A 56,013-nucleotide genomic window follows, 5' to 3' on the forward strand; every position below is an offset into this window, starting at 1 on the left:
GAGTCGTATGACTCGCCATTTTTATATAATTTAAAATCTAGTGAGTAAGCTAAAAGCTTAATGTTTAGGCACAATAAAGTTCGTACACTAAATCAACTTGGGACAATAAAGTTTGTACACTATTTGTAACAGACTTCGTTTATCTGAAACTCTATCTTCTCAAAGGCTTTACTATCAGCAATTTCTGGAGAAACATCGATAACTCCCCAGATCGAGTCCTTACTAGTTCTAATAGGCCTACCCTGCATAGATATTCTTGCAAGAGTGTAAGAACTTTCAAATAAGTTCTTAAGATTCAATTCTGTTGCATCTACACTGAAAGTGCCTTGATGTGCTTTCATGATGCAAGACTTTTCTACACAAGCGGTACAATCACTCACTGAGTGCTTTGCAAAGATTTCTCGGAGAACTCCTTGCTTTCTTGGTCCCAACTCTAAGCCAATAAGACTAACTTCATTAACTATGAATGAATGTAATAACTCTGGCTCATACTCTGCACACATCATCAAAATACCCGCAAAATCTCGCCTATAATCAAATTCATAAAGAGAATAATGATTAAAATACTGCCCTGTAACCTTTTGTGCAAAGTCTCGTAATTTCATATTTTCGAACTTTGAGTATTTGCTATATACCCATTGAGCAAAAATGGGCATCAAACATCCTGGAGCAAATTTAATAGGGAATACATACCTTCCCGTTTCATCCCATGTAATTTTCGGAGAATATTTAGCAGTTACTTCAGGCTTTTTTGCTAAGCTTATCGCTTGTCTACAATCTTTTGCATTAAACAGCCGTTTTACGGCTTTTAGAGTTTTAGCAAACCCTAATTCGGGTAGTTCTTTAAGTGGTTGCCCATGAATAAGACATAAATTTGAACTATCCCAAAAGTGCCGAAAATACCCATAGCCGACACTTGCAATACTCTCTTCTATACAAGATAAACAATACCTTATCTTCGTTGTAGACGAGGCTCGTTCTCTAGTTCTTCTCCCACTAAAAAAAGTAGATTCAATTCGATATGTGTAATAGACAGGGTTATCAAAAAGGCAGTTATACTTACCGTTCACAGACAAGCCCATATCTATAGTTTCTAATAACACATGGTCAGGATAGCGATAGAAAAGGAACTGATACTGCTTTTGAACAAAAGGAGCATCGATCCAACAGCCTGAATTACCTATCACGCCGATAGGCTTTATATTTGGATCATACGTTAATAATGTTCTAAGCAAAGTACTGTGTATCGACTCATCATGAGGTACTTGCTTTCGCAGCAATTCCGCTAGTTCAAAATCAAAATTATCACTCATTCAAGTACAACTCCGCCATGCCATCCAACTTACTTTTCACTTCTTTCCAATGCGGCATAACACTCGTCAGTAAGCGCCAAAATTTCTCGCTGTGGTTATGCTCCGCGATGTGGCAAAGCTCATGGAGGATCACGTAGTCAATGCATTCTTTGGGTGCTTTAATTAGATGTGGGTTGAGCATCAGACTCCCTTTGGCTGAACAGCTTCCCCATTGCTTTGTCATGGGCAGTACACGAAAGCTTGGGATACCATCAACCCATGTAGCTTGTGGCAACAACTCAGATAGACGCTCATGGAAGATGTGTTCAGCACGAACCTTGTACCAGTTGCGCACCAAAACTTTAACCATGGCAGTTTTGTCATCGTTGAATCTCGTCAAGGTGACAAGTAACTTACCTCTAGTCATTTTTACCGTTGGCAAGGCATCTGAATCTTCTACTACCTTCAGCACATAACGCCGACCAAGATAGAACTGCATCTCACCGCTGACGTAGTGTTTAGGCTGGACATACTCCAAATGACCTCGAAACTCTTTCAGGGCATCATAAATCCACTTGGCACGCTTCATTACCGCTTGGTGAATGTCCTCAAGCTCAGCGTCTTCTGGGGTACTAACCGTGACATCACAGTTGGGTTGCACCTTGATGGTAATACTTCGCTTCTTTCCTTGTTTGATAGGCTTACGTAGCACCTCATAGCTCACAGCCTCATCTCCATAGATGAAGCTGTATTCCTCTTTGTTACGTTCGTCAGAGACTGTTGATGCCATTAATGGTGACCTGCTAAACCTAAGCGAGTGATTTGTACCACTTCTTCGGCAATGACTTGCGCTTTATCAACCCCTAAATCGGCAAACAGCAACGGGAGTACCTCTAGAGTGATCTGGTTTTCAATCTCTGATGGATTGATTGAAAACTCTGCTACCGCTTTGCGCACTTTCTCGTCAATCTCTACTGCATAGTTGAAGCATTGATCTTCAGTAAGACCTTGACCTTCAGCGCCATGTTTTAAGAACAATCCAAAGTAAGCTTGTACATGACGCTTAATTTTGGGGTCTAGCTCTGCGAAGCGATCGGTTGGTAACCCCTCGACTTTGCGCTCTTTCACTTGCTCTTCAAAATCAGCAAATAGGAGATATTGCTTAACAGGCGCATCAAACATCTCTTTTGCTTGCTGAATCGCTTGTTTAAGCAGCTTCGAGAAATACTCTTGAGCGTAAGGGTCGTCGGCAAGGTCTTGCTCAATCATCTTAGTGATACGGCCAGTGATCGCATCTTTCTTGTTGCGAGCCTCATCGTCACTCAGCTCTTCTGGTTTTATATCCTTACCCATGTTACCGACAAGATAAGCGCCTTTAGATTCTTGGATCTCAACGCCACCGATGTGCTTGTCTAACATGGTGCGAACACTCTCAGCATACTCGTCATAATCAATGGTTTCTTCGGCATCCTGACGGACAACTTGGCGTAGCGATGTCATGCTTTTTAGCGTGTCTTTATAAACCTGACGTTTATCATCAAAGCTCTTATCTTCAAAGTAAGTTGCTGATTGAAGAGCAACTTTTAAGCAATTAGCAAACGCAGTGAGTGTGCTATAAAAATCTTGGCGTTTCTTTAGGTTTAAATCGGTAGGCTGACCATCTACATATTCTATGCTCGGCGCAAATACCCGTGCCATTGCTTGCGGATCTTGGGTGTTTTTTACATCAATAAAAAATGCCCAGAGTTCACTGTATAGCGCTGGCAGCTTCTTATATTCCGTATCCATGCGACTGTATAAGCCTTTAAGGTCGTCAATATCAAAGCCACCTTGGGTACGCTCAGCCAAATTTTGGTAATCAGCGATGGTGGCATCTAACTCTTTTAAGATGCCTCGGTAGTCGATGAGGTAACCAAACTCTTTCTTCTGATGCAGACGGTTCACTCGAGCGATAGCTTGGATAAGGTTATGTTGTTTCAGCGGCTTATCGATGTACAGCACTGTGTTCTTTGGTTCATCAAAGCCTGTTAGAAGCTTATCCACCACGATCATCAAATCGGGGCCATCGTCTTTGGCGAACTCTTCAATGATGCGTTTGGTGTACGCTTTTTCATCTTCGTTGCCGACATTATCCTTCCACCAATTTTGCACCATGTCTTTGCTTTCACCATCGACCGTATCGTGTCCTTCACGGGTGTCTGGCGGTGACATGGCGACAACCGAAGTTACCTTGTCAATTTGGTCGAGAAGCTTCTTATATTGGATAGCAGAGGCTTTTGAGTCACAAGCAAGTTGCCCCTTTAACCCTTGGCGCTTAAAGTTTTGGAAGTGGTCAGAAATGTCGTGGGCGATAAGCTCGATACGACCTTCGGTTTGATAGATTTGACCTTTCTGAGCAAACTTCTTCTTCAAGTCTGTGCGTTGCTTTTCGGTCAGCTTGTCAGTGATGCGAGCAAACCAAGCATCAAGCGCTTTGTCATTGGTACTTAACTCTGGCACACGCTCTTCATACAACAGTGGGGTAACGGTTTTGTCTTCCACCGCTTGCTGCATGGTGTAAGAGTGGATGATTTTACCGAACTTGTTTTCAGTCTTGTCATCTTGCAGTAACGGTGTACCCGTAAAGCCGATATAAGCCGCTTTTGGCAGAGCTTGCTGCATACGAATGTTGTTTTCACCGTTTTGGCTGCGGTGACCTTCATCAACCAGCACAATCATATCTGGACTGTCGTTATAACACTCTGGCAGTTCAATCGCGGTACCAAACTTGTTGATGATGGAGAAGATAATACGCTCATTGCCTTTGCCGATTTGCTCGGCAAGACGCTTACCTGTGGTTGCCATGGCTGTTTTACGATCTTTTTCAGACAGTGCGCCGCCAGAGGCGAACGTACGAGCTAGCTGATCTTCTAAATCAACACGGTCAGTGACAACAACAACACGGCATTTGGCGAGTTCTTTAATCCAAATCAGTGCCTTGGATAAGAACACCATGGTAAAGGACTTACCCGAGCCTGTGGTATGCCATATAACACCACCATTACGTGCGCCTTTCTCATCGAATGAGGTAACACGCTCAATCAGGGCTTTAATACCGAAGACCTGCTGATAACGAGCAACGATTTTCCCTGCTTTTTTATCGAATAGAGTGAAGAGCTGGGTCATTTCCAGAAGGCGGTCATGACGAAGTAGTGATACCAACAAACGGTCTTGGTCTGTCACCATTAAATCACCGCCTGCAATCAGCGATAGGTATTCATCACGTACCTTGGCTGGACGGTGAGCAAATAGCTTATCGAGGTGCGTTGGAGAAAGCGGCGTGTTTTTAAGACGTGCGAATGTGGCTTCAGTGATCTCTTCTTCTTTCCATTTCGCCCAGAATTTACTTGGTGTACCGCATGTACCATATAAACCTTCATGCCCGTTCACCGACATCAGCAATTGGCTGTAGGCAAATAGGTGTGGGATCTCATCGACTTTTTGGTTACGGATGTTTTGCGAAATTCCCTCAGCGACTGTTGGCTTACCTTCATGAGACGAGTCAGGACGCTTGGCTTCAATCACCACCCAAGGCAGGCCATTCACAAAGCAGACAATATCGGGAATGCGATGACCCGTGCCATGAGTATTTTCTACTTCTAGCTCTTCGGTAAAGTGGAACTGGTTGTTCTCAGGGGTTTCCCAATCAATGACATTGATCGTTGGGCTGGCTTTCTTGCCATTAACAAACTCGGTTACGCCAATACCATAGGTCAGAGCGTTATGCAGCTTTTCATTCGCCGCTTTTAGCCCTTCGTTCATGGCAGGGTTGGCAAGCTCATGGACAATTTTATCGATGGCTGCATCCGATAGATGATGATCTTTCCCCATGAATGAGTAGGTTTTGTGCTTGAGGACATCCCGTAATACATCAGGCAAAATGACCGTGGAAAGATTGCCACGCTTAACGACACACACACTCGGTGGAATGAAATGATAGCCGAGGTTGGTCAGCAAAGTCAGTGCTGGAATTTTAGCGCTTTGTTCTTCACGGAAATTGGGCAATGCTGGGCTCATGACATACCTCCGTGACACTTGTGTTCAAAAGTATTTAGCTCTAAAAGGCGCTGCCCAATGTATTTAATAGTCGCTTCTGTTGTCATTTCTGCGCTTTTAACTCTATAAGCTCGGTATTGATTATGTTTGCCTTCAACCCATCGCTCTGTGCTTATATTCGATGCAACTATTGCATCTGCTGTACTCTCACCGACTCCGTTTCGTAAGTGAGCATATGTATTAATCGAGGACTCTGCCTTATCACCAGAAAGGAGCAACACTACATCAGATTCAACTTCTTCTTCCCAATTAGACAAGTAAAATCGCAGCGCAGGGAAGCCTCCCCAATGCTCCAATCGAGTTATAACTTCCTTTCCTATGTTACTTTGAATCGTTGCTTGTAATTGTTGATGATACTCGCTAATTGCTTGCTTCTTAGTTTCTTGAACTTCTTTAATTGCAGCGAGGTTATTTATCACAAAATCAAGGGTTTGCTGGTTGACTGACGGTTGAGACATGAGACTCTCCAAATGCAAAATGAACTCACGCAACAGCAAAGTCCACTTGTTAATAGGTTGGGAAATAAACTGCTCCGCGAGTTGAGCTTTCAACTCCGTAATGAGTTGTGGATAGCTTACGCCATGCCACCCTTTAGTTAAGGACTCTCCTGAAGGGGATAACACCACAAACAACACTTGTTTATCACTAAAACGAGCTTGGTTCTGTTCTTCTCTGACAAAAGATTCATAGTGTTCAAACGGGTTGTTTTGCTGATGATTAATTTTGTTTTCCAGCACAAGTACCCAGTCAGAACTCTCCAGAAGTAGGTCAATACGTTTTCCTGCTGCTGTTCTTACCTCTCGCTCAGGCTTTTCAATTAACGAGCTGTCTAGCGAGCAATATTCAACGGGTAGGCAGTTTAGTAGTGCTTTGAGCGCCACATCACCCAGTTGGTGCTGCCCATTGCTATCACAGAAGAATGCCAATATGTCTGTGGTGGGGTTTTCGAAATAACCTTTACTGCCAATACTGAAAATAGTCGGCTCTGATATTTCGGAGGGTTCTAGTTCCTTGAACTCTTCTAGCAGCCGTTCAAACCTTGTTAGTTGTGTGTCCATTCCTAGCCTTAATGATTAGTCAATTGCTTGCTCAGTAGCAGACTCAAGCGTTCTTCCTTGGTGGTCATGCAAGGTGACACCTTTATCAGTTTTCCAATCAACCCAGCCATTTGATGAACCAAGGAGTAAGAAACACGAAGCACCGCTTGGGGTTTTAAATAGATAGTCGCGTTCGAATACAAAACGGTCACCATTTTGAGATATCACTTTTTTGGTAAGCAGTTCATCTCGCTTTTCATAAAATCGAGGTTCGGTTTTACGCTTGGTTTTCATTGGTGCAGAAGAGCCTTTTAATACCACCATACCCTCATTGGTATAAACCCCCTCAGCTTTAACACCAGAACGATTACAGACAAAAGTTTGGCTATCTTTTTTATTATTCATTTCGGTTAGCGGCTCGAAAATCGGATACCCCAAGGTTGCTAAAAGCAGACTGCCAATATCATGGATTTCATCGCAATCTGCTTTGAGAGGGATAGGCGTGTGGGGCTTTTGTCCACCATTGCCATTGAGCAATTCGTAGCGTTGGCATGCCTTCGCTTTTTCAATCGCAAGCGATTCTAAATAGAGCACGTGAGTTTGGGTAAGGTTGTTGGTGAGAGAAACTAAGACTAATGCTCGCTCCCAGTCTTTAGTCTCGCTTTTATGGTGTTGCATCAATCGAGACCCGACATCACCAGATTGGCCGATGTAGCATTCCTCTTTGTTGTCACCAGAGACAAGAAAATACAACCCTACTTGCTTTGACTCTGGCATATTAACAAACTCGACCATTTCGCTACGCGGCACCTCAATCAAACGAATGATTGAGGTCGTCTGTTCAGCTATGCGAATACCCGCTGGGTCACCGCTAGGTAGAAAAATCTGGATGGTGCGAGGTCTCTTATTCATTATGCGACTTCCATTTCATCAACTTTCACACGGCGCTTACCCGTTAACAACTGCTGCATCAATGCCTTTTTCTCTTGTTTAAAGTGAACCAGCTTAGCTTCAAGCACTTCTATTTCTTTATCGGCAGCAGTAAGGACAGAAGCGATTTTTTGTTGCTCTTTCAAAGTGGGATTTAGAACTTTTACTTGCTTCAATTCTGTTTTATTTATTTTGGGGTGACCACTTCCCGCTATAACTTTCGAAACTCTATTTTGACCAAACTCACTAGCCAGAAAATAATATATATAGTTATTATCTATATGTTTTTTGAATTTTGTCATTAACATATTCGGCGCTAGCGTAGCTGCTAATTCAACATCTGGCATCATCCATACCTCACCCACATTAGCACCAATATTTGCCATGAGGAGTTCGCCACCTGATAGAGTTGATTTCTTTAGAAATTCATAGCTGCCTCTATCTACATACTTTTGTGCAGGGTGACCTAGCCCAGCTCTCAGATCTACTAGACGAACATAAAGAGCATGATCGATAGTGTCTTTCACCACGACATTTTCCCGTAAAGCTTGAAAACTTCCATTTGCTACATAGTCCGTCATAATTAAAGCGATATCATTTAAGCTTATATCTTCCCACACCCCCTCAAACACTTTACCCATTTCAGGGTTCACTAAACGCTTCTTGCCCGTCAAAAGCTGCTGCATCAGGGCTTTTTTCTGCTGCTTGCTGGTTTCAATCAGCTTTTCTGTGCAGGCAATCGCTTTGTCCCATGTTGAGAGGATTTTTGCGATTTTGCGCTGTTCGGAGTACGATGGAGTTAGAACTTTATAAGCATTAAAGTAATCAGCCGTTACTCGTCTATGCCCAGCAGAACCTTGCATGTTCATTTCTCCTTTAACACGAAGCTCTTTAGTTCGAGTTAAATAATAAATGAATTCAGGATGTGTTCCTTTTTTTGCTCGAAGCACATGAAACTCTGTACTACCAAAACCGATACCGTTCGCTAAGTTGTCAACCAATGCTCCTTTCCCATTCTCGAAACAAGGAGTAATTTTGGCGACTAAAACATCCTTATCAACAAATGAAGTGAAACCTTTTGATACATCATCATAAGGCTTATTCTCCGTCGAAATAACTTTTCCTGACTCAGATAATTGTGGCATCGCAATGAATGAAACTACGCCATCATCAGGTTTTGATGGCTTTTTAGGGTTCAAACTACACAGTTCGCCTAGTTTTTTGACTTCCCAACCATTAGGCACCATAACCCAACTCCTCTAAGTAACCCGCCATTTCCGCCTCTAGGTCAGCAAGCTCATTTTGCAGAGCTAAACGCTTATTACGCACGGCTACAAGATCGATCTCTTCTTCTTCCTCAAAGGTATCCACATAACGAGGAATATTAAGGTTGTAGTCGTTCTCGGCAATCTCCTCTAGGGTCGCTAGGTATGAGTATTTATCGGTAGTTTCACGAGCTTTGTAGGTATCAACAATCTTCTGAATGTTCTCAGGGGTTAGCTGGTTTTGGTTCTTACCAGACTTAAACTCACGAGAGGCATCAATAAACAGCACCTTGTTATCGTCTTTCTGCTTCTTGAAGATAAGAATGGCAGCAGGAATGCTAGTACCAAAGAATAGCTTTTCAGGTAGGCCGATTACGGCATCGAGTAGGTTTTCATCGATAAGTTGCTTACGGATTTTACCTTCAGATGAAGCGCGGAATAGTACGCCATGAGGCACAACAACACCCATTCTTCCGCTTTCAGGTTTCAGCGTCTCAATCATATGTGAGATAAACGCATAGTCACCTTTGGTCTTCGGTGGGATACCACGACGGAAGCGACCAAAGTGGTCATTACCTGCATCTTCAAAGCCCCATTTATCAAGGGAGAACGGAGGGTTCGCCGTAACTACATCGAAGTGCAACAAGCCGCCGTCTTTGTCTTGTAGTTTAGGGTTACGAATGGTGTCACCCCATTCAATGCGGTGGTTATCTTCACCGTGTAGGAACATGTTCATCTTCGCCAGTGACCACGTTGAACCAATCGCTTCCTGACCAAACAGCGCGTACTGCTTTGAGCCTGCAAAGTTGTTCTGTACTTGCTTACCACACTTCATCAATAGTGAGCCTGAACCACATGCAGGGTCACAAATGCTATCGCCTTGTTGTGGCTCTAGGATGATAGAGAGTAGATCCGACACCTCTGGTGGGGTATAGAACTCACCCGCCGATTTACCGCTACCAGCAGCGAAGTGTTTGATGAGGTACTCGTAGGCGTTACCAATTACGTCCAGCGAACCCACGCGGCTTGGGCGCAGGTTTAGGGTATCTTTACCAAAGTCTTCTAGTAGGTGGCGCAGGATGTCGTTCTTCTGCTTTTCATCACCGAGCTTATCAGTGTTAAAGCTGATGTCTTGGAAAACGTTCTTTAGCTTAGTGCCGTTCGCTTCTTCAATCGCATGTAGTGCTTGGTCGATGCGAGAGCCGTTACCTGCTTCATGGCGAGATTCGTATAAGTCCCAGAAAGTTGAACCAGTCGGGATTTTGAAAGACTGTTTCGACATCATCGCAGTGATCATCTGCTCGTTACCATTGAACTGCTTTGATAGCTCATCAAACTTGTCTTGGTGTACGTCAGAGATGTATTTCAAGAACAGCATGGTCAGGATGAAGTCTTTGTAAATAGATGGGTCTACTGTGCCTCGGAAAGTGTCACAGGCAGCCCAAACGGCTTTGTTGATCTCATCTTGGTTGATTGAAGAATTTGGCATTTTCTATCTCTTATTTTTTGATTGTTCGTTTAAAACTTGATTGGCGATGACTTGCATCTCCATCCGTCGTAACTGGATTAACTCTTGGTATATTTGCTCTTCTCGATGTACTCGCTGGCTTAACGACACCACTTTTCGCTGCGTTTCCAATGGCGGAATTGTGATTGGCGTTTCCTCTAGTACCGAACGTCGAATACTCACTTGCATTGTACCCTCGGCAGATTGCTGAAAATGACGTTGTGCGACCGATTGATTGAGTTGCCATGCAAGAAACTCTGGCAATAGCGTTATTGTGGAGTTCAAGCGAATCTGAAAATAGTGCGGCGAGCAGATCACTGGTAGCTCTAGCACGCTCAAATCGCCTTCTGATACCCAAGATGCAAGGTTTCTTATTCCACGCGCAGCAAATATTACGTCGCCCTCTTGAAGCCATTCAGGCTCTTTTCGCCCAGCAACATCGGCACGAACAAGCTGCGACCACCTTATTTTCCCATCTACGCTTTGATCTCTGGTTTGAATGACATAGCCATTCCCATTTAAGGCCTCTTCTATCGAACCTCGGAAAGAATGGCCAGATCGAACTACCGCGATTTCTTTTAGTCTTACAAGCAAAAAACAAACCTGCATCATTTCATGTGATGCAAAAATAATGCTTGACGATGAACGAAATGTCAACGTAATCTAGAAAAAACAGCATCATCTTTAGTGATGCATTGAAAGCACATGGAGGTCATATGCCGACAACTGTAAATTCTGCGTTTAATCAATTTATGTCTGACAAGGTCAATCTTGATAGTAAGAAAACAACCACAGCGCGTTCCAGCCGAGATTATTTGAAAGGGCAAGTAAAAGGGCTAACTGATTTCTTTCCGCTTTACAGCGACAAGGACATCAATTTTGGTTCTTTTGCGAGACGAACGAAAATTCGTCCCTTAGATGATATAGATATGGTTTTCACACTGTCGGCAAATGGCTGTACATGGGAGGAGAGTTTTGACGGCACTATATACATCAATACACCGACCGAATACCCTGAGTATAAGAGCTTTCGCCATGACAGTTCATTTCGCCTCAACTCACGTAAGGTCATCAATCACTTTGTGAGTAAATTGACCGAGCTGAATCACTATAGCAAAGCGGAGCTACACCGAAATCAAAACGCAGCAACGCTTAAACTAACAAGCTATGACTGGAACTTTGACATCGTTCCAGCCTTTTTTACTACTGAAGATGCCGATGGAAAAACCTTTTACATCATTCCTGACGGCAACGGTCACTGGATAAAGACAGACCCAAGACTAGATCAACAGCGAGTCACTGATATCAATCAGCAATGTGGTGGTCATGTGCTTAATGCGATCCGAGCAATTAAATACTGGCAACGTAGAGCGACGATGCCTTCAATGCCATCTTATCTCTTAGAGAATTTGGTTCTTAATTACTTTGCGGAAAAAGGCGAGGCGAGCCTGTTCGTCGACATCAACATCATCAATGTACTTCAATACATAAAGGACAACATTTGGTGGAATGTTAATGATCCAAAAGGAATTCAAGGAAATTTGAACACTTTATCTTGGGACGAAAAGACTAAAATTTCGCGAAAAGCGGAAACAGATTTCAATGCAGCCCTAGCAGCGCGGGAGTTTGAGAAAGAAGAAGACCACAAAAAAGCAATTGGAGAGTGGCGCAAAGTGTTTGGTAACGACTTCCCACAATATGGATAAAAAATGACAAATATCATAGCTAATCAGAAAAGTACTGAGGCCATTGAGGCTGGCACAGCATTTCGCTTTGCCTACAAAAAAGCAAAAGCTTGGAAAGCAGCAATATGGTCAACTACATTGCTGTTTGCTGTCGTACAAACAGTAGCGTCAGCGTACATTTTTTCCAACGGCACCCCAGAGATAGATCCGACACCTTATGTTGTAAGTTTACTTCTAGCATCAGTCTTCGCAGGCAGCTTTGGTAAGCAGCAAGTTACCAAATGGATCAATATGGGTTGTACGCTTCAACGTTTGCATGATTATTTAGTTATGGCTGTCGGCGTAAGACCCACCCATATCGAACTCCCAAAAAGCAAAATCATTGAGTTAGGTCAGAAGCAGATTCGCAGTACACCAAGCGACAAACAGGAACTTGAAAACTGGTGGTCGACTTCACTGGACAAAGTACCGTTCTCTGTTGCAAAAGTAATAGCGACGTACTCAACTTTTGCATGGGAAAGTGAACTTCGTAAAAAGTATCAAGCATTGTTAACTGCACTTTTAGCAGCAAGTGTAGCGAGTCCAATTGTCTTAGCCCTACTCCTGAACTACACAATCTCTCAATCAATCATATTTACTATTGCACCATTTACGCCCTTTATCTCCGTACTTTTAGATGAGTGGATAACAAACAGGCAAAATTTAAACATTGCTAATGATTTAACTAAAGAATGCCACACCTCTTGGCGAACCATTGTAACTGGCAAGTTATCAGAGCATGAAATCGAAAAATCGACTGAGCAACATATGAATTTTTGGCAAAACTTCCGCCAATCCGCAACACCAATTTTTGAGTGGATATACCATTATTCTCAGCGTCAAATGGAGATGAATATGGTCGTTGATACCAAAGAATTAGTAAAACAATATCAGGACACTCTATAAGGAAGTACAACTCAGAGAAACTTACCAAACCCTATCGGCTTCGTGGCTTGAGGCAATATCCCCTCAAGCCATTTTTTGTCATGATGATAAAGCCAGAAGAAAGCAGCATTACACTTAGATTTAATATCTCGTCTGAGTGACGACGAATTGGCTGCAACATAACGCAATAGCTCCAACCTACATCGACGTCGCTTAGATTCAAAGTGACAACGCTTTCTCCACTCAACAAGCCCACTCTTACTAGAGATCACTTGCTCTACCGAACCGATACCGACACCACAGATTTCGGAAATACTCTTTCTATGCATTGATAGCGTTGCTAATTTAATTATCTTACCTTTGATTCTATCGGTTAACATTCTTGGCTTTAAGTTGATAGGTACTCCATGTTTTAAAGCTATCCGCTTTAAGTAAGAGCGGCTTTTTCCCGTGACACGATAGACCTCCGCCATTGATTCGCCTTGCTTTAGTAGTGTCAGACATTGACGTTCCATATCTTTACTTTTACTAACAGACTCCTGCGTTGCAACTGTTGTTTTCACGACATCATAGTCAAAAATATCTTCTGCTCGCTTAAATAACCATGAACCAAATAAAAGATGTCGAAATGGGTGATGGCTGCTCATCGAAACTAATAGTTCTGATAAATATCTGTAGTCTCGAATGTGCTTTGGTAACGGGTTGTCACCACAATCAGCAAACGGGCGAACATAGTTAAAGAAGTCTTTGAAGAGCACTTGCCTTCTTACATGGTTACCACGAGTAACATACCCAAGCTCATCCAATCTATTACGATATGCTTGCGCCCAATTAAAAGGCTTCATTTCCTTACTCAAGATATTTAACAAGCTATGACTATAGGTGGCGGTCTTGACTTCAACGTCTGAAGGGTTTGATTCAGGTGAGCTTGTTAGCGGAGGGAATAAACCTCGTTCAAGCTTTTGTCTTGAATTCAATCGAGTTAATTGCAGAAACTCTTGATGTTTGTAGCATGTGGATATACCACAAATCTGATGACTTCGGTGCCAATACGCAACGCCATGATTGGAAATGTCCTCAATGGCACACTGATGGCACCATTTCAGATAAACTGTACTACCTTGCCCAAAGGAAGCAAGTTGGCTTTCCCATAAAGCCTTATTCCCATCATTATTCAGAAGTAATTTTCGCAACTCGTGTGAGTGCTGAGGTAAAAAAAAGAAGAAGAGTGGCGCAAGAGTTTGCTCATATAGAAGCTTAGATTCGCTATCTTTTAGTAATGAGGATAACTTTGATACCCCTACAGTCAACGTAGGGTGAAACGTATGCCTAGAAGACGCTAAAACTTTTTCAGTAAGTTGGCTTGAAGACTCGCCTAATAAACAAAAATGACGAACTAATCGTCCAAAGAGTAACTCATCATCAAATGCGCGTGTAACAAACATACTAAACTAACTAAAAGTTCCTAAAGGGTCATCACATAACAACCCTGAATAACGAAGGCTTTCAATCGGGTCACTATCTTGGGCTGCTCGTTGAATAAGAGAGGTATCCAAGACCCTATCCATCAAATCTTCAGCTAGCCCAACTTCGGTTAATGCTTGAGCAAATTCTGGGTGGTGTGGACGAGTAAGGTCTCCTGGAATTGTCACGGGCTTAGACTGTGTTTTAACGACTTCTTTCTGCGTACAGCCCTCACCTGTATCACCATTTGGTTCTGAGTTTCTTCCTTCTCTATTTCTTTTTAAGATAGAGAGCCTTTGCTTTTTCCTCAGCTCTTCCGTAAGTGTTTTCGTCAGGCGTACGGCTATGCTAGCGCCAAGCTCAAGTACCTCTTCAGTAATCCTCTCATCAGACGAACCTATAATGGCTTTTTGAGCGGCGTAGTAAATGCGAACAGCCAAGTCCATATTCCCAGCAGACAACGAGTAAAGTCTATTACTCAAGCTAGGGGTCAATGGCGTCGCAACATTCGTCCACTGTAAACACCAAAGTTCATCAACAAACAACTCCCATTCGTCGTCATTTTTCATTAGCTCTACATTGAAATAACCACTGCTTTCCGCTCTTCGCGCTGATTTAAAACTCTTACTTAACAATGTGTCAAACGGAGGGTTGGCACAAAAAAGCAACGGTATTCCTAGATTGTTGACTAAGTTATGCAGGAACCCCAGAAGTCGATCTGCACCGCCAGCTTTGGCGAGATTTAGGTTTTGCATCTCATCAATAACAAGGACTCCGAGAAAACTGGATTTCATTTTAGCTTCAATTTGCTCTAACAATAGAGCAATGGTTCCCGCTGGTTTAGTTGGAGGAAGACTTAGTTTTCGATCGATTTGCTCTAAAATGCGATGGCAGAGTCCCTTCACACTTGAGTCATCAGGACAATCTACTTTAATCCAAACAACTTGCGGAATTGCTAATACTTTATTCTGGTAATATCGGTGTTCGATGACATCTGGAAAGCAGTTGAGCACTTGTTCAAGCATGCATGTCTTTCCTACACCGCTTTCACCGATGATTGTTATACCGCTGCCCTTCGGTTTAAAAAAACCTGTTCTCGGTTCAACATCAGGACGGCTATCAGATGAGTAATGAAGATAATTCATCGTCGTTGGTGACAATGGGTTTTTTGCTGAATATCCCTCCTTAATCGCCATTTCAATAGCCCTAAAGACATCCAAATAGAGTGGAAGAGGCTGCCTCAGCTCTTTCAATCGAGTAAGGTACTCTAACCTTTCAATCTCTTCTAATTTCGTTTCATCAAGGTTTCGTTCAGGATAATTACTCAACTTTACAACTAATTCAGAATCACCCACTTTGGGTGGTAAAGCTTCGATTAAAGGGTTACCTCGGTGCTCTGGCAAAATGGCTTCATGGTAGCTAGCGTTTTCACATCTCATTATCATTAACCTTTTTTCGCTTTAGCATCGATATTACTTTTTTCTTTTTATTATCAATATACTCACCCGATGAGCCAGATTCCATATTCTGCTCTGTCAGACTAGATTGAGTGTCACCATCCTCAAGTCTTTGTGCGAGAATCGCTTCCCGCCTTCTCGCTTTCATGCCCTCTGTTCTCTCAGATTTTGAGCTAAGTGATGGAGCTAATGCTGCTTCCTCTTTTGCATTTTGGATAGTCTGATTTCTTCTCTGGTGACGCTCTATCGACTTCGCTGTTGGTCTAGCTTTTTTCTGCTCTAATTTAAGCCAATCTTCAAAATACAAAATATCTGCTTGGTGCCTATGGGAAAAGTTAGCTGATTCTTTCATCAACTTACACCGTGTAAAACCGCTTTCTTCTTCAAGCCTGACATATATAAAGCTAGAGTTGTCATGATCAATCAGTGCATCGAGAGGCCATGACCCATGATTTCTAGCAATGACCTTCCAATTATCAAAACTAGGGTGACCCGAGTCATAGTACATTTGGTCATTGAGTCTAATACCTTTACCCGTCATGGTTACTTTAGTGGCAGGTAAAAGACGAGCGCGAACATGCGCTTCATCTGCTCTACTCAAAGCATGCTTATGCGCTTTCACATGTAGATTCCAATAATTAAAGGGGGTTGGAGGAAGTCCTGATTCTATAAGTAACGTGCTCTGCTTGGCCAAGTCTTTAAATATTGAGCTGTTATGCTCCAATACTGCATCAATAAGTAGCTTAGTTACGTCCCTAAGTGTTAATGCAGCATCTAATCTCGGGTCCCTATCACCTCTAATGTAGTGTCGTCCCTTAGTTGTCCCCAACAACTCATGAACCAACTTTTCATTCAAAATATTGAAACGATGCTCAACTATACCTTTCAACTCAGCTCGGTAAGGAGGCGCAATACTCAAGTGACCAATCAGTGGTACCGCGAGGTTCTCGGCATCTTTGCAAATGAACTCGCCTCGATCACAAAGCAGCCGCTGAGGGATGTGATGACAAGGCCAATCCGTTTCATCTATTTCAATACCAAACTCAGCACAATACCCTTTCTTTGAAGTAAAACTGTTAATTAAAGCCTGTCGTCCCGCTCTCCATGAAGCGTACTCCATTGAAACATGAAGCCCCACAATCATCCGACTCTCTTTATCCACCACACAGTAAACTGTTGGTCTACCTAAAACATGATTCCTCTGAAAGTCCGAAACAATATGAACATCTAAAACCGTTGCATCCAGTTCAAAGCAACTACCAGGAACTTCTGTATGATCAGTCGCTGCCCCCTTCAAACTACGTCTATTTCGTTCAAAATCACCCTGATTGGTCTGCTTACGAATCAATGTATGTGCTGGGATTAGTTTCTTAACCCAATAAACAAATGCTCTATAATTTGGCACTCTTGCATCTCTAGACTCAGATTCCGAAGCGATTAATTCATCTGCATAGTATTCTTTGAGCATTTTGTCATAGACTCGGCTGTATCGGATTTTTTCACCTTTGAGACCGAACTGCTTCATTGCTTTAATAAACAAAGCCTTATCAGCTTCGGTAGTATTCACACCTATAGGAGCATCGATACTAGGACTTGATAACTGCACTGGTGAGCCACGTTTTACTTTACCAGCAGCTCTAGTTTTCCCTCTCCCTCCTGAGTTCTTGTAGCTTGGTAAAAGTGCATTTCTCTCTTGGCCATACTTCCAGTAGAGATTCAGTGCTCTATATATATTCTGCACATATGTGTTGTTCGCCTTTGCGTGCTGAGAAACCAAGGCACTGCGAGGTTGGTCAACTAGATTGAGCAAAAAATCAGAAGAAGAAACTAAGTCTACGATCAGTGAGTATTTCTCATTTCTTTTGGCGAGATGACTCCCTGAAATATCATCTTCAGATTGCAATTGATAATAAGGCAATTCATACAGGCTTTGCTGAGCTTTACCGACTTTGATTGCCTCACTAAAAAGATCAAAAGCTAGTTTGATTGGCCGTTGCAAAGCCTTTGATTCGACCAAAGGAAACAAAATGATAATGCGATCCGCTGTATGCTGCTGTAAAACTCGGTATAGGCCATCATTGAGAGCATCCAAGCTTTCAATTTTCCAAACACTATTTAGTTCAACTTGCTGCATGTTGTTTTGAAGTTCCATCTATCTTGATTTCCATGATTTCAATCATCCCTGATAGGACGATAGGGCGAGACAGGTCAACTGTTACCTCTTTGTCAGCCAACAGAGACTTTAACAACATCAAGGCATCATCTTGCGAAATGCCTATTTCATGAGAAAATGTTCCACAAATTTCATTCAATTGCATAGTTCCGATCGTCAACAGACGTTTAGCCACATCTCTAAATTCATTCGGTGTTGATGGGTATTTCTTGCGTTTAGCGTCTGTAATCCATTGAATATTCTTGGACTTAATCTGATTAAGCTCTGATAGGTAAAATATGTGGAAAGGGACGCCAAGCAACTCCCACCACACCCGCTCTATATCTAGTTTTTCGGCTGTTCTTTTGTCAGACAGTTTTTCTCTTGGTTTAACACATACAGCTTCATACCAAACCCTTTGACCATCACTACAGGTTAAAAGGAAATCGGTGGTCATGATGACAGGATCTTTGGTGACAGGGTGTTTAGGGTGCTCAATACCAAGTGATTGAGCGATTTTTAATGAGAGAGAGATAGGAAGCAAAGGAAACTGCTCCCGAATATCTATAACTGAATCAGAAAACTCAGCCAAGTAGAAAAAACACGACTCTTGTTCCGATAGGGTATGGTGACTTCGACCTGATTTTATTCCTTCAATCTTACCGCTATGACCATGAGATTTAACATCTTGAACTCTTATCCAAGGCGTATAACTGGCTCCCTCACCTAAACCATAATTCTGTTTCAAAGCTCGCTTGAAGTCGGCGAGCTTTTCAAGTTTTCTTCGTCCAGCCACAACATACACTCAATCCAATTCGATACTGTATATTATAGCTTAGTGTACAAACTTTATTATTCCAAAGCTGAGTTTTGTACAAACTTTATCAACAATGTACAAACTTTATTGTGCCTAAACACTTAAACCCACTGGCCTGCTGCAAAGCCAGAGCTCCAGCACCATTGGAAGTTATATCCTCCTAACCAACCTGTTACGTCCATTACTTCACCGATGAAGTAGAGGCCAGAAACCGTCTTACATTCCATGGTTTTTGAAGATAGATGATTGGTGTCCACACCGCCTAGAGTCACTTCCGCTGTTCGGTAACCTTCGGTGCCGTTTGGTGCAATTTTCCAGTTCTCTAGATGCTCTACAATGTCATTCAGCTGCTTTTCGTTGAACTGCTTAAGCGGCTTGTCTTCCAGCTCTTTACGATCAATCAACACTTCCACAAAACGCTTCGGCAGTGCTTTCGCCAAGGTGTTTTTCAGGCTCTGATTTGGGTGCTTCTCGCGAGAGTTAGCCAGCAGCTCAGCTACATCGACTTCAGGTACTAGATTAATCGAAACCGACTGACCCGCTTTCCAGAACGAAGAAATTTGCAGAACTGAAGGACCCGATAGGCCGCGGTGAGTAAACAGCAACGCTTCTTTGAACAAGGTTCCATCTTGCGCGGTGATCTCGGCAGGAATAGCGATTCCTGAAAGCTCAGCAAAGGCTTCTTTGTCTTCTTTATGCAGAGTAAATGGCACCAAACCGGCTGTAGTCGGCATCACAGACAAGCCAAACTGCTCGGCAATCTTATAGCCAAATGGCGTCGCACCTAGTTTCGGCATCGATAAACCGCCCGTCGCCACAACCAGTGAGTCACACTCAACTTCGTCGGTATTAAGGTGCATCTTAAAGCCAGCGTCTGTTTTTTCGATGGAGTGAACATCACAACGGTAGCGTTGTTCAACTTTCGCCTGCTTACACTCGTCAAGCAGCATGCTCACGATGTCTTTTGCAGTGTGGTCATTTACACAGAACAATTGGCCGTGGTCTCGCTCTTCGAACTCAATACCGTACTTGCTCACCATCGAGATAAAATCCCAGTTGGTGTATTGAGATAAAGCTGACTTCACGAAATGAGGGTTGTTACACAGGAAGTTGTTGGCTGAAACATCATAGTTAGTGAAGTTACAACGACCGCCACCTGAGATTAAAATTTTTCTGCCTGGTTTCTTTGCATGATCAACCACCAGCACTCGTCGGCCGCGTTTACCCGCTTCCGCAGCACACATTAAGCCTGCGGCGCCCGCACCAATTACGATTACATCAAATTTTTCACTCATGTGGTTCTGCTTTTCTTCACTTTTGCAGCCCGAGTACACCCTGTTCTCGAAATGCCATCAATAAAAAAGGATGTGCATAAACAGCACATCCTTACTAATTGCTCGCTATTTTAGCGGCAATTTTAAACTTTGCAATTGATGTTCAATTGTACAATTAGCAGACAGCAGCAAAACCACTACTTAACTTAGCGAACCAACAACCGAAGCTTCACACCAGAACCTAAGCTCTACTTCACACGTACTAAAAACTCAGACGATGAAAGAAGACAGCAAGGTTACACCTAGCAGAGCGGAAGAGAGTATGAATAACTGTCTTACGCGATCGCACTTCGAAGTAAAAACTTCGTCATGATGATGGTGATACTCTTTGCTTTTGATGTAACTGAACAGGCGAACCTGTTTGGTCATATTGCCATGGGTTGTGAAAAAACCGCCTCCGTCTACTTGTTGATAAAGTAGAGGATGCGCTTCTCGCATAATATAAATGAGCGTTCTTAGCGCAGTAAAATAACGCGCCCAGTTCACGCAAGTCACAACCATTAGTGCAAATAGAATAGTGTCGCCGCTGATCATCCTTTCCTCCCTACATCTTCATAAGAAAACTCAAAAGAAAAAGATAATCAGTGTCTTTTTCGTACTACCTAAACGGCAGGAGCTTCCATAATTGAAGATGAACCATCTTTTGCCAATTGCGCTAGGTCTTTATCAATAAAAAACAGTGCTTTACCGTCTTCACCAACAAGCTCTAGCTTATCCAATACACCTTTAAACAACTTCTCTTCTTCGTGTTGCTCTGCAACGTACCATTGCAGGAAGTTAAAGGTTGAGTAGTCTTGTGTGCTGAAAGCAACGTGAGCCAGTTTGTTGATCTTTTCAGTAATCATCTGCTCATGTTCATAAGTTTCACGGAACACTGCACCAAGGCTTTCGAATTCGTGTTTTGGTGCTTCAATTGCACCCAGAATCGGCATTGCACCTGTTTCGCTTACGTAAGTGAAAAGACGCTGCATATGTTCCATTTCTTCTACTGCATGAACACGCAGAAACTCTGCTGCACCTTCAAATCCTTTGTCTTCACACCAAGCACTCATTTGTAAGTATAGATTGGATGAGAAAAATTCTAGGTTAATTTGATCATTCAGTTGCTCAACCATAGTTTTTGACAGCATTTAAGACTCCTAATTACATCCTCAATTTTCTCTACTATATCACTATTTAATGAATATCTCGCAGGCCATTAGTTAACCAATATTTCGAGCTGTCACTACGCAAGACAGTGGATATGAGATCACTTCAGCAAAAAAAACCATCGCATAGTGCTAATCTTAAATCAGACAATGAATAAAGGAGGTAGCGATATGAGTTACAAACATATTTTGGTCGCGGTCGATTTATCAGAAGACAGCAAATTAATTGTGGATAAAGCGGTAGCATTGGCTAAGCCATTGGAAGCCAAAGTCTCTTTTATCCATATCGATATTAACTACGCAGAGCTCTACACTGGCCTGATTGATATCAACATGGCCGAAACCCAGCACAACGCGATGGAAGCGTCTCGTATTCAGCTGCAAAATTTTGCGGAGCACGCCCAATACCCGATCACCCATACCCTAGTAGGCAGTGGTGATTTGAGTCATGAGCTGTGTGACACCATCAACGAGTTCAATGTTGATCTCGTGGTTTGCGGTCACCATCAAGACTTTTGGAGCAAGCTGCTCTCTTCAACACGCCAACTGATCAACGCCTCTCCGGTTGATATGCTGGTCGTGCCTCTAAGAGATTCAGAAGACTAATGATTTAAGGTTAGGTAACATACAGCTCATATCTTATTAACGAAGTTTTACTATGAGCTATTTAGCTGGTGTTACCCTCCTATGGGCCTTCTCCTTTAGCCTGATCGGCGTTTACCTTGCGGGTCAGGTTGATTCTTGGTTCTCTGTTTTAATGCGTGTTGCCCTTGCTGGCGTCGTATTTCTTCCTTTCCTAAAGTTTCGCGGCGTATCGCGTAAGCTGATCGCTAAATTGATGGCAATTGGTGGTATCCAGCTTGGCCTGATGTACTGCTTCTACTATCAATCTTTCTTACTGCTATCCGTTCCTGAAGTCCTTTTGTTTACCGTTTTCACGCCAATTTACGTCACGCTTATTTATGACTTTCTCAAAGGGCAATTCTCTCCGTGGTACCTAGTGACAGCGGCAATTGCGGTATTGGGCGCGGTATTCATTAAGTTCGCAGGTATTAACGAAAACTTTTTAGTCGGCTTCCTCGTCGTGCAAGGCGCGAACCTGTGCTTTGCTATTGGTCAGGTGGGCTACAAGGTGGTGATGGAGAAGGAATCGACCGAGTTGCCTCAGCGAACCGTATTTGGTTACTTCTACTTAGGGGCGCTATGTGTCGCGTCAGTGGCTTTCATGCTACTAGGCAACCCAGAGAAACTGCCCACCACCACACTTCAATGGGGAATCCTGATCTACCTTGGCTTGATTGCGTCGGGGCTGGGTTACTTTATGTGGAATAAAGGCGCGTGCATGGTGAATGCTGGCGCGCTGGCAGTGATGAACAATGCCTTGGTTCCTGCTGGTCTGGTGGTGAATATCCTGATTTGGAACAGAGATGTCGATTTGGTTCGCTTGTCTATTGGTGGCGCCGTTATCTTATTCTCTTTATTCGTCAATGAGACGTGGGTGAAGAAGCGCGTAGCAAGATCCGCAAGCAACGCTTAGCTGATTTGAACGAGCTACATGAGTCAGCTCGGATAACCCCAAAAAGCAAAAGAGCGACCTAAGGTCGCTCTTTTTAAATCATCGCTGTAGCAATAAACCATTCAAATCAACTTCAGTGGATTTGATTGTGGCTCACTACCTGAGTCTTGGTTTCAGTGAAGGCAACATCATCAAGTTGTAGGTTGATTCGTTCCAATTCACTTTCCAGCTTCTGACTTTTCTTAAACAGCTTTTGCTGCTTCTTAATCATCTTCGCCAGTTTCTTATTGTACTTCTCTTGTTTCTTAGCCGCTTTCTTCGCTTGTTTGAGTTCAGCTTTCTCATCACCGCTCGCCTTCGCCATCAGTTTTTTCAGCTTGGCTTTTTTCTGTGCGGCTTCTTTTTTGGCAAGCTCAGGGGCCATATCAGCGGCGGCTGGATCGAACATTTGTACGCTCGGTTCAATTGCCTCGTTGATTTCCGCAAGCGACAGTTCTGGTGCAGGTAATGTTTCCGCTAGCAGGCCGCATGCGACTTTCTCTTCAACGGGTTTGTTTTGACAACCAAGAGGTGGAATTGCGGTGGGTTTGCATAGATTCGCTTGATCCGCCGAAGAACGCGCGCAAGAACGACACACGAACTTAGGTTCAGTCACCAAGCTGTGGATCTCGCCCAAGTGTTCGGTGATATCTCGACGGTTTAACTTACAAAAGCGTTTAGCCATGCTTCAACTCCAGCTAAGAATAATAATGATTCTTAGTTAGATATACATCTGTAACGCGACTATCGCAAGTGTTAAATGGCAATTTATCGTATTTATGACGGGAAATTTTCTTAGCGTGTATCTAAGTTATTGATGCTTCAATTAAGTCATTGATGCTTTCACATAGACGTCAAAACGGTTCTTTTTGGTTTCGATCGCCATGCTCGGTTTTTGCTCGTCTAACCAAGCTGCGTAATCCGGTCTTTTAACCACAACTCGCTTCGATGCCAACTTCATCGCTGGCTCAAATAGGCCATCAGCATCCAGATCGGCACCCACCAAAGATTGGAATACGCGCATCTCTTTTTTGACCAGAGCCGATTTCTTTTTGTTCTCTGGGTGTGGGTACATAGGGTCGAGGTACACCACATCAGGTTGTTCAAAGTCAGGATCGTTACTGAGCTTGTCTAAAGCATCGTGACTGGATGCGTGAATCAACTTCATGCGTTCAGTTACCCAACCACCGATATCTGGGTCTTGTTGCGCTCGCTGCAAGCCATCATCAAGCAGTGCGGCCACAACGGGGTGACGCTCGACCATTTGCACCTTACAACCTAGAGAAGCCAACACAAACGCATCGCGCCCTAAGCCTGCAGTACCATCAAGAATAGTTGGCGTTGCGCCTTTGTTTAAACCAGCTGCTTTGGCAATCGCCTGACCTTTACCACCGCCAAACTTACGTCGGTGACCAACAGCGCCTCCCACTAAATCAACAAAGATAGCGCCAAGCTTAGGCTCATCGACTTTACGTAGCTCAAGTCGCTCACTAGTCAGTACCAAAGCAAAATCACTGCTTTCATCATGAGATAAGTTCCAGCGGGTCGCTAAGTCATTCAAATGATCGATTTGGGTAGCATCTTCGCAAATCAGTTGTAGTTGCAAGGTCGTCTCCAACAGACAGTAGTATTCAAAACAAAAGAGGCAACCAGTTTACCTGATTGCCTCAACAATACATATTAGCGGTGAAAAGTATTCCCAGCTAAAGTCGGCTTACCTAAACCAATGGCTCTGTCTCTCGCTCTTGTCTTAACTCTTCAACAAGCTCTGCGAGTGGCTTAGGTCGCCCTATGATGTAGCCCTGCGCGTAGTTCACACCCAGTTCGATAAGCTTGTCGATAATCTGGGTATTTTCAACGAACTCAGCCACGGTGTGCTTGCCCATCTGCTTGGCAAGATCATTGATCGAGCGAACCATTACATGGTCCATCTCATTCACATCAATATCACGTACAAACAAGCCATCGATCTTCACAATATCGACAGGCAGCTTTTTCAGATAGCCAAATGACGATAGCCCTGAGCCAAAATCATCCAATGCAATCATGCAGCCAAGCTCTTTGATTCGAGTAAAGAACTTGATCGCCTGCTTCATGTTACTCATCGCAGCCGTTTCGGTGATCTCTAAACAGATTTTATGGCACGGTATCGACGAGTCTCTCAAGCTCTCAATCAAGAATTCGACAAATTCTCGATTACCCATCGAATGACCAGAAAGGTTGATTGAACACATCCCTAGTTCCTCAATAACCTCAGGACGTTGCTCCAACCAACTCAAGGTTTGACTCACGACTTGGCGGTCAATCAAATGCGCGATGTTATAGCGCTCTGAGGCTGGCATGAAGATCCCCGGGGAGATATATTCACCGTGGATATTCTTGATGCGAACCAAGATTTCGAAGTGCATTTTCTCGCTGTTTTTATCTAGGCCAAGAATTCGCTGCGCAAACAACTCTAAGCGATCGTTAGCCAAGGCCTCATGCACTAGGTTAACGCACTCCATCTCAAGATGGCGACGACGCAGGTCTTCATCATCTTGATGGTAAAGATGATAGCGATTGCGACCTTCTTCTTTAGCGGCATGACAAGCTGCATCCGCCTGAGCGTGCACCATCTGTGGTGAAGCTGCTGTATGGTCGATCAATCGAATACCGATAGAGCACGTCAGGTTGAGTCGAATATCATCCCACAAGAATGGATTCTCACTCATCATCGAGATAATACTGCGACACACATTCACCGCATCTCGTTCAGTACAGTCTTTCATCAGCACAGCAAACTCATCACCACCCATTCGCGCTAACACCGCATTGTAAGGCAGTACGTCTTCTAGCAGTTTGGCGCTAAACAAGATCGCAGCATCACCCGCTTCATGTCCTGCGGTATCGTTCAGCACTTTCAGCTGATCCAAATCTAGGAACAACATTGCGTGAGTTCGCATGTGGCTCTCAACCTCTTTCAGCGCCTTTTGCAGCTCTTGCTCAAAGTGGTTGCGGTTAAAGGTGTCAGTCAGTAGGTCATAGCGAGCCTGATACTCTAGCTTTTCAGAAAGCTCGTGCGTTTCGGTGATGTCTTCACCCACAATCAACAGCTGATCAGACTCCACCAACGGGCGGATATTTTCACGAATCCAGCTCTTGCTGCCGTCGGCATGGCGATATTCGATATCACGACGCCACACACCACGAATCTTATGCTGAGGTTGCAGCAAGATATGGCGAGGAATCATCGCGTTCTCATCAACATAGAATTCTCTAGGGCGATGGCCCAACAACTGATCGAGAGGGTATCCCAAAAGCTCTTCGGCAAACTGGTTCACTTGTTGAATGCGATTATTGCCATCGAGCGTAATCATCATCACCGGCTGTTTGTCGTAATACAGCTTCAAGTTTGCTTCACGTTGGAACAGCTTATTCTCAGCAAGCTTACGTGAGGTCACGTCGCGCGCCTCAAAGAGAAACTGAATGTCTTCGTCTTCACTGCCCGGCATCGGCTTCAATGAAATATCCAACACCATCGCACCGCGATCTCGACACCACACCTCGGCTTCAAATCGTAAGGCTGGGTGCTCACTTTTTGCGATGAAATATTCGGCTAGCACTTCTCGCGCAGAACTTTCCCAATGTTGGTGTTGTTGCAGCGGCGTTCCCAGTTTATAGCCTTGATTATAAAGCAGCTCATGTAACTTGCTGTTACTCGACAGCAGCACGCCACCCTTATCAATGATGCCCATGAATTGCAGGCTCTGATCAAATATCGACTCCAACAGTCGTTGGCTTTGGCGACTTGCACGTTCGCTCTTCTTCAGACGGTTAAGGTAATACACCAACACCGCGATAACACACGACATGCTCAAGAACATTAAACCGATGGTGCGAATTTCATCGCGATAGCGCATTAAGAATGACTTCGGCTTATTGAGGAAGGTTACTGAGGCTTCATTCTCTGCACCCAAATCCCAACGTGAGATCTGTTGGTAATCGAGTTTGATTTCTGGCGCGCCAGCAACCACCAATGGCAATGGAGCCTTAGGATTGTTCAGCACGCTCAACAGCACGCGCCCCGTGTCTCGACCTTGCGTTTCTCCACTGTGGATCACGCCACCAATCGCACCAAACCCAAGTCCTAAATCATGCACAATATACAATGGCATCTGAGTTTTTTTGTTGAGCTGACGCCAGTCTTCTTTGCTGCTGACCCGACCATTGATGTCGCGGTAGTAGGCCCAGAACAACAAGCTTTTAGTTAGATCAGCGCGTTGCGCGAACGTCATCAGTTCTTGATAAGAATCAGGCGTATATTGCTCCACCATCCCAGAAAACTCAGGGCGTTTTTGTAGAAATAAATCCACTTGAGCGCGAATAGCTTCACCCGTTACCGAGTGATCGGTAACCACGTAAACTTTTTTAACCGTCGATTGAAGTCGATTGATCAGCTCAATATTGCTCGCCATATCAATATCTTCAGTGATACCGGTTGCGTGCAAGCCTTCAATCATTTGCGGAGAAAAATTGTTGATGCCACCAAAAATAACGGGCGTGCCATTGAGTTCGGGCGCTAAGCGTTTCATCAGATTGAGGGCGTTATTATCACTGACGACTACAGCGGCAAACTCTTCATGCGACAGCTTAGTGCGGTATAGCTGATAAATTCGCTCTAAGTATTCAGCGTTTTGAGTTCGCTTGGTATCGAGATAAACAACCCGGTAAGATAACCCATCGCGATCGAGCTCATCAGATAGTCCTTTATGGAAATCATCTGTCCAGAAAAAGCCTTGATGATAAGAGTGAATAACCAACACATCTTTTGCCTGAGCTGAAGCAAAAACACTCCAACACATCACAATAAAAAATAACGAAAATCGCACTGAATTCACCCTAACCCTATAGTTACTGCTAATATTATCACCCTTGGCTATGATGTGTACTCAAGCCGGTATGTTTTTCATTCAACCTAAGGATTATGCATGTCCACAACCACAGCTCGTCTAGATGATCTAGACCGTGCCATTCTCAAAACCTTGATGGAAGATGCACGAACTCCTTACGCTGAAATGGCAAAGCAGTTCGATGTCAGCCCTGCGACGATTCACGTTCGCATCGAAAAGATGAGATCGGCAGACATTATCGAGCGAACGGAAGTTGTGGTAAACACCAAAAAACTGGGTTACGACGTGTGTTGCTTTATTGGCATCAACCTTAATGCTGCCAAAGATTACCACTCGGCGATCGCTAAGCTGAATGCCTTAGACGAAGTGGTTGAGGCGTACTACACCACTGGTGCTTACAATATCTTTGTAAAGCTGATGTGTAAGTCGATAGAAGAGCTGCAGTTTGTATTGATCGATAAGCTGCAAGCGATCGATGAAGTTCAGTCGACAGAGACACTGATTTCATTGCAGAACCCTATCAACCGCAATGTGAATCCATAACATTGATTCGCCTTGCTTGGCATAACGCACAGACAAAAAAAGAGCCTCTAACTAGAGGCTCTTTTCGCAATAAACTAGATAGTTACCGTGATTATGCGTTGATTCCCGCGTGGCGCAGCATTGCGTCGATTTGTGGCTCACGACCACGGAAGCGTTTGAACAGCTCCATTGGCTCTTCACTGCCACCCATTTCAAGGATGTTGTTCAGGAAGCGATTACCCGTTTCAGTGTTGAAGATACCCTCTTCTTCAAATGCTGAGAACGCATCTGCCGATAGCACTTCTGCCCACAGGTAGCTGTAGTAGCCCGCGCTGTAACCACCAGCAAAGATATGACCAAAGCTGTGTGAGAAACGGTTCCAATCTAGGCTTGGCAGTACCGACACCTTAGACTTAACATCCGCTAGCGTTTCTAGTACGCGAGCACCCACTTCAGGGTCGTATTCTGTGTGTAGCGTGAAATCGAACAAACCAAGCTCTAGCTGACGCAGGATAAACATCGCAGATTGGAAGTTCTTCGCCGCTAGCATCTTCTCTAGCATCTCTTTTGGTAGCGCTTCACCCGTTTCGAAGTGACCAGAGATGAACGACAGCGCTTCTTCTTCCCAACACCAGTTTTCTAGGAACTGACTTGGTAATTCAACCGCATCCCAAGGCACGCCATTGATACCCGCAACTGCGCCCGCTTCTACTTGCGTCAGCATGTGGTGGATACCGTGACCGAATTCGTGGAACAAGGTCACCACTTCATCGTGAGTAAACAGTGCTGGCTTATCACCAACTGGCTTATTGAAGTTACACGTTAGGTAAGCAACCGGGGTCTGTAGCTCGCCAGATTCGGTAATGCGACGACCACGACAGTCATCCATCCAAGCGCCACCACGTTTGTGTTCACGTGCGTATAGATCTAGGTAGAAGCTACCACGCAGTGTTCCAGTCGCATCAAAGATATCAAAGAAACGCACTGACTCATGCCAAGTGTCTACGCCTTGACGCTCTGTTACCGACATACCAAACACGCGGTTCAGTACCTCAAACAGACCTGAAACCACATTAGATTCTGGGAAGTAAGGACGAAGCTCTTCATCAGAGATCTCGAACAGTTTCTGTTTTTGTTTCTCACTGTAGTAAGCGATGTCCCACAGGTTTAGCTCAGAGACACCAAATTCTTTCTCAGCAAACTGGCGTAGCTCTTCAACTTCTCGCTCACCTTGCGGTTTGGCTTTTACTGCTAGGTCGTTTAGGAAGCCAAGCACTTGGTCTGGCGTTTCTGCCATCTTAGTCGACAGTGATTTTTCGCTGTAAGTACTGAAACCAAGCATGCGCGCGATCTCGTGGCGCAGCTTAAGTTGCTCGGTGATGATCTCAGTGTTGTCCCACTTACCTGCGTTTGGACCGCGATCTGAAGCGCGCGTTACGTACGCTTCATAAAGCTCTTTACGCAGTTCTTGGTTATCACAGTAGGTCATCACAGGTAGGTATGATGGGATATCTAAAGTCAGTAGGTAGCCTTCTTGCTCTTTAGACTCAGCCGCCGCTTGAGCTGCCGCCAGTACTGATTCAGGCATACCTGCCAGCTCAGCTACGTCTGTGATCTGCTTGCTCCAACCCATGGTTGCATCAAGCACGTTATTTGAGAATTGAGAGCCTAACTCAGACTGGCGCTTGCTGATCTCGCCGTAACGATGCTGTTCATCTGCAGGTAAGCCAATGCCCGACAATTCAAAGTCGCGCAGTGCGTCGGTAATAGTTTTTTGTTGAGCTCGGTTCAGTGCAGAGAATGCTTCACTCGCCTTGATCGCTTTATACGCTTCGAACAAGCCTTTGTGTTGGCCAACCCAAGTGCCGTATTCAGATAGCACAGGTAAGCAGCTCTCATACGCTTCACGCAGTTCGTCACTGTTCACGACAGAGTTCATATGGCTCACAGGTGACCAAATGCGACCTAAACGATCATCCACTTCTTCAATTGGAGCAACTAGGTTGTCCCAGCTTGGTGAAGTATTACCTTCAAGTACTTGTTCTATCTTGTTGCGACACGCTTCAATCACTTGCTCAACTGCAGGCTTTACGTGCTCTGGCTTGATCTGTGAAAACGGAGGTAAGTCCGTGAAGGTTAATAGCGGATTAGACATATAAACATTCCTTTGGCTTTAGAGACTTTCGTCTTTTTTGTAATGAGGTCGTCTTACAGTCATCAGGCTAAAGTTCGCCCTAAAAAATCACCTGCGAATAGTTATTAAATAGTGCCCATAAAGGCAAATTTCAATAGTAGAACCAATAACTAACTGCAGATAGCTGACGACTGTCCCTGAATTGTTCGAGAATTTATGGTCCATTGAGGGTTATAATAGTCTGATTAACCCCACCTACACTAACCACACTCTAAATCGAGAGTGTTACGAGAGTTTAATTTGTTAAGTTATCGCCACAGCTTCCACGCAGGTAACCATGCCGACGTAGTAAAGCATATCGTACAGAGCCTTATTCTTAATTCTTTGAAACAAAAGGATAAGCCTTTTGTTTATCATGACACTCACTCTGGTGTAGGTCGTTACGACTTAACGCATGAATGGTCTGAAAAAACCGGTGAATACAAGCAAGGTATTGCTCGTGTGTGGGAGCAAACAGACCTTCCTGAAGACATTCAAAGCTACCTTGAGTCTATTTCCATTCTCAATAATGGCGAGAAACTGCGTTACTACCCGGGTTCTCCACGTGTTGCACGTGCACACCTGCGTGACCAAGACCGCATGGTACTGACTGAGCTTCACCCAGCCGATCACCCGCTGCTTGAGCAAGAGTTCCACCGTGATCGTCAGGTATCTATCTACAAAGAAGATGGTTTTAAGCGCTTAAAGGGCAGCCTGCCACCAAAAGAACGTCGTGGTTTAGTACTGATCGACCCGCCTTACGAGCTGGCAAAAGAGTACCGTGATGTCGTGACTGCAATCGCTCAAAGCCACAAGCGCTGGGCAACCGGTATCTACGCAATTTGGTACCCGGTAGTAAATCGCTGTGATATCGAAGATATGATCGAAGGTCTCGAAGGCTTAGGCATCAACAAGATTCTACAAATCGAACTTGGCGTATCACCAGACACCAACGAGCGTGGCATGACGGCATCAGGCATGATCGTGATTAACCCGCCTTGGAAGCTAGAAAGCCAAATGAAAGAGATTCTTCCATTCTTGAAGGAAGCAATTGCGCCAGCGACCGGTCACTTCAAAGTAGAGTGGATCGTACCCGAGTAATCTCGAGTCCACATCATAGACTGAAGAATCTTCAACAGACTGTGATGTGGACGAATAAATTTTAAACAGGGAGATTGAGTTCAACCGATCTGCCCTCAATATAATAATTAGACAATTTAAGAATCTATAGGACGTAGGTATCCAGTGCTCTCACTGTGACTACAACCTTCAATAAATGGAGAAAGTAATGGCGACTCATTTTGATTACATCTGTATCGGTGGCGGTTCAGGCGGCATCGCATCGGCTAACCGCGCAGCTATGCACGGTGCAAAAGTTGCACTTATCGAAGCTCAAGACCTTGGTGGTACTTGTGTAAACGTTGGTTGTGTTCCTAAAAAGGTAATGTGGCACGGCGCTCAAGTCGCTGAAGCAATCAACCTATACTCTGAGGACTACGGCTTCGACGTTGAAGTAAAAAGCTTTAACTGGAGCAAGCTGATTGAAAACCGCCAAGCGTACATTGGTCGTATCCACCAATCTTACGACCGCGTACTAGGTAACAACAAAGTAAACGTAATCAAAGGCTTTGCTAAGTTCGTTGATGAAAAGACAGTTGAAGTGAACGGTGAACACTACACAGCAGATCACATCCTGATCGCGGTAGGTGGTCGTCCAACAATTCCAAACATCCCAGGTGCAGAATACGGCATCGACTCAAATGGCTTCTTCGACCTAATGGAGCAACCAAAACGCGTTGCGGTTATCGGTGCTGGCTACATCGCAGTTGAGATCGCAGGTGTACTAAGCGCACTAGGCACAGAAACACACTTGTTCTGTCGTAAAGAATCTCCACTACGTAGCTTCGATCCAATGATCATCGAAACGCTAGTAGAAGTAATGGAAGCAGAAGGTCCAACACTTCACACGCACTCAGTGCCTAAAGAAGTTGTGAAAGAAGCGGATGGCACACTGACTCTACACCTAGAGAACGGCAACACTCAAAACGTTGACCACCTAATCTGGGCTATCGGTCGCCACCCAGCAACTGACGCTATCAACCTAGCATCAACTGGCGTTGCAACTAACGACCGTGGCTACATCAAAGTAGACGAGTTCCAAGCAACTAATGTTCCTGGCATCTACTGTGTTGGCGACATCATGGAAGGCGGTATCGAGCTAACTCCTGTTGCTGTTAAAGCAGGTCGTCAGCTTTCTGAACGTCTATTCAACGGTCAAACCAACGCAAAAATGGACTACAAGCTAGTGCCTACTGTTGTATTCAGCCACCCACCTATCGGCACGATCGGTCTTACGACCCAAGAAGCTGAAGAGAAGTACGGCAAAGACAACATCAAGGTTTACACATCGGGCTTCACTGCGATGTACACAGCAGTAACCAAGCACCGTCAACCTTGTAAGATGAAGCTAGTATGTGCTGGCGAAGAAGAGACTGTCGTTGGCCTACACGGCATCGGCTTCACGGTTGATGAAATGATTCAAGGCTTCGGCGTTGCAATGAAGATGGGCGCAACCAAAGCAGACTTCGACTCTGTTGTGGCGATTCACCCAACGGGCAGCGAAGAGTTTGTTACCATGCGTTAAACCTTTGTAAGTCAAAGAAATATTATGAAAAAGCCGACATCTGTCGGCTTTTTGTGTTTTTTACCGTATGTTTGAATGCTTATTAACCAAACAGCATTTTACACACTTAACTTGGAAGAAAGATCACGCTACAATCGCGCGCTATAAAATTACACGCATAAAAATAACAAATAGCTCTATTACAGAAAGGATGTACGAGTAATGAAAAAAGTGAGTATTCTCGCAGCGGCGATTGCAGTGGCTTTAACAGGTTGTGGTAGCGACAGTTCTAATTCAGGTGTCACAACACCGACAGAACCATCAACAACAACCAACAAATTTATCGATGCCGCTGTTGAAGGTATCTACTACAGCACTAGCTCTGGTTCAAAGGGCATCACAAACAGCGAAGGCGAATTTACCGCTAAGTCTGACGATACGGTGACCTTCTTCATTGGTGGTGAAAATGGCTTGAAAGTAGGGGCAGCATCAAACCGTGATGTACTGACACCATTTGAAGCGGCGGGCAAATACGACCGAGCTCTAAATTTAGCAATTCTACTTCAGTCTTTAGATAACCAATTTGGTAGCGCTTCTGATGAAGTACTGACAATTCCAGATGCGTTGCGCGAACCTGATGCTGCGACGTTAGCGAAGATGAAAAACCTAAGTCTAGATGACCGTGATTCTGTTACAGACTTCCTAACAGCGATGGGAGTCACTTCAATTACTAATGAATCTGAAGCATTGGCTCATATGGAGAAAGCATTCGGAGAAAAATCAGGGACTGTTCGCGGCAGCGCTGATGCCAATCCATTTGTAGCGAAAAATGGGCAATTTATTCGCTCAATCATGGTGAGACAGTATGATATTAACGATCCAAACAACCGCCCTAACGACAAAACAATGTTAGTTCACGCTGACAAAATGCTCCCTAAAGCTGTGTTTGAACATACACGTGGCACGCCTTACTTCACTTATCAAGATTCAGCCAATGGTCTTATTGCTGTAAGTGACAGCGACTCTTTATTGTCATACGCAGACGCTGAAAAGTACATCAGCTGTGTATTGGCAGGGAGTTCTGCAGGCTGCAATCAAACAGCTAACCCAGACTTCACCCTAAACGCTCCGTTTTCTTACCTTCTACTTGATAAAAGCAAAGAAAATACCACACCTAAACCAAAGAGTTACGGTTGGGCACCTTTCATTGAAGGGAATCAACAAGTCCTCAACCACTACACGCCAAACAAACTGGAAGATGATCGAGATGAAGGCGATGCAACCCCTTCATACCAATATGAAACTCTTTCAGGTAGCTATGACCCAATTACAAAAATATACACACAAATTCGTTCAAAAACAGAGTTAAGCGACCCATCAAGCGAATCAAGTAAAGCAAAGCGTATCGAAGAAAGTTTGAATTTCTACTATCACGTAGAAACACCTAGTGACGAAAGGTACGTGGATTTCACTGGGTCTTGGGATACCACTCAGATTTGCGCTGATGGACAAAATGCTGTCATGAGAATGGTATTTGATTCTGAGGGCGCTACCGTATCAGGGAAAGAGTGCAATGCAAACTCACCGGCAGATCTTGAAGACTCAGGCAAGAAGTATACCTATAAAGAGCTTGCTGCAATTGACTATTGGTGGTTTAACATTTCAGGACGTGAATCAAAAGCAACACTGACAGATCTAAACTCAGTCGTGCGCTTCTGTGATGATACTGACAATGGTTATATTCCTGGTTCAGGAGATAAATGTCCTGTTGATGCAAATGGTAATAATCAAGAATACATCATTAAATGGGAGTATCAGCCAGCAGGTACTAACTGGGATGAAGGGTTGCTAACTCGCCGTAAAATGACTCCAGACGGATCAACAACAGGCCGTGTTAGCATCATGCAGAAAATCAACTAACCTTTGAGTTAGTTTGATGACTTATTAATAAACCAGAAGCTGAGCTTCTGGTTTTTTCATTTTTAACACACATGAACCTTCAAACAACCATCAACGTAGATACAGAAACAAAGAACTATCGAGAACAACATGGAGTTTGTTATGAATCTACTCATTGAATCATTTGAAGGCGGGATCTACTTGGCTTACCAAATCATTGGCGAGCAAAAGCAGTTAATCAAAGACGACCACCAGCACCCAATGAAGTTTTTGAGTGTTAACCAAGCCCGCGACCACTTCAGTGATCAAGGCGTATCGTCAGCAATGCTGATACACAACAGTGCATACGACGAGATGTGCGGTGAGCATTGTGGTAACACCCAACCGTTCGAAATTGATTTGAAATGGAGTTAAATCAACTTCAAATCAGTCGCGATAAAAATTAAAAGGCTTACATCAATGTAAGCCTTTCTTATGGGAGTAACTTTCCCTCTTATTCACTCAAATCAACGCAATGTCCGCTTCTGCCTGCGTTTGATGTTTTGCTCTTTCACAATAAAATCGAACAGTGGGGCGAAGAGGTTGGCGAACAAGATAGCCAGCATGATGCCCTCTGGATAAGCAGGGTTGAGCACGCGAATACCAACCGTCATCACACCGATAAGAATCCCGTAAGCCCATTTACTCTGATTGGTAAAAGCGGCAGAAACTGGGTCGGTCGCCATAAAGAAAGTACCAAAGGCAACGCCACCCAACACAAAGTGCCAGTAGAACGGCATAGAAAACATCGAGTTGGTTTCGGATCCGATCCAATTCATCAAACTAGAGGTCGCCACAAGGCCAATAATCACACCCGCAACAATGCGCCAAGAGGCTATCTTCATGGCAATCAGAATCAGACCCGTCAACATGATAAGCAGTGACGACACCTCACCCATCGAGCCCGGTATATTACCGATAAACGCATCCATCCAGGTGATCGCCTCGCCAGTCATATTATTGATAAGCGAAGTACTGCCACCCTCATACCATTGACTCAGTGGTGTCGCGCCTGAATAGCCGTCAGCGGCAACCCACACAAGCCCACCCGACATGTTGGCTGGATAAGCGAAATAGAGGAAAGCCCGTCCAGCTAACGCAGGATTAAGGAAATTTCGTCCTGTACCACCGAACAGCTCTTTGGCGACAACGATACCAAAAGTGATACCTAATGCGGCTTGCCAGAGCGGAATGGTTGGCGGGAGGATTAGTGCAAACAGCACCGAGCTGACAAAGAAGCCTTCATTAACTTCGTGCTTGCGAACGACTGCAAACAAGACCTCCCAGAAACCACCCACAACAAACACCGTGGCATAAACGGGTAGAAAATAGAGTGCACCAAGCAACATCTGGTTTGCCCAGCCACTTGCCATCAATGACTGCGCATCACCAAATGCCCAAGACAAGCGCCAGCTGCTTTCAATAACAGAGGTAAGTTCGTTAAGTTGATAGCTGGACGTTAATGCGAGGAAGCTTTGGTGTCCGACGTTATACATCCCCCAAAACATCGCGGGAAAGGTCGCTAGCCACACCAGAATCATGATTCGTTTGAGATCGATACTGTCTCTAACATGGGTCTGGCCTCGGTTTACGTTGCCGGGCGTATAAAATATGGTCGCAAAAGCCTCATACACAGGGTAAAGCTTTTCGTACTTCCCTCCAGCTTCGAAGCGTGGAGCCACGTCTTCTAATCGTTTTTTTAAACTCATAATCTCAATCACCTTATTGCTTGAGTTATGGTTTTCTACGCATCAACTGCTCTATTTGAACAATTTCTAGAGATTTTTAGTCAAATTCGTATGAAGAAAGGGTGTCCAGAAGTCGAACCGATGTTGAAAAAGGAAGGTGTATAAACAACAAAGCCCCAGCAATGGCTGAGGCTTATTTGGTATTACAACGGGTCTTCGTTATTTCACGCACATCACATTAAGCAGTGAAGAACCTTTCAATTGGTTTACGTTTCCGTTGGTAAACAGACCTTTCTTATCTGCGCCCCAATAAGGGAGATGCATTGGCCAGTTCTGTTTTTCCATAACCTTTGAGCTCAAGATGCTCTGCCACTGCTTTTCGCTCATCAGCTTCATGTTAACCTGATTACACACTAATTCAGCGCTATCGTAATCTAGACGACTCCAAGGCTTGCCTTGTTCCATATAGAACTGCTGCTGATGGTCTAGAAGGTAAGGAATCGCATATTGGCTACCCGCAACATTGGCTGTCACACGGATTTCGATTTCCAAATCGTTGTCTGAATTCGCGTTACCGCTTGGTAGCGTCTGAATAGCTGCAGCACTCGTTACCGCTGCCGCTTGCTTCGCAGCCACAGGTTTCGGAGCAGGTTTTGTTTTTACAGGGGCCTTAGGCTTTACAGCTTTTGACTCTGCCGGTTTTGCAACGATAGGCTGTGATGAGGTTTTCGACTTATCGACCATACGAATAAAGGCCTCACCGTAACCAGAAACCTTACGCACCTGAGCTAGGTCTTTTCTCGCATCAGAGAAGGTAGAATAAGGTCCGATTAAGCAACGGTAGTCTCCGCCTTCCGGCTTCATCCACACGTTGGTCGAGATCTTCTCATACAGAGGCTTTGCTCGGCTCAGTGACAAAGGCTTGTTCAGCAGGCCACATTGAACCCAAAACAGTTCGTTATCTGAATGACGTTTTGGTGCTTTACTGCCCCACACGCCCTTACCGATCGGACATGATTGCTCTAGCTGTGGTAATTGGTTGGTGCTTGCCTGAGTTGCATCACATAGAACCGACTCTGCATTCACTTGGCTCGATACCAAAAGAGATGCAGCGATAAGTCCCATACGATAATTTCTCGTCACAGCACGACATACAGCATTCATTGTCAATTTCATAACCACCACTTAAACCCTTGCGGGCTAATTATTACCGAATCTATGTCGATAAAACATGAATTCCATTTTAACTATTATTGACACTGTCAATAATACTAAGTTCCAGATCCATTAAGCAAAAAAAGAGCCGTAATTGCTTACGGCTCTTAATTTAGTGACTTTTTTTACTAAAAATCAAACCGGGCTATCACCCTTTATAAATTTTCGGGTTAAACACGTCACGTAACCAGTCGCCTAATAGGTTAATAACGAGAACCAATGTTACCAAAAGCACACCTGGGAATGCTGTGATCCACCATGCTCCTGAGAAAATGTAGTTAAAACCAGTACTGATCAGGGCACCGAGTGACGGTTGGTCTACCGGAAGACCTAAACCGAGGAAAGAAAGTGCCGCTTCTGACATGATGGCATTTGCCACCTGTACCGTAGAGATAACCAAAATCGGTGATAAACAGTTAGGCAGAATATGGCGGAACATGATGCGAGGCGCTCTAAAGCCCATCACACGTGCCGCTTCTACGTACTCTTTCTTCTTCTCTGCCAATACCGATGCACGAATCGTACGAGCATACTGCGGCCATTCAGCAATACCGATGATCACCACCAGCATAACAACCGCATATTGCGCGTAGAAGTCACTACCGAAACTCGCCTTGAAGATGGCCGAGACAATGATCGCAACCATCATGGTTGAGAACGAAAGCTGAACATCGGCAAAACGCATCAGGAAGCTATCAATACGACCACCGAAGTAACCTGCAGACAAGCCAATGATGATACCGAGAGTCAGCTGAAGACCTACCGCTAGGAAACCGATCGTCAATGACAGACGCGAGCCGTAAAGCATCGTAGATAAGATGTCACGACCCTGCTCATCAGTACCCAGTAGGAAGCGTTCTTCGCCGTCTTCCATCCAAGATGGTGGCAACTCAGAATCCATGATGTCGATAGACGTCACGTCATACGGGTCTGTTGGCGCTAGAATAGGTGCCGCTAATGCCATAACAAGGAAAGCTGCAAAGATAGCGAAGCTCACCATTGCCACTTTGTCACGTAAGAAGTAGTACAGAATGTCTGACTGCTTGAATCGCTCCCAACGAGATGGAGCTGTTGTTGTTTGTTCCATGATTATGCTCCTTTCCCTGTGATGTTCACTGTTGGGTTAATGATGCCGTATAGCAGGTCAACAATGGTGTTAGTTACTACGAAGATCAGGCCAACGAAGATAACGTATGCGGTAATCAGTGGTGTATCCACTCGGTTAATCGCTTCAAGGAATAGGAAGCCGGTACCCGGCCACTGGAATACAGTTTCAGTAAGAATGGTGTAAGCCACCATAGTACCGATTTGAACACCGCCTACCGTTAGTACTGGCAGCATTGTGTTCTTCAAAGCGTGTTGGTAGTAAATCTTGTTCAGCGCTAGGCCTTTTGCTTTACCAAACTTGATATATTCAGAGCTAAGAACCTCTAGCATTTCAGAGCGTACTAGACGAATGAACAGAGGCAGCATGATAGATGCTAGAGCAATACTCGGCAGCACTAAGTGTGCAAGGCCATCGAGCGTTAAGAAACCAGACTCCCAGCCAAACCAGTTTGCGGTCTCACCACGTCCAAACGACGGCAGCCAACCTAACTCAATAGAGAATACATACATCAACATGATTGCGGTTAAGAAAACAGGCACAGAAATGCCGATACTACTGCCCGCCATCACCAGTTTAGTGAAGAAGCTTTTTGGGTGTATTGCAGAATAAACGCCAAGTGGAATCGACAGACAAACAATGATCAGAGAAGCGCCGAACACAAGCTCAAGCGTTGCGACTAGTTTATCTAAGATTACGTCCACAGCTGGGCGTTTAAAGAAATATGAAGTACCAAGATCACCTTGTAGAGCTGCGCCCACAAAGCGAGTGTATTTTGTAATGAAGGGATCATTTAAGCCGAGTTCATCACGCAGCGCTTGACGCTCCGATTCTGAAACAGATTGACCGACTAACTCACGCAACGGGTCGCCCAGGTTATCCTGAATGGCAAACGCCACCAAACTGATCACAAACATCACTATCAGTGCCTGAAACAGGCGCTTGACCAGAAACGTAACCATTCCTTGCCCCTTATCTATCCATGACTATCTAGTCGAAATCCGCGACTAGATAACAAAATTCAGTCTTAAAAAAGGTATTTAGCCAGACTGAAGGAAGACCAAATACCGAAACTTAAATCTATATCTTAATAATTTGAGAGCCTGAAAAGCTTCAGGCTCTCGATTCTAGCAAGCTAGATTATTTTACAACTAGGTCGCCGAAGTAAGGCATAACCATTGGGTTTACTACGTCTGCTGCACCTACGTTAGACTTCGCGCCCCACGCTTCACTTTGCCAGTGTAGCGGTACGAATGCTGCGTCGTTGTAAAGTGTTGCTTCAACGCCTTTCAGCATTTCAGCACGCTTAACTGGGTCAGTTTCAGTGTTAGAAGCTTCTACGATCGCATCCATTTCTGGGTTTGAGTAGCCAGAACAGTTGTATTGACCACGGCCAGTCTCTTCGTTACGAGTCATAGTTAGGAACTCGTTGAAGTTAGCTGAATCTTCTGTATCTGAGTGCCAGCCGATCATCATCATGTCTGCTGAACATAGGTCAAACTCAGGCCAGTACTGTGCTTTAGGCATAGTTTTAAGATCAACTTTGATACCAATCTTAGACAGCATTGCCGCAGACGCTTGCGCTACTTTCGCATCGTTCACGTAACGGTTGTTTGGAGCCATCATAGTTAGCGTAAAGCCATCTTCGTAGCCCGCTTCTTTCATCAGCTCTTTCGCTTTTTTCAGATCGTAACGAGGAACTAGGTCTTCGTTGTGACCCGCGTAGCCTGTTGGGCTTTGCTGACCAGCTGCTGTTGCGAAGCCTTTCATGATCTTCTTAACGATACCTTCGTTGTTGATTGCGTGAACAATCGCCTGACGAACGCGAACATCTTTAAGTGCTTCGTTGCTGTTTTGGTTCATTTGGAACGTGATGATACGAGTACCAGGTAGCGTCACTAGATCGATGTTCTTAGCGTTTTTAACACGCTTGTGATCGTTTGGTGCTACTGGGTGAATCATATCAACGTCGCCAGAAAGAAGTGCTGCAACACGTGTCGCGTCTTCTTTGATTGGCACAAGTGTTAGCTTGTCTACGTTGCCTTCAGTTTCTGTGTCCCAGTAATCGTTGAAACGCTCGAACGTTACTTTAACGCCTTGCTCACGCTGCGTTACGATAAATGGACCAGTACCTGAAACGTTAGTCGAAGCAAACGAGTTACCGTGCTTAACTAGCTCAGACTTGTCTTTACCTTCCGCTGTTTGGCCAGAGTAGAACTTGCTGTCCATTGGGAAGATGTAAGTTGCTGTTTGTAGTACTAGTGGGTAAGCCGCTTTTGATACTAGCTCAACTGTGTAGTCATCCACTTTTACCATTTTTTCGTATGGCGTGAAGATAGACTTAAAGTCTGGAGAAGCTTGTAGACGTTCAAAAGTCCACACAACATCATCAGCAGTCAGTTCGTTACCAGAGTGGAATTTCACACCTTTACGTAGGTTGAAGCGGAAAGTCGTTTCATCAACACGCTCCCAGCTAGATGCTAGGCGGCCTTCAAAATCCATCTCTTGAGTGAAACGTACTAGAGGGTCAAACACCATGTGAGACATTTGCAGTGTGCCACCAGACAGCTGCTCGTGCGGGTCAAGTGATACTGGGTCAGCTGCGTAGCCAACGGTAATATCTGCTGCTGCTGCACTAAAGCTTAGGCCAGCTGCCATTAAAGCTACTGCTAATTTGCTTTTCATGGTTTTCATTGCATAACTCCTTCATGCGGGAATCCAGATCCCTAGTTGTTGTATTTGCGTCTGTTTATTGTTGTTAGCAAGCTAAACTCCAGCCTGCTGATTTTTATACCGCGGCTTGTGCCACTGCTTTTTCTTCTCTTAAGCCTGTAAATTCAGGCATTAAAGAAATCAGTTGTTTGCTGTATTCATGCTGAGGTGATTGGAACAGCTGCTCCGTTGGCGCAACCTCCAATAATGTCCCCATCTGCATCACACCAACACGGTCACACATTTGGCGAATAACCGGTAGATCGTGACTGATGAACAGCATGGTTAGGTTTAGCTCGTCTTGTAAGTCTTTTAGTAGGTTAAGAATCTGAGCCTGTACCGACACGTCCAGTGCCGATGTTGGTTCATCACAAATCAAAAGACGTGGGCGAGTCGCCAAAGCGCGAGCGATAGAAATACGCTGACGTTGACCACCTGAGAATTCGTGTGGGTACTTCACCCCAGCCATTTTGCCTAAACCCACGTGCTCTAGCAGGTCGTTCACGATCTGACGAGTTTCATTTTCGTTGCGAGTAAGCTTATGGAATCGGATAGGTTCAGCAATGATGTCGAATATCTTCATTCGAGGGTTCATTGATGTGTAAGGGTTTTGGAAAACCATCTGCATTTGACGACGCATAGGGCGACGTTCTTTTTCAGATTTCAGACCAGTAAGATCAACGCCTTCAAACGTTACCTTGCCTGAGTTTGGTGCGTACAAGCCAGCAATCACACGAGCAATCGTTGATTTACCTGAACCTGATTCACCTACTAAACCAAACGTCTCACCTTCATGCACTTCAAAGCTCACGTTGTTTGATGCTTGAACGTACTCACGACGGCTCTCAAAGAAAGAATCTTTGGTAGTAAAGCGTAAGTTTACGTTCTCAACGTTCAACAGAGGGCCAGTGTAATCACGGTGATCTTGGCTTTGACCTAACCAGTGGTTCTTCACATCCAATGGTTCCATCTCTTGTGCTTCTTCGATGTAGCTAACAAGAGGGAAACGATCGAGTTTGCGATCCGAACGAGGAACCGCAGAGATAAGACTGTGTGTATATGGGTGCTCAGGAGTACCCAGAACTTTCGCTGTTGGGCCAAACTCAACTAAGTCACCACGATACATAACGGCTACGCGGTCGGTAACGTTAGATACCACGCCCATGTCGTGCGTGACCAACATGCAACCTACGTTCTTCTTAATACATAGGTCGCGAATCAAACCCAAGATCTGGTCTTGGATAGAAACATCCAGTGCTGTTGTTGGTTCATCTGCGATGATTAGGTCAGGTTCACCTGCCAATGCGATCGCGATAACCACACGCTGACGCATACCGCCAGAGAATTGGTGAGGGTACTGCTTTAAACGGTTTTCTGGTTGTGGGATACCCACTTGGTTCATCAAGTCTAATGAGCGCTGGTAGGCTTCTTGATCCGAAACCTTCATGTTGGCATGAATCGTCTCTTTTAACTGCTGTTCTACTGTGAATAGAGGGTTAAGAGAAGTCATTGGGTCTTGGAAGATAAAACCAATCTTTGAGCCGCGAACAGAACGCATCTGTTCAGGAGATAAACCAGAGACTTTTTCGCCATCCAGAAATACCTCGCCGCTAGCAATGCGGCCAGGAGGGCTCAGCAAATCGATCACAGCATTACCTACTGTTGATTTACCTGCACCAGACTCGCCTACAACACCAACAATCTCACCACGTTCAATGTTGAACGAAAGTGATTTAACTGCGGCGTGAACTCCATGACGAGATGGGTATTCGATACGAAGATTTTTTACTTCTAAAAGTGACATTACCAGACCTCTACTGCTTTGGCAGCTTTCTGCCCTGTCTGCAAAATTGAATCCATTCTTACCAGAATATTGTTCTGATATTTTATACGGTTGACAATTTGGCAAATAATTCACAGAAAAGCAACAAAAATAGGATAAAAAGTCGACATTAAACGCTTAGCAAGCAAAAGTGCCACATAACTATTCACCAAAAGAGCATATAGTAAGAAAAATCAACATTATATTATCGGCAAGAAATACTCACAAACTCCTTACCACTACTTACTTGTAGAGTTAAAGCCGTGCTTCAAAGCAGATCTCACTACCAGTCACTAAAAACAAATAATTATTCCAAAAAACAATTAACACTATAGAAACAAACGCTAATTTTGTTAATTTGAACAAATAAAACAACCAGATAAACGTTAATTAGCCATACATTTAACCATCTGTATTATTTTGGTAAATACAAAACAGACAAACGAAAGGCCTAATAAATCAGAGGAGTTTTTGAACGACCAAATGCGTACAAAGCTGTCAAATTCAGGCCTTAGTGAGCAAATTTAGGGTCAGGTTTCACTTTTCATAAAAGTCTTTAGACCAAACCCATTAATATGTCGAATTATTGAGCACTCCATTTATATAAAATTAGATATAGAACTGTACATTTGATAAAGAAAGCAACTCTGTAGCAGCACCATTATCAAGCAGATCGTTAGGAATCTGTCTTATATAAGAAGGGGAGATAGATGTAAGAAGCCCCGTCATTTCTGACGCGGACAGCTAGTTGAGGCTTCTTAAGTGATCAGTGAAGAGACATTCTTTGAACATCAGGCGAACCCCACTCTGTTCAAGTTATCTAAGTTTCAGATGTAAAAAAGCCCTAGTCTTTCGACTAGGGCTTCTTAAGGTGGTCGGTGAAGAGGGATTCGAACCCCCGACCCTCTGGTCCCAAACCAGATGCGCTACCAAGCTGCGCTATTCACCGAGACGTTTCGTTTGATTTCTCAAACCGGGAACTTCAAAGAAGCTACCAAAATTAATGGGGTGGCTAACGAGATTCGAACTCGCGACCACCGGAATCACAATCCAGGGCTCTACCAACTGAGCTATAGCCACCACTAATTTTTTATATAACCGCTTAAAAGCGATTATTGAAATAGTGGTCGGTGAAGAGGGATTCGAACCCCCGACCCTCTGGTCCCAAACCAGATGCGCTACCAAGCTGCGCTATTCACCGACTAGTTTTGTATCGACTCTTGGGAATAATGAATCAACACTGGAAGCCGAAGCTACCGATATTTTGTAAAGAAAGAATGGGGTGGCTAACGAGATTCGAACTCGCGACCACCGGAATCACAATCCAGGGCTCTACCAACTGAGCTATAGCCACCATTATTTCTTTTTGCCAATTTCTCACTTACCGAAGTAAGAGACCGGATGGCGCGCCTGAAAGGATTCGAACCTTCGGCCTTTGGCTCCGGAGGCCAACGCTCTATCCAGCTGAGCTACAGGCGCATGCCCTGTCGGCGGAGTGGAATAATACGTATATCACCCAATGCCGTCTAGTACTTTTTTAACTTTTTTTTCTGTTTGGTCTCTTTTTCGACAGTTAATATGTGATAAACCCCTTATTTGAGTACTACAACCCGCCACAGCTTATAAGTTGTTGTTTATTGCAACAACTTATCGGGATATAATCACCCATTATTTACATTGGTTTAACAGTTGCTCTTTGCTGGTTAAAGCCAAAACACCCTTCCAACACTATAAATTGGTAAGCATGTACTTACCTTGGGAATGTAAAGTGAGTTTAATGGATATGTCTCGTCGAATTTTAAGCGTTGTCATCGCAGTTTTAACCTTTTCAACTGGCGCAATGGCTGCAGGCCTAAGCGAAGCGGAGCACGATGCAATTGCTGAACGCATCAAACCAGTTGGCCAAGTTTACCTAGTCGGCAGCGAGCCAGTAGCCGCAGAACCAACAGGCCCTCGTGATGGCGCAGCAGTTTACGGTACCTTTTGTATCGCTTGTCACGCATCTGGCGTAAGTGGCGCACCTAAAACAGGTGATGCTGGTGACTGGGGTCCTCGCATTGCTCAAGGTCGCGACATTCTAGCTGACCACGCAATCAACGGCTTCAATGCGATGCCAGCGAAAGGTTCATGTATGGATTGTTCAGACGACGAAATCAAAGATGCTATCGAGCACATGATTGCCGGTCTGTAATTAAAAATGCCAGATTCAGAAAAGGTGACCTCATGGTCACCTTTTTTATTGGCTTCTATATAGTGCGATTAAAGTAGGGCATTACTTCTTGTTGAACATCGCTCGAATATTCGCAATGTGCGCCTGCCCTTTTTCCATTCTTTCTTCAGCGGATTGAGGCTTCTTAGCGCTTTCCCACTCCACATCATCGTGCGGCAGCTCATCGAGGAAGCGGCTTTGTGTTGGCTTTATTAATTCACCATATTGACGACGTTCACGACACTTAGTAAAAGTCAGCTCTTTCTGCGCTCGAGTAATCCCCACATACATAAGACGACGTTCTTCTTCTACGTTGCCTTCATCGACACTGGTTTGGTGCGGCAAGATGCCCTCTTCTGCACCCATCAGGAATACATATGGGAACTCTAGACCTTTCGATGCATGCAATGTCATTAATTGGACTTGATCTGCATCGTCATCATCCTCACCACGCTCCATCATATCGCGCAGCGTTAAACGTTGAACCACCTCGCGCAGGGTTTTCTCTTCTTTATCGTAGTTGTCACCCTCAAGATCGGCCACAATCCAGCTATACAGATCAGAGACGTTCTTCATTCGCATTTCAGCGGCTTTCGGGCTCGCTGAGGTTTCGTACAACCAATCTTCGTAGTTGATGTCACGAACCAAAGAACGAACGGCTTCAACCGTATTACCACGCTCGGCATTGTCTGAGATACGAACAATCCAGTCACCGAAGCGGCGCAAATTTTCTAAACCACGCCCCGTCAGTGTCTGCTCTAAGCCCATCTCAAAGCTGGCTTCAAACAAGCTCTTGCCACGCATATTGGCGTAGCTGCCTAACTTCTCAAGCGTCACCGGACCAATCTCTCGGCGCGGTGTGTTTACAATACGTAGGAAGGCGTTGTCATCATCAGGGTTCACCAACACACGCAGGTAAGCCATGATGTCTTTAATCTCGGCTCTCGCGAAGAAAGAGGTACCGCCAGAGATCTTGTAAGGCACACGGTTCTGCATCAGCGCTTTTTCAATCAAGCGTGATTGGTGGTTACCACGGTAAAGCACTGCGTAATCTTTGTATTCAGTACGGTTCAAAAACTTGTGGGCGATGATCTCGCCGGTAATACGCTCTGCTTCATGCTCTTCATTCTTAGCATTCAGTACCTTGAGCTTTTCACCGTCTGGGATCTCTGAGAATAGTGACTTTTCATAAACGTGTGGGTTGTTGGCGATCAAGATGTTCGCCGCACGTAATATTCGGCTGGTTGAGCGATAGTTTTGCTCGAGTTTGATCAAGCGAAGATTTGGATAGTCCTCACCCAGCAACACCAAGTTTTGCGGTTTTGCACCACGCCATGAATAGATAGATTGGTCATCGTCACCTACTACCGTCAAGCGACCACGCTCTCCCACCAGTAAACGAACCAACTCATATTGGCTGGTGTTGGTATCTTGGTATTCATCGACCAGTAAATAGCGGATACGCGACTGCCAGCGCTCACGCACCTCTTGATTGGTTTTCAGTAGTAATACAGGCATCGCGATCAGATCATCAAAATCGAGTGCGTTGTATGCCTTCATCTGTTTCTGGTACATCTCAAAACAGAATGCAAACAACTGCTCTTGTTCGCCTTGAGCACGTGCTTTCGCCTGATCTGGCGTCAGCATGTCATTTTTCCAATTCGAAATGGTGCTCATTAAAGCGCGTAGCAAATCCTTATCACCATCGATCTGTCTCTCTGTTAACTCTTTTAACAAAGCTAACTGGTCTTGGTCATCAAACAGAGAGAAACCCGCTTTCAAACCCAGCGCTTTGTATTCACGGCGAATGATGGTTAAGCCCATGGTATGAAAAGTCGAAACAATCAGCCCTTTCGATTCGCCCTTACCTAGAGTTTGCCCAACACGCTCTTTCATCTCGCGTGCCGCTTTATTAGTAAAGGTCACCGCCGCAATATTACGCGCCTTATAGCCACATTCCTGAACCAGATAAGCAATTTTATTGGTGATAACACGTGTTTTACCGGATCCAGCGCCCGCTAATACTAAGCAGGGGCCCGAAACATATTTCACGGCTTCATCTTGTCTTGGGTTCAGTTTCATTTGATTCTCAGTTTGGTCTAGAGGGGCGAATTCAATTGCGCGCCTATAATAATGCTGCAACAGCACGAATGCTACGTTCTCTTATACAAGATTTTTACGCTGATTATGTAAAACTTTGTTGCACATGTGTGTGGTTATTAGGCTATAATGAATGAACGTTCATTCATTGGTGGTTGAAATATGACAACTCATGCACCTCGGGATAAACGCCAGCAAATACTTTCTGCAGCTGAAAAGCTAATTGCAGAGGTCGGTTTCCAAGGCCTTTCAATGCAAAAATTAGCCAAAGAAGCGGGAGTGGCTGCAGGCACTATCTATCGCTACTTCGATGATAAAGAGCATTTGATAGAAGATGTTCGAATGCTCGTGACTCAAAGAGTAGCTGATGCTGTTCAACAAGGGGTTAATGATTCGGATCCAATTAAACAACGCTACCGTACTATGTGGTTGAACATATGGAACTTAGCAGGAACGAATTTAGCCGCAATAAAAAATCGGGTTCAGTATGACTCTCTACCCATCACAAATAGCCTAAACTTCAGGGAACTAGAACGTAAAATGTTTGCCCAAGTTGAGCTGCTATTTAATGAGGGGAAAGAACAAGGATTGTTTAAACCACTTAACAATGAAGTATTAGGTGGATTGAGCTTGGCGGCTAGTGTTTCTCTAGCACGCAAGCATTCTTTAGGATTTTACCAACTTGATGAGGCAGAACTAGAATCTGCAATCGAAGCCAGTTGGGACGCAATAATTAAACACTAGATCGGAGTTTTGACCATAATGAAAAAGTGGACTTTCTTCATGTTACTCATCGCTGTACTACTTTTCGGCAGCGTTATTGGGTTTAACATGTTCAAACAACAAAAAATTGCTGAGTATATGGCCAACCGCCCTGAACCAGAGTTTCCAGTAACGGTAACTGAAGTTCAGCCGATCGACTGGGTTCCAGTGATTGAAGCTATCGGCTTCATCGAACCTAACCAAGGTGTGACACTAGCGAACGAAACCAGCGGTGTTATCGATCAAATTTCTTTCGAATCAGGTACTGAGGTTAAAAATGACCAACAACTGATCCGCCTTGATTCTGATGTAGAGAAAGCCAATCTAAAAAGCTCTGAGGCACGCTTACCGGCTGCTGAAGCTAAATACAAGCGCTACCAAGGGCTATTCAAGAAAGGCTCTATCTCTAAGGAAGCCTTCGATGAAGCAGAAGCTAATTTCTTATCGTTAGCGGCTGATATTGAAAGCCTTAAAGCATCGATTGCCCGTCGCGAGATCCGCGCTCCGTTTGACGGCACTGTCGGTATTCGTAATGTGTATCTAGGCCAATACCTACAATCTGGCACTGACATCGTTCGCCTAGAAGACACCAGTGTTATGCGCCTACGCTTCACTATTTCTCAAAATGACATCTCTCGTATTGAGGTTGGTCAGGCGATCGACATCTTCGTTGATGCATACCCAGAAAAACCGTTTAAAGGTTCTATTAGTGCCATTGAGCCTGCGGTTAGCATCCAAAGTGGTCTTATCCAAGTACAAGCCGATATCCCAAACAACGATGGTAAGTTACGTAGCGGTATGTTTGCGCGCGCTAACATCATTCTACCTAAACTAGCAAACCAAGTGACACTGCCTCAGACGGCCATCACTTTCACACTTTACGGTGACAATGTTTATATTTTACGTGAAGAAGATGGTGTGCAGCGTGTGAAACAACAAGTGGTGAAAGTAGGTGAACGTACAGAAAGTATTGCTCACATACTGGAAGGCGTAGAGCCTGGCGATGTTGTCGTGACAACGGGTCAAGTTCGTTTAAGTAACAATGCTAAAGTTCGAGTTGTAGAAAGTGATGCAACGACGCCGCCAGCTGAAACACCAATGCTGTAATTGGAGGAATCATGCGCTTTACTGATGTTTTTATTAAACGTCCAGTTCTGGCTATTTCAATCAGCTTTTTGATCGCATTGCTTGGCTTCCAAGCAATCTTCAAAATGCAGGTTCGTGAATACCCAGACATGACAAATACGATCGTGACGGTCACGACGAGCTATTACGGTGCCAGTGCCGATCTGATCCAAGGCTTTATAACTCAGCCATTAGAACAAGCGATCGCTCAAGCCGATAATATTGATTATATGACGTCGCAGTCCGTACTCGGTAGCTCGACTATTACGGTCAATATGAAGCTCAATACCGACCCGAATGCCGCGCTGTCTGACATACTGGCCAAGACTAACTCGGTACGTTCTCAGCTTCCTAAAGAAGCCGAAGATCCAACCGTAACTATGTCTACCGGTTCAACAACGGCGGTACTCTACATTGGTTTTACGAGTGATGAACTCTCTGCAAGCCAAATTACCGACTACCTTGAGCGAGTGGTTAACCCACAACTGTTTACCGTTAATGGCGTATCAAAGGTCGACTTGTACGGCGGGATCAAATACGCATTACGTGTATGGCTTGATCCTTCCAAAATGGCAGCATTAAACCTGACAGCCACTGACGTGATGACGGTGCTTAATGCAAACAACTACCAATCAGCAACTGGCCAAGCAATTGGTGAGTTTATGCTGTACAACGGCAGTGCCAATACCCAAGTAACCAATACCGATGAATTAGAAAGGTTGGTGGTCAAAACCAGTCAAAATGGCGGTTCTATTGTTCGCTTAGGTGATATTGCTAAGGTTTCACTAGAAAAAAGCCACGATGTGGTTCGCGCAAGTGCTAATGGCAAACAAACGGTTGTAACCGCCATCAATGCAGCGCCAAGTGCTAACCCGATCAACATTGCTGCTGATGTTATGCAGCTGTATCCTGAGTTGGAGCGAAACCTACCAAGCAATATCAGCATGAATATCATGTATGACTCAACCATTGCGATTAATGAATCCATTCAAGAGGTTATACACACGATTGTTGAAGCCGCGCTGATTGTATTAGTGGTTATCACGCTATTCTTAGGCTCATTGCGTGCGGTTATCATTCCTATCGTAACCATCCCTTTATCGCTGGTTGGTGTTGCGATGGTGATGCAAGTCATGGGTTTCTCATGGAACTTAATGACGCTACTGGCGATGGTATTAGCAATCGGTCTAGTGGTTGATGATGCAATCGTAGTACTGGAAAACGTCGATCGACACGTCAAATTGGGGGAATCTCCTTTCAGGGCTGCCATCATTGGTACCCGTGAAATTGCAGTACCGGTTATTGCAATGACACTGACATTGGGCGCGGTTTATGCCCCTATCGCAATGATGGGTGGTATCACAGGCTCGCTGTTTAAAGAGTTCGCATTAACCCTCGCTGGCGCGGTATTTGTTTCTGGAATCATCGCTTTAACACTGTCTCCAATGATGTGTTCAAAGCTGCTAAAAGAAAATGCACAGCCGAGTAAGTTTGAACTGAAGGTACACAGCGTACTTGATCGTATGACAGGCCGTTACTCTAAGATGCTGCATGCGATCATGGATCATCGTCCGGTTATCATTGGCTTTGCGGTCATTGTATTTTTAAGCTTGCCGATGCTGTTTAAATTCATCCCAAGTGAACTTGCCCCTGCAGAAGATAAAGGGGTGGTGATGATGATTGGTACTGGTCAATCAACGGCTAACCTAGACTACCTAAGTAACACGATGGATGACGTGAGCGGTATCTTGGTGACCCAGCCTGAAATCCAATACGCTCAATCCTTCACTGGTGTACCAAACTCAAACCAAGCATTTGGTATTGCCTCAATGGTGCCATGGAGTGAGCGCACGGCTAGCCAATCTGAGGTAACGAACCGTATCAGTGGATTGCTACAAGATATCCCAGGCATGGCAGTAACCGCGTTCCAAATGCCAGAGTTGCCGGGTGCCGGTTCTGGTCTACCACTCCAGTTTGTGATTACCACACCAAGCAGCTTTGAGAGCTTATTCGCTATCGCAACCGATATTTTAACGGATGTGAAAGATAGCCCTCTCTTTGTCTACTCTGACCTTGATTTGAACTACGATTCAGCAACGATGAAGATTCAAATTGATAAAGATATGGCGGGCGCTTATGGGGTAACGATGCAAGATATCGGTGTCACCCTAAGCACCATGATGTCGGATGGTTACGTTAACCGTATTGACCTCAACGGTCGTTCTTATGAAGTGATCCCTCAGGTTGAGCGTAAGTTCCGCTTAAACCCAGAGTCAATGAATCATTACTACGTTCGAGCCAGCAATGGTGATGCTGTTCCTCTCGGTAGCTTGGTAACAATTGATGTGGTGGCAGAGCCTCGCTCTCTTCCTCACTTCAACCAGTTGAACTCAGCGACGGTCGGTGCGGTTCCTATGCCGGGCGCGGCGATGGGTGATGCGGTAAACTGGTTTGAAAACATTGCCCAAACCAAATTACCTGCAGGCTATAACCATGACTACATGGGTGAGTCGCGTCAGTTTGTAACAGAAGGCAGCGCACTGTATGTGACGTTCGGTTTAGCACTGGCGATCATCTTCTTGGTTCTGGCGATTCAATTTGAGTCGTTAAAAGATCCATTGGTTATCATGGTGTCGGTGCCACTCGCAATATGTGGTGCATTGATTGCGCTCGCTTGGGGCGCAGCGACGATGAACATCTACTCGCAAGTGGGGCTGATTACCTTGGTTGGTCTGATTACCAAGCACGGTATCTTGATCTGTGAGGTAGCAAAAGAAGAGCAGCTGCATAATAAATTATCACGCAAAGAGGCGGTTATGGAGGCGGCAAGGGTACGTCTACGTCCAATCCTAATGACAACAGCGGCGATGATTGCAGGCCTGATCCCATTGATGTACGCCACGGGTGCAGGTGCAGCTCAGCGCTTTAGTATCGGTATTGTTATCGTTGCTGGTCTGGCGATTGGTACGCTGTTTACGCTGTTTGTTCTGCCGGTTATTTATAGCTACTTAGCCGAAAAACATAAACCAATTCCAGTTTTCCTCGAAGATAAAGATCTCGAGAAGCTGGCCCGTGTTGATGAAGCAAAAGCGGCGCACAGAGAATTAGCTAACAATAAGTAATTTCCCTGTCGTATTAACAATAAAAAGGCTACTTCGGTGGCCTTTTTTTGTACGCCATAGGCGACATCTTTGATGTGATTAAATAGAATAGTGATAAATATTCAGGAGTTTTAATTGATATGTTTGATCCAAAAAAACTAGAGCAAATTGCTAAGCAGATCCACGATTCTATGCCTCAACCAGTAAAAGAGCTTGGTTCAGACGTAGACCAAAAAGTTCGCCAAGTTATCCAAGGCCAACTCAACAAGCTAGACGTTGTGAGCCGTGAAGAGTTTGATGTTCAAACACAAGTACTGCTTCGCACTCGCCAGAAGCTCACTGAAATGGAACAAAAACTGGCTGAACTAGAAGCAAAGCTTTCAGATAAATAGTCATTTTTTTCAATCAGTTCAAGTTCGAATAAAGGCTTACCTTCGGGTAAGCCTTTATTTTTTCCTCAATCTATCAAGCCTTCACCGGTAAAATAGTTGCAAGCATAAAAAAGCCCCGAACAAATGTTCAGGGCTATTTTTATTCAGTGATGAACTGGAAGATTAACCGCCAACAGCGATACGCTTCATGTCGCTCATGTAGCTACGTAGCTCTTCACCAATGTATTCTACAGGGTGGTTACGGATAGCTTCGTTTACTTCAATTAGCTTAGCGTTATCAACTTGGTTAGATGTCTCACCTAGACCACGGCCGATGACGTCCGTTGCTACTGAAGGCATGAACTTCTCACGTAGTAGCGGTGTTGCTACGTTAGCGAATAGGTAGTTACCGTACTCAGCAGTATCAGAGATTACAACGTTCATTTCGTAAAGACGCTTACGAGCAACTGTGTTTGCGATTAGTGGAAGCTCATGTAGAGATTCGTAGTAAGCAGACTCATCAATGATGCCTGATGCCGTCATAGCTTCGAATGCTAGCTCAACACCGGCACGAACCATAGCAACCATTAGGATACCGTTGTCGAAGTACTCTTGCTCTGAGATTTCTACGTCAGAAGCTGGGTAGTTTTCGAATGCAGTTTCGCCTGTCTCTTCACGCCAGCCTAGTAGGTTCACGTCATCGTTCGCCCAGTCAGCCATCATTGTGCTAGAGAAGTGACCAGAGATGATGTCATCCATGTGCTTGTTGTAAAGCGGACGCATTAGGTCTTTAAGCTCTTCAGAAAGCTCAAACGCTTTAACTTTAGCCGGGTTAGATAGGCGATCCATCATGTGAGTTACGCCACCAAACTTAAGTGCTTCAGTAATCGTTTCCCAACCGTATTGTAGAAGCTTGCCTGCGTAGCCAGGTTCGATGCCATCAGCAATCATCTTCTCGTAAGATACGATAGAACCCGCTTGTAGCATGCCACAAAGGATAGTTTGCTCACCCATCAGGTCAGATTTAACTTCTGCTACGAAAGAAGACTCTAGGCAACCTGCACGGTGACCACCAGTACCTGCAGCCCAAGCTTTAGCGATATCCCAACCTTCGCCTTTAGGGTCGTTTTCTGGGTGAACAGCGATAAGTGTTGGTACACCGAAGCCACGTTTGTACTCTTCGCGAACTTCAGAGCCTGGACACTTAGGTGCAACCATTACTACAGTAAGGTCAGCACGTAATTGCATGCCTTCTTCCACAACGTTGAAGCCGTGAGAGTAACCAAGAGCAGCGCCTTGCTTCATTAGAGGCATTACTGTTTCAACAACGTTTGTGTGTTGCTTATCAGGAGTAAGGTTGATTACTAGGTCTGCTTGAGGGATTAGCGTTTCGTAGCTACCCACAACAAAGCCGTTTTCATCAGCATTTTTGAATGATTGACGCTTTTCATCAATTGCCGCTTGGCGTAGAGCGTAAGATACGTCTAGACCAGAATCACGCATATTTAGACCTTGGTTTAGGCCTTGAGCACCACAACCAACAATTACGATTTTCTTACCTTCAAGGTATTCAGCTTCTGTCGCGAATTCTTCACGATCCATAAAGCGGCAACGACCTAATTGGTCTAGTTGTTCACGAAGGTTTAATGTATTGAAATAGTTAGCCATTCTAGGGCACTCCTTTAAAAATAAGTCCGTAAGGTCGATATCTCTCTATCGAATGACTTCATACTAAAACAGACACTCCGTTGCTGAAAGTGATATATTCACAATTAGTTATTGCAATAAATGCAACATGGAAACGATCGCAGAACATGAACATAAAATCTCTACAATTATTTATACATTTATGCGACAGCAAGAGTTTCAGCAAAACCGCTGCTGCTATGCACGTCAGTCCTTCAGCGCTGAGCCGTCAGATACAAAAGCTTGAAGAGGAAACAGGACAAGAACTGCTAATCAGAGACAACCGCAGTGTTGATCTTACCCCAGCAGGAAAACACCTATTGCCTGTAGCATTGAGCATCGTGGGAGAGTGGCAGCAATATAACCTTCACCTGAAGGGCGGAGAGCAAGAACTTAAAGGTGAGATCCGTATATTTTGTTCAGTAACGGCTAGCTACAGTCACCTACCTGAACTCATAACCGAATTTAGGGCTATTCATCCGTATATTGAATTTAAGCTCTCTACTGGTGATCCAGCTCAATCCATCGACAAGATCTTAAACGATGAAGCGGATATCGCGATTTCAGCAAAGCCAGACATCCTTCCTTCAAGGTTAGAATTCGAAACCATCAGCGATATTCCACTGTCAGTCATCATTCCATCTGGTGTGAGTAGCTTTAGCCAACAACTGCAATCCGATAAGCCAAACTGGAATGAAGTGCCCTTTATCATCCCAGAAGCAGGAACAGCGCGTGAACGAGCCAATGCATGGTTTAAAAAGATGAAGATAAAACCCAACATATACGCGCAAGTTTCTGGCCATGAGGCGATTGTAAGTATGGTGGCACTAGGATGTGGAGTTGGCATCGCACCTGATGTGGTCATAAACAACAGTCCAGTAAGAGATAAAGTTAGCCGCTTAAAGATAGAACCTATCAAGCCATTTGAGTTAGGCGTATGTTGTAAGCGAGCACAGCTAGATAACCCTCTAATTCGAGCGTTCTGGCAAGTTGCAGAAGGGAAATATTTAGCGGACTAGTCGTCATTGTTTTAAATACAAAAAAGGGAAGAGCACGTCAGTGCCCTTCCCCTTTTATTTATGTATATCGCAGATAAGAAAAAAGCCCGCTGATTTCTCAGCGGGCTTTCTAATAGTGGTGGAGGGATAGGGATTTGAACCCTAGAACCGCTATTAACGGTTGCCGGTTTTCAAGACCGGTGCTTTCGACCACTCAGCCATCCCTCCAAAAAATTGTCATCAACAGATTAGTACACTGTAGATGTTGTTACATGTATACACAGGTAACGATATTTAAAGCCTGGCGATGTC

The 56,013-nt window shown here is 44.5% G+C and carries 42 protein-coding genes and 6 tRNA genes; 15 read left to right on the top strand and 33 right to left on the bottom strand.

Annotation, left to right across the window (positions count from 1 at the left end):
• Positions 1–119 precede the first annotated feature (119 nt).
• The 8 genes from AB4585_RS12425 to AB4585_RS12460 are packed head-to-tail and all read right to left on the bottom strand — an operon-like array spanning position 120 to position 10,783.
• Positions 120–1,313, bottom strand: coding sequence for a hypothetical protein (locus AB4585_RS12425; protein ID WP_372169923.1), 1,194 nt, complete (start codon positions 1,311–1,313; stop codon positions 120–122).
• Positions 1,306–2,082, bottom strand: coding sequence for a M48 family metallopeptidase (locus AB4585_RS12430; protein WP_372169925.1), 777 nt, complete (start codon positions 2,080–2,082; stop codon positions 1,306–1,308). The genes AB4585_RS12425 and AB4585_RS12430 overlap by 8 nt, the downstream gene beginning before the upstream one ends.
• Positions 2,082–5,348, bottom strand: coding sequence for a type I restriction endonuclease subunit R (locus AB4585_RS12435; RefSeq protein ID WP_372169927.1), 3,267 nt, complete (start codon positions 5,346–5,348; stop codon positions 2,082–2,084). Before AB4585_RS12435 ends, AB4585_RS12430 begins: the two co-directional genes overlap by 1 nt.
• On the bottom strand, positions 5,345–6,445 hold the full coding sequence (locus AB4585_RS12440) for a PD-(D/E)XK nuclease family protein (protein ID WP_372169929.1): 1,101 nt from the start codon (positions 6,443–6,445) through the stop codon (positions 5,345–5,347). The genes AB4585_RS12435 and AB4585_RS12440 overlap by 4 nt, the downstream gene beginning before the upstream one ends.
• A gap of 15 nt (positions 6,446–6,460) precedes the next feature.
• Positions 6,461–7,336, bottom strand: a complete 876-nt coding sequence (locus tag AB4585_RS12445; protein ID WP_372169931.1) for a GIY-YIG nuclease family protein — start codon at positions 7,334–7,336, stop codon at positions 6,461–6,463.
• On the bottom strand, positions 7,336–8,601 hold the full coding sequence (locus AB4585_RS12450) for a restriction endonuclease subunit S (RefSeq protein ID WP_372169934.1): 1,266 nt from the start codon (positions 8,599–8,601) through the stop codon (positions 7,336–7,338). The genes AB4585_RS12445 and AB4585_RS12450 overlap by 1 nt, the downstream gene beginning before the upstream one ends.
• Positions 8,591–10,108 (bottom strand): type I restriction-modification system subunit M, encoded by a 1,518-nt coding sequence (locus AB4585_RS12455; RefSeq protein WP_372169935.1) that lies wholly within the window; start codon positions 10,106–10,108, stop codon positions 8,591–8,593. Before AB4585_RS12455 ends, AB4585_RS12450 begins: the two co-directional genes overlap by 11 nt.
• Positions 10,109–10,111: 3 nt before the next feature.
• Entirely contained in the window at positions 10,112–10,783 is a 672-nt protein-coding gene (locus AB4585_RS12460; protein WP_372169937.1) for a restriction endonuclease subunit S, read from the bottom strand.
• A gap of 59 nt (positions 10,784–10,842) precedes the next feature.
• Here AB4585_RS12460 and AB4585_RS12465 point away from each other — a divergent pair, with 59 nt between their 5' ends.
• The gene (locus tag AB4585_RS12465; RefSeq protein ID WP_372169938.1) at positions 10,843–11,832 is read left to right on the top strand and encodes an SMODS domain-containing nucleotidyltransferase; all 990 of its coding nucleotides are present in this window, start codon (positions 10,843–10,845) and stop codon (positions 11,830–11,832) included.
• A gap of 3 nt (positions 11,833–11,835) precedes the next feature.
• Positions 11,836–12,756: an S-4TM family putative pore-forming effector gene (locus tag AB4585_RS12470; protein WP_372169940.1), complete on the top strand. Its 921-nt coding sequence runs from the start codon at positions 11,836–11,838 to the stop codon at positions 12,754–12,756.
• 11 nt (positions 12,757–12,767) lie between these two features.
• On the opposite strand, the gene AB4585_RS12475 is transcribed toward AB4585_RS12470, so the two are convergent.
• From AB4585_RS12475 to ftnA, 7 genes are all read right to left on the bottom strand, one after another.
• Positions 12,768–14,180, bottom strand: a complete 1,413-nt coding sequence (locus tag AB4585_RS12475; RefSeq protein ID WP_372169942.1) for a TnsD family Tn7-like transposition protein — start codon at positions 14,178–14,180, stop codon at positions 12,768–12,770.
• A 6-nt stretch (positions 14,181–14,186) separates the two neighbouring features.
• Positions 14,187–15,638 carry an ATP-binding protein gene (locus AB4585_RS12480; RefSeq protein ID WP_372169944.1) on the bottom strand — a complete coding sequence of 484 codons (1,452 nt, stop codon included), beginning with the start codon at positions 15,636–15,638 and terminating at the stop codon, positions 14,187–14,189.
• Complete coding sequence (locus AB4585_RS12485) at positions 15,628–17,808, bottom strand: transposase (RefSeq protein ID WP_372169947.1); 2,181 nt, start codon at positions 17,806–17,808, stop codon at positions 15,628–15,630. Before AB4585_RS12485 ends, AB4585_RS12480 begins: the two co-directional genes overlap by 11 nt.
• Entirely contained in the window at positions 17,777–18,604 is an 828-nt protein-coding gene (locus AB4585_RS12490; RefSeq protein WP_372169949.1) for a TnsA endonuclease N-terminal domain-containing protein, read from the bottom strand. The genes AB4585_RS12485 and AB4585_RS12490 overlap by 32 nt, the downstream gene beginning before the upstream one ends.
• Before the next feature lie 122 nt (positions 18,605–18,726).
• Positions 18,727–19,920, bottom strand: a complete 1,194-nt coding sequence (locus AB4585_RS12495; protein WP_372169951.1) for an NAD(P)/FAD-dependent oxidoreductase — start codon at positions 19,918–19,920, stop codon at positions 18,727–18,729.
• A 249-nt stretch (positions 19,921–20,169) separates the two neighbouring features.
• Positions 20,170–20,493 carry a universal stress protein UspB gene (gene uspB / locus AB4585_RS12500; protein ID WP_009848060.1) on the bottom strand — a complete coding sequence of 108 codons (324 nt, stop codon included), beginning with the start codon at positions 20,491–20,493 and terminating at the stop codon, positions 20,170–20,172.
• 68 nt (positions 20,494–20,561) lie between these two features.
• Complete coding sequence (gene ftnA, locus AB4585_RS12505) at positions 20,562–21,089, bottom strand: non-heme ferritin (protein ID WP_017066029.1); 528 nt, start codon at positions 21,087–21,089, stop codon at positions 20,562–20,564.
• Between the two features lie 189 nt (positions 21,090–21,278).
• Here ftnA and uspA point away from each other — a divergent pair, with 189 nt between their 5' ends.
• A complete protein-coding gene (gene uspA / locus AB4585_RS12510; RefSeq protein WP_017060149.1) occupies positions 21,279–21,713 on the top strand; it encodes a universal stress protein UspA in 435 nt (144 codons plus the stop codon).
• A gap of 52 nt (positions 21,714–21,765) precedes the next feature.
• On the top strand, positions 21,766–22,644 hold the full coding sequence (locus AB4585_RS12515) for a carboxylate/amino acid/amine transporter (RefSeq protein WP_017060148.1): 879 nt from the start codon (positions 21,766–21,768) through the stop codon (positions 22,642–22,644).
• Positions 22,645–22,756: 112 nt separating this feature from the next.
• On the opposite strand, the gene AB4585_RS12520 is transcribed toward AB4585_RS12515, so the two are convergent.
• From AB4585_RS12520 to AB4585_RS12530, 3 genes are all read right to left on the bottom strand, one after another.
• Complete coding sequence (locus tag AB4585_RS12520; RefSeq protein WP_017060147.1) at positions 22,757–23,347, bottom strand: hypothetical protein; 591 nt, start codon at positions 23,345–23,347, stop codon at positions 22,757–22,759.
• Between the two features lie 141 nt (positions 23,348–23,488).
• Entirely contained in the window at positions 23,489–24,268 is a 780-nt protein-coding gene (locus AB4585_RS12525; RefSeq protein ID WP_017063046.1) for a class I SAM-dependent methyltransferase, read from the bottom strand.
• A 112-nt stretch (positions 24,269–24,380) separates the two neighbouring features.
• A complete protein-coding gene (locus AB4585_RS12530; RefSeq protein ID WP_372169959.1) occupies positions 24,381–27,503 on the bottom strand; it encodes an EAL domain-containing protein in 3,123 nt (1,040 codons plus the stop codon).
• Positions 27,504–27,629: 126 nt separating this feature from the next.
• Between AB4585_RS12530 and asnC the strand changes: the two genes are divergently transcribed.
• On the top strand, positions 27,630–28,094 hold the full coding sequence (gene asnC, locus AB4585_RS12535; protein WP_008218581.1) for a transcriptional regulator AsnC: 465 nt from the start codon (positions 27,630–27,632) through the stop codon (positions 28,092–28,094).
• A 91-nt stretch (positions 28,095–28,185) separates the two neighbouring features.
• Here the strand turns inward: asnC and prlC are convergent, their stop codons facing one another.
• Positions 28,186–30,228 (bottom strand): oligopeptidase A, encoded by a 2,043-nt coding sequence (gene prlC, locus AB4585_RS12540; RefSeq protein WP_372169953.1) that lies wholly within the window; start codon positions 30,226–30,228, stop codon positions 28,186–28,188.
• Positions 30,229–30,507: 279 nt separating this feature from the next.
• Between prlC and AB4585_RS12545 the strand changes: the two genes are divergently transcribed.
• From AB4585_RS12545 to AB4585_RS12560, 4 genes are all read left to right on the top strand, one after another.
• The gene (locus tag AB4585_RS12545) at positions 30,508–31,347 is read left to right on the top strand and encodes a 23S rRNA (adenine(2030)-N(6))-methyltransferase RlmJ (protein ID WP_017060143.1); all 840 of its coding nucleotides are present in this window, start codon (positions 30,508–30,510) and stop codon (positions 31,345–31,347) included.
• Between the two features lie 187 nt (positions 31,348–31,534).
• Positions 31,535–32,890, top strand: coding sequence for a glutathione-disulfide reductase (gene gorA, locus AB4585_RS12550; RefSeq protein WP_017060142.1), 1,356 nt, complete (start codon positions 31,535–31,537; stop codon positions 32,888–32,890).
• Between the two features lie 201 nt (positions 32,891–33,091).
• On the top strand, positions 33,092–34,789 hold the full coding sequence (locus AB4585_RS12555; RefSeq protein ID WP_372128495.1) for a hypothetical protein: 1,698 nt from the start codon (positions 33,092–33,094) through the stop codon (positions 34,787–34,789).
• Positions 34,790–34,930: 141 nt separating this feature from the next.
• On the top strand, positions 34,931–35,182 hold the full coding sequence (locus AB4585_RS12560; protein ID WP_017103429.1) for a DUF6482 family protein: 252 nt from the start codon (positions 34,931–34,933) through the stop codon (positions 35,180–35,182).
• A 92-nt stretch (positions 35,183–35,274) separates the two neighbouring features.
• On the opposite strand, the gene AB4585_RS12565 is transcribed toward AB4585_RS12560, so the two are convergent.
• From AB4585_RS12565 to AB4585_RS12615, 11 genes are all read right to left on the bottom strand, one after another.
• Positions 35,275–36,516: an NADH:ubiquinone reductase (Na(+)-transporting) subunit B gene (locus AB4585_RS12565; RefSeq protein ID WP_017079378.1), complete on the bottom strand. Its 1,242-nt coding sequence runs from the start codon at positions 36,514–36,516 to the stop codon at positions 35,275–35,277.
• Positions 36,517–36,714: 198 nt separating this feature from the next.
• On the bottom strand, positions 36,715–37,671 hold the full coding sequence (locus tag AB4585_RS12570) for an SPOR domain-containing protein (protein ID WP_372169957.1): 957 nt from the start codon (positions 37,669–37,671) through the stop codon (positions 36,715–36,717).
• 187 nt (positions 37,672–37,858) lie between these two features.
• The gene (locus AB4585_RS12575; protein WP_017060135.1) at positions 37,859–38,797 is read right to left on the bottom strand and encodes an ABC transporter permease; all 939 of its coding nucleotides are present in this window, start codon (positions 38,795–38,797) and stop codon (positions 37,859–37,861) included.
• 2 nt (positions 38,798–38,799) lie between these two features.
• Positions 38,800–39,777, bottom strand: a complete 978-nt coding sequence (locus AB4585_RS12580; protein WP_017060134.1) for an ABC transporter permease — start codon at positions 39,775–39,777, stop codon at positions 38,800–38,802.
• Positions 39,778–39,955: 178 nt separating this feature from the next.
• On the bottom strand, positions 39,956–41,509 hold the full coding sequence (locus AB4585_RS12585) for an ABC transporter substrate-binding protein (RefSeq protein WP_017060133.1): 1,554 nt from the start codon (positions 41,507–41,509) through the stop codon (positions 39,956–39,958).
• A gap of 94 nt (positions 41,510–41,603) precedes the next feature.
• Positions 41,604–43,331 carry an ABC transporter ATP-binding protein gene (locus AB4585_RS12590; RefSeq protein WP_017060132.1) on the bottom strand — a complete coding sequence of 576 codons (1,728 nt, stop codon included), beginning with the start codon at positions 43,329–43,331 and terminating at the stop codon, positions 41,604–41,606.
• A gap of 890 nt (positions 43,332–44,221) precedes the next feature.
• A tRNA-Pro gene (locus AB4585_RS12595) sits at positions 44,222–44,298 on the bottom strand.
• 55 nt (positions 44,299–44,353) lie between these two features.
• Positions 44,354–44,429, bottom strand: a tRNA-His gene (locus AB4585_RS12600).
• Between the two features lie 44 nt (positions 44,430–44,473).
• Positions 44,474–44,550 (bottom strand) — tRNA-Pro (locus tag AB4585_RS12605).
• 77 nt (positions 44,551–44,627) lie between these two features.
• A tRNA-His gene (locus AB4585_RS12610) sits at positions 44,628–44,703 on the bottom strand.
• A 48-nt stretch (positions 44,704–44,751) separates the two neighbouring features.
• Positions 44,752–44,828 (bottom strand) — tRNA-Arg (locus tag AB4585_RS12615).
• 298 nt (positions 44,829–45,126) lie between these two features.
• On the opposite strand from AB4585_RS12615, the gene AB4585_RS12620 reads away from it, so the two are divergent.
• The gene (locus tag AB4585_RS12620; protein WP_017063036.1) at positions 45,127–45,540 is read left to right on the top strand and encodes a cytochrome c5 family protein; all 414 of its coding nucleotides are present in this window, start codon (positions 45,127–45,129) and stop codon (positions 45,538–45,540) included.
• An 81-nt stretch (positions 45,541–45,621) separates the two neighbouring features.
• On the opposite strand, the gene rep is transcribed toward AB4585_RS12620, so the two are convergent.
• On the bottom strand, positions 45,622–47,640 hold the full coding sequence (gene rep / locus AB4585_RS12625) for a DNA helicase Rep (protein ID WP_372155411.1): 2,019 nt from the start codon (positions 47,638–47,640) through the stop codon (positions 45,622–45,624).
• Between the two features lie 180 nt (positions 47,641–47,820).
• On the opposite strand from rep, the gene AB4585_RS12630 reads away from it, so the two are divergent.
• The 4 genes from AB4585_RS12630 to ubiK all read left to right on the top strand — a co-directional run bounded on the left by AB4585_RS12630 (position 47,821) and on the right by ubiK (position 53,038).
• A complete protein-coding gene (locus AB4585_RS12630) occupies positions 47,821–48,402 on the top strand; it encodes a TetR/AcrR family transcriptional regulator (RefSeq protein ID WP_017061961.1) in 582 nt (193 codons plus the stop codon).
• A gap of 18 nt (positions 48,403–48,420) precedes the next feature.
• Positions 48,421–49,527, top strand: a complete 1,107-nt coding sequence (locus AB4585_RS12635) for an efflux RND transporter periplasmic adaptor subunit (RefSeq protein WP_017069625.1) — start codon at positions 48,421–48,423, stop codon at positions 49,525–49,527.
• A gap of 11 nt (positions 49,528–49,538) precedes the next feature.
• Positions 49,539–52,667: a multidrug efflux RND transporter permease subunit gene (locus AB4585_RS12640; protein ID WP_017061963.1), complete on the top strand. Its 3,129-nt coding sequence runs from the start codon at positions 49,539–49,541 to the stop codon at positions 52,665–52,667.
• A 119-nt stretch (positions 52,668–52,786) separates the two neighbouring features.
• On the top strand, positions 52,787–53,038 hold the full coding sequence (ubiK, locus tag AB4585_RS12645) for a ubiquinone biosynthesis accessory factor UbiK (RefSeq protein WP_017061964.1): 252 nt from the start codon (positions 52,787–52,789) through the stop codon (positions 53,036–53,038).
• 162 nt (positions 53,039–53,200) lie between these two features.
• Here the strand turns inward: ubiK and ilvC are convergent, their stop codons facing one another.
• Complete coding sequence (gene ilvC, locus AB4585_RS12650; protein ID WP_017061965.1) at positions 53,201–54,685, bottom strand: ketol-acid reductoisomerase; 1,485 nt, start codon at positions 54,683–54,685, stop codon at positions 53,201–53,203.
• Positions 54,686–54,831: 146 nt separating this feature from the next.
• Here ilvC and ilvY point away from each other — a divergent pair, with 146 nt between their 5' ends.
• Positions 54,832–55,722, top strand: a complete 891-nt coding sequence (ilvY, locus tag AB4585_RS12655) for an HTH-type transcriptional activator IlvY (protein WP_017061966.1) — start codon at positions 54,832–54,834, stop codon at positions 55,720–55,722.
• A 116-nt stretch (positions 55,723–55,838) separates the two neighbouring features.
• Here the strand turns inward: ilvY and AB4585_RS12660 are convergent.
• Positions 55,839–55,929 (bottom strand) — tRNA-Ser (locus tag AB4585_RS12660).
• Between the last annotated feature and the right edge of the window lie 84 nt (positions 55,930–56,013).

The sequence above is a fragment of the Vibrio sp. 10N.222.49.C9 genome (assembly GCF_041474985.1).
GTDB lineage: Bacteria > Pseudomonadota > Gammaproteobacteria > Enterobacterales > Vibrionaceae > Vibrio > Vibrio crassostreae_C.

Excerpts from the sequence above, each read along its gene's own strand:
- AB4585_RS12435 (WP_372169927.1), bottom strand. The coding sequence starts at position 5,348 with ATGAGCCCAGCATTGCCCAATTTCCGTGAAGAACAAAGCGCTAAAATT.
- asnC (WP_008218581.1), top strand. The coding sequence starts at position 27,630 with ATGTCCACAACCACAGCTCGTCTAGATGATCTAGACCGTGCCATTCTC.
- AB4585_RS12530 (WP_372169959.1), bottom strand. The coding sequence starts at position 27,503 with ATGTGTTGGAGTGTTTTTGCTTCAGCTCAGGCAAAAGATGTGTTGGTT.
- ubiK (WP_017061964.1), top strand. The coding sequence starts at position 52,787 with ATGTTTGATCCAAAAAAACTAGAGCAAATTGCTAAGCAGATCCACGAT.
- AB4585_RS12575 (WP_017060135.1), bottom strand. The coding sequence starts at position 38,797 with ATGGAACAAACAACAACAGCTCCATCTCGTTGGGAGCGATTCAAGCAG.
- uspB (WP_009848060.1), bottom strand. The coding sequence starts at position 20,493 with ATGATCAGCGGCGACACTATTCTATTTGCACTAATGGTTGTGACTTGC.
- AB4585_RS12560 (WP_017103429.1), top strand. The coding sequence starts at position 34,931 with ATGAATCTACTCATTGAATCATTTGAAGGCGGGATCTACTTGGCTTAC.
- ilvY (WP_017061966.1), top strand. The coding sequence starts at position 54,832 with ATGAACATAAAATCTCTACAATTATTTATACATTTATGCGACAGCAAG.
- ilvC (WP_017061965.1), bottom strand. The coding sequence starts at position 54,685 with ATGGCTAACTATTTCAATACATTAAACCTTCGTGAACAACTAGACCAA.
- AB4585_RS12635 (WP_017069625.1), top strand. The coding sequence starts at position 48,421 with ATGAAAAAGTGGACTTTCTTCATGTTACTCATCGCTGTACTACTTTTC.
- AB4585_RS12555 (WP_372128495.1), top strand. The coding sequence starts at position 33,092 with ATGAAAAAAGTGAGTATTCTCGCAGCGGCGATTGCAGTGGCTTTAACA.
- ftnA (WP_017066029.1), bottom strand. The coding sequence starts at position 21,089 with ATGCTGTCAAAAACTATGGTTGAGCAACTGAATGATCAAATTAACCTA.
- AB4585_RS12630 (WP_017061961.1), top strand. The coding sequence starts at position 47,821 with ATGACAACTCATGCACCTCGGGATAAACGCCAGCAAATACTTTCTGCA.
- AB4585_RS12640 (WP_017061963.1), top strand. The coding sequence starts at position 49,539 with ATGCGCTTTACTGATGTTTTTATTAAACGTCCAGTTCTGGCTATTTCA.
- gorA (WP_017060142.1), top strand. The coding sequence starts at position 31,535 with ATGGCGACTCATTTTGATTACATCTGTATCGGTGGCGGTTCAGGCGGC.
- AB4585_RS12455 (WP_372169935.1), bottom strand. The coding sequence starts at position 10,108 with ATGCCAAATTCTTCAATCAACCAAGATGAGATCAACAAAGCCGTTTGG.
- AB4585_RS12565 (WP_017079378.1), bottom strand. The coding sequence starts at position 36,516 with ATGAGTTTAAAAAAACGATTAGAAGACGTGGCTCCACGCTTCGAAGCT.
- AB4585_RS12465 (WP_372169938.1), top strand. The coding sequence starts at position 10,843 with ATGCCGACAACTGTAAATTCTGCGTTTAATCAATTTATGTCTGACAAG.
- AB4585_RS12620 (WP_017063036.1), top strand. The coding sequence starts at position 45,127 with ATGGATATGTCTCGTCGAATTTTAAGCGTTGTCATCGCAGTTTTAACC.
- AB4585_RS12515 (WP_017060148.1), top strand. The coding sequence starts at position 21,766 with ATGAGCTATTTAGCTGGTGTTACCCTCCTATGGGCCTTCTCCTTTAGC.
- AB4585_RS12590 (WP_017060132.1), bottom strand. The coding sequence starts at position 43,331 with ATGTCACTTTTAGAAGTAAAAAATCTTCGTATCGAATACCCATCTCGT.
- AB4585_RS12430 (WP_372169925.1), bottom strand. The coding sequence starts at position 2,082 with ATGGCATCAACAGTCTCTGACGAACGTAACAAAGAGGAATACAGCTTC.
- AB4585_RS12485 (WP_372169947.1), bottom strand. The coding sequence starts at position 17,808 with ATGGAACTTCAAAACAACATGCAGCAAGTTGAACTAAATAGTGTTTGG.
- AB4585_RS12445 (WP_372169931.1), bottom strand. The coding sequence starts at position 7,336 with ATGAATAAGAGACCTCGCACCATCCAGATTTTTCTACCTAGCGGTGAC.
- AB4585_RS12425 (WP_372169923.1), bottom strand. The coding sequence starts at position 1,313 with ATGAGTGATAATTTTGATTTTGAACTAGCGGAATTGCTGCGAAAGCAA.
- rep (WP_372155411.1), bottom strand. The coding sequence starts at position 47,640 with ATGAAACTGAACCCAAGACAAGATGAAGCCGTGAAATATGTTTCGGGC.
- AB4585_RS12570 (WP_372169957.1), bottom strand. The coding sequence starts at position 37,671 with ATGAAATTGACAATGAATGCTGTATGTCGTGCTGTGACGAGAAATTAT.
- AB4585_RS12440 (WP_372169929.1), bottom strand. The coding sequence starts at position 6,445 with ATGGACACACAACTAACAAGGTTTGAACGGCTGCTAGAAGAGTTCAAG.
- prlC (WP_372169953.1), bottom strand. The coding sequence starts at position 30,228 with ATGTCTAATCCGCTATTAACCTTCACGGACTTACCTCCGTTTTCACAG.
- AB4585_RS12475 (WP_372169942.1), bottom strand. The coding sequence starts at position 14,180 with ATGTTTGTTACACGCGCATTTGATGATGAGTTACTCTTTGGACGATTA.
- AB4585_RS12495 (WP_372169951.1), bottom strand. The coding sequence starts at position 19,920 with ATGAGTGAAAAATTTGATGTAATCGTAATTGGTGCGGGCGCCGCAGGC.
- uspA (WP_017060149.1), top strand. The coding sequence starts at position 21,279 with ATGAGTTACAAACATATTTTGGTCGCGGTCGATTTATCAGAAGACAGC.
- AB4585_RS12450 (WP_372169934.1), bottom strand. The coding sequence starts at position 8,601 with ATGGTGCCTAATGGTTGGGAAGTCAAAAAACTAGGCGAACTGTGTAGT.
- AB4585_RS12470 (WP_372169940.1), top strand. The coding sequence starts at position 11,836 with ATGACAAATATCATAGCTAATCAGAAAAGTACTGAGGCCATTGAGGCT.
- AB4585_RS12580 (WP_017060134.1), bottom strand. The coding sequence starts at position 39,777 with ATGGTTACGTTTCTGGTCAAGCGCCTGTTTCAGGCACTGATAGTGATG.
- AB4585_RS12585 (WP_017060133.1), bottom strand. The coding sequence starts at position 41,509 with ATGAAAACCATGAAAAGCAAATTAGCAGTAGCTTTAATGGCAGCTGGC.
- AB4585_RS12480 (WP_372169944.1), bottom strand. The coding sequence starts at position 15,638 with ATGAGATGTGAAAACGCTAGCTACCATGAAGCCATTTTGCCAGAGCAC.
- AB4585_RS12520 (WP_017060147.1), bottom strand. The coding sequence starts at position 23,347 with ATGGCTAAACGCTTTTGTAAGTTAAACCGTCGAGATATCACCGAACAC.